At 69.1% G+C, this 55,105-nt stretch carries 57 protein-coding genes and 1 pseudogene (1 of these 58 cut by a window edge); 34 read left to right on the top strand and 24 right to left on the bottom strand.

What is annotated here, in order from left to right:
- Nucleotides 1-338, bottom strand: the start of a protein-coding gene (locus tag EXE45_RS10175; RefSeq protein WP_137694253.1) for a DUF5828 family protein. 349 nt of this gene lie to the left of the window's left edge; 338 of the gene's 687 nt are visible here — the first part of the coding sequence; it begins with the start codon at nucleotides 336-338; its stop codon lies beyond the left edge, outside the window.
- A gap of 94 nt (nucleotides 339-432) precedes the next feature.
- Nucleotides 433-690 carry a hypothetical protein gene (locus tag EXE45_RS10170; RefSeq protein ID WP_092919294.1) on the bottom strand — a complete coding sequence of 86 codons (258 nt, stop codon included), beginning with the start codon at nucleotides 688-690 and terminating at the stop codon, nucleotides 433-435.
- A gap of 170 nt (nucleotides 691-860) precedes the next feature.
- Here EXE45_RS10170 and EXE45_RS10165 point away from each other — a divergent pair, with 170 nt between their 5' ends.
- Both EXE45_RS10165 and EXE45_RS10160 read left to right on the top strand, forming a co-directional pair.
- Nucleotides 861-1,259 (top strand): cupin domain-containing protein, encoded by a 399-nt coding sequence (locus tag EXE45_RS10165; protein WP_137694252.1) that lies wholly within the window; start codon nucleotides 861-863, stop codon nucleotides 1,257-1,259.
- On the top strand, nucleotides 1,252-1,884 hold the full coding sequence (locus EXE45_RS10160; protein WP_092919298.1) for a hypothetical protein: 633 nt from the start codon (nucleotides 1,252-1,254) through the stop codon (nucleotides 1,882-1,884). The genes EXE45_RS10165 and EXE45_RS10160 overlap by 8 nt, the downstream gene beginning before the upstream one ends.
- Before the next feature lie 61 nt (nucleotides 1,885-1,945).
- On the opposite strand, the gene EXE45_RS10155 is transcribed toward EXE45_RS10160, so the two are convergent.
- The 4 genes from EXE45_RS10155 to EXE45_RS10140 all read right to left on the bottom strand — a co-directional run bounded on the left by EXE45_RS10155 (nucleotide 1,946) and on the right by EXE45_RS10140 (nucleotide 5,702).
- Nucleotides 1,946-3,832, bottom strand: coding sequence for a carbon starvation protein A (locus EXE45_RS10155; RefSeq protein WP_092919300.1), 1,887 nt, complete (start codon nucleotides 3,830-3,832; stop codon nucleotides 1,946-1,948).
- Between the two features lie 207 nt (nucleotides 3,833-4,039).
- Nucleotides 4,040-5,020 carry a TRC40/GET3/ArsA family transport-energizing ATPase gene (locus tag EXE45_RS10150; protein WP_092919302.1) on the bottom strand — a complete coding sequence of 327 codons (981 nt, stop codon included), beginning with the start codon at nucleotides 5,018-5,020 and terminating at the stop codon, nucleotides 4,040-4,042.
- Complete coding sequence (locus EXE45_RS10145) at nucleotides 5,020-5,316, bottom strand: hypothetical protein (protein ID WP_092919304.1); 297 nt, start codon at nucleotides 5,314-5,316, stop codon at nucleotides 5,020-5,022. Before EXE45_RS10145 ends, EXE45_RS10150 begins: the two co-directional genes overlap by 1 nt.
- Before the next feature lie 176 nt (nucleotides 5,317-5,492).
- Entirely contained in the window at nucleotides 5,493-5,702 is a 210-nt protein-coding gene (locus tag EXE45_RS10140) for a hypothetical protein (RefSeq protein ID WP_137694251.1), read from the bottom strand.
- 125 nt (nucleotides 5,703-5,827) lie between these two features.
- On the opposite strand from EXE45_RS10140, the gene EXE45_RS10135 reads away from it, so the two are divergent.
- The gene (locus EXE45_RS10135; protein WP_092919308.1) at nucleotides 5,828-7,105 is read left to right on the top strand and encodes a GTP-binding protein; all 1,278 of its coding nucleotides are present in this window, start codon (nucleotides 5,828-5,830) and stop codon (nucleotides 7,103-7,105) included.
- A gap of 30 nt (nucleotides 7,106-7,135) precedes the next feature.
- Here the strand turns inward: EXE45_RS10135 and EXE45_RS10130 are convergent, their stop codons facing one another.
- Nucleotides 7,136-7,375 carry a hypothetical protein gene (locus EXE45_RS10130; protein ID WP_137694250.1) on the bottom strand — a complete coding sequence of 80 codons (240 nt, stop codon included), beginning with the start codon at nucleotides 7,373-7,375 and terminating at the stop codon, nucleotides 7,136-7,138.
- A gap of 99 nt (nucleotides 7,376-7,474) precedes the next feature.
- Complete coding sequence (locus tag EXE45_RS10125; RefSeq protein WP_137694249.1) at nucleotides 7,475-7,801, bottom strand: hypothetical protein; 327 nt, start codon at nucleotides 7,799-7,801, stop codon at nucleotides 7,475-7,477.
- A 58-nt stretch (nucleotides 7,802-7,859) separates the two neighbouring features.
- On the opposite strand from EXE45_RS10125, the gene EXE45_RS10120 reads away from it, so the two are divergent.
- The 6 genes from EXE45_RS10120 (at nucleotide 7,860) to EXE45_RS10095 (ending at nucleotide 11,475) form a co-directional block, all read left to right on the top strand.
- Nucleotides 7,860-8,105 (top strand): hypothetical protein, encoded by a 246-nt coding sequence (locus EXE45_RS10120; protein ID WP_137694248.1) that lies wholly within the window; start codon nucleotides 7,860-7,862, stop codon nucleotides 8,103-8,105.
- A gap of 86 nt (nucleotides 8,106-8,191) precedes the next feature.
- The gene (upp, locus tag EXE45_RS10115; RefSeq protein ID WP_092919316.1) at nucleotides 8,192-8,869 is read left to right on the top strand and encodes a uracil phosphoribosyltransferase; all 678 of its coding nucleotides are present in this window, start codon (nucleotides 8,192-8,194) and stop codon (nucleotides 8,867-8,869) included.
- Nucleotides 8,870-8,943: 74 nt separating this feature from the next.
- Complete coding sequence (locus EXE45_RS10110) at nucleotides 8,944-9,159, top strand: hypothetical protein (protein ID WP_092919318.1); 216 nt, start codon at nucleotides 8,944-8,946, stop codon at nucleotides 9,157-9,159.
- Between the two features lie 112 nt (nucleotides 9,160-9,271).
- The gene (gene thrC, locus EXE45_RS10105) at nucleotides 9,272-10,555 is read left to right on the top strand and encodes a threonine synthase (protein ID WP_137694247.1); all 1,284 of its coding nucleotides are present in this window, start codon (nucleotides 9,272-9,274) and stop codon (nucleotides 10,553-10,555) included.
- 153 nt (nucleotides 10,556-10,708) lie between these two features.
- Nucleotides 10,709-11,077 (top strand): antitoxin VapB family protein, encoded by a 369-nt coding sequence (locus EXE45_RS10100; RefSeq protein ID WP_137694246.1) that lies wholly within the window; start codon nucleotides 10,709-10,711, stop codon nucleotides 11,075-11,077.
- The gene (locus EXE45_RS10095; protein WP_137694245.1) at nucleotides 11,074-11,475 is read left to right on the top strand and encodes a type II toxin-antitoxin system VapC family toxin; all 402 of its coding nucleotides are present in this window, start codon (nucleotides 11,074-11,076) and stop codon (nucleotides 11,473-11,475) included. The genes EXE45_RS10100 and EXE45_RS10095 overlap by 4 nt, the downstream gene beginning before the upstream one ends.
- Nucleotides 11,476-11,481: 6 nt before the next feature.
- On the opposite strand, the gene serA is transcribed toward EXE45_RS10095, so the two are convergent.
- Entirely contained in the window at nucleotides 11,482-13,086 is a 1,605-nt protein-coding gene (gene serA / locus EXE45_RS10090) for a phosphoglycerate dehydrogenase (RefSeq protein ID WP_137694244.1), read from the bottom strand.
- A gap of 317 nt (nucleotides 13,087-13,403) precedes the next feature.
- Between serA and EXE45_RS10085 the strand changes: the two genes are divergently transcribed.
- A complete protein-coding gene (locus EXE45_RS10085; RefSeq protein ID WP_092919330.1) occupies nucleotides 13,404-14,234 on the top strand; it encodes a hypothetical protein in 831 nt (276 codons plus the stop codon).
- A gap of 36 nt (nucleotides 14,235-14,270) precedes the next feature.
- On the opposite strand, the gene EXE45_RS10080 is transcribed toward EXE45_RS10085, so the two are convergent.
- Together EXE45_RS10080 and thpR are read right to left on the bottom strand one after the other, a co-directional pair.
- Entirely contained in the window at nucleotides 14,271-15,761 is a 1,491-nt protein-coding gene (locus tag EXE45_RS10080) for a HEAT repeat domain-containing protein (protein WP_137694243.1), read from the bottom strand.
- 89 nt (nucleotides 15,762-15,850) lie between these two features.
- The gene (thpR, locus tag EXE45_RS10075; RefSeq protein WP_137694242.1) at nucleotides 15,851-16,435 is read right to left on the bottom strand and encodes an RNA 2',3'-cyclic phosphodiesterase; all 585 of its coding nucleotides are present in this window, start codon (nucleotides 16,433-16,435) and stop codon (nucleotides 15,851-15,853) included.
- A gap of 125 nt (nucleotides 16,436-16,560) precedes the next feature.
- Here thpR and EXE45_RS10070 point away from each other — a divergent pair, with 125 nt between their 5' ends.
- Together EXE45_RS10070 and EXE45_RS10065 are read left to right on the top strand one after the other, a co-directional pair.
- Nucleotides 16,561-17,457, top strand: coding sequence for an alpha/beta fold hydrolase (locus EXE45_RS10070; RefSeq protein ID WP_092919336.1), 897 nt, complete (start codon nucleotides 16,561-16,563; stop codon nucleotides 17,455-17,457).
- Between the two features lie 240 nt (nucleotides 17,458-17,697).
- A complete protein-coding gene (locus EXE45_RS10065) occupies nucleotides 17,698-18,342 on the top strand; it encodes a helix-turn-helix domain-containing protein (RefSeq protein WP_092919338.1) in 645 nt (214 codons plus the stop codon).
- 30 nt (nucleotides 18,343-18,372) lie between these two features.
- Here EXE45_RS10065 and EXE45_RS10060 read toward each other — a convergent pair whose 3' ends face one another.
- The gene (locus tag EXE45_RS10060; RefSeq protein WP_137694241.1) at nucleotides 18,373-20,151 is read right to left on the bottom strand and encodes an excinuclease ABC subunit C; all 1,779 of its coding nucleotides are present in this window, start codon (nucleotides 20,149-20,151) and stop codon (nucleotides 18,373-18,375) included.
- A 160-nt stretch (nucleotides 20,152-20,311) separates the two neighbouring features.
- Here EXE45_RS10060 and EXE45_RS10055 point away from each other — a divergent pair, with 160 nt between their 5' ends.
- The 5 genes from EXE45_RS10055 (at nucleotide 20,312) to EXE45_RS10035 (ending at nucleotide 24,635) form a co-directional block, all read left to right on the top strand.
- The gene (locus EXE45_RS10055; RefSeq protein ID WP_092919342.1) at nucleotides 20,312-21,928 is read left to right on the top strand and encodes a methyl-accepting chemotaxis protein; all 1,617 of its coding nucleotides are present in this window, start codon (nucleotides 20,312-20,314) and stop codon (nucleotides 21,926-21,928) included.
- A gap of 190 nt (nucleotides 21,929-22,118) precedes the next feature.
- Nucleotides 22,119-23,510 (top strand): cytochrome P450, encoded by a 1,392-nt coding sequence (locus EXE45_RS10050; RefSeq protein WP_137694240.1) that lies wholly within the window; start codon nucleotides 22,119-22,121, stop codon nucleotides 23,508-23,510.
- Nucleotides 23,511-23,513: 3 nt separating this feature from the next.
- Nucleotides 23,514-23,699, top strand: coding sequence for a hypothetical protein (locus EXE45_RS10045; RefSeq protein ID WP_137694239.1), 186 nt, complete (start codon nucleotides 23,514-23,516; stop codon nucleotides 23,697-23,699).
- Between the two features lie 379 nt (nucleotides 23,700-24,078).
- A complete protein-coding gene (locus EXE45_RS10040) occupies nucleotides 24,079-24,357 on the top strand; it encodes a ribbon-helix-helix domain-containing protein (RefSeq protein WP_092919348.1) in 279 nt (92 codons plus the stop codon).
- The gene (locus EXE45_RS10035; protein WP_092919350.1) at nucleotides 24,354-24,635 is read left to right on the top strand and encodes a type II toxin-antitoxin system RelE/ParE family toxin; all 282 of its coding nucleotides are present in this window, start codon (nucleotides 24,354-24,356) and stop codon (nucleotides 24,633-24,635) included. The genes EXE45_RS10040 and EXE45_RS10035 overlap by 4 nt, the downstream gene beginning before the upstream one ends.
- A 37-nt stretch (nucleotides 24,636-24,672) precedes the next feature.
- Here the strand turns inward: EXE45_RS10035 and EXE45_RS10030 are convergent, their stop codons facing one another.
- The 3 genes from EXE45_RS10030 to mdh are packed head-to-tail and all read right to left on the bottom strand — an operon-like array spanning nucleotide 24,673 to nucleotide 26,400.
- The gene (locus EXE45_RS10030) at nucleotides 24,673-25,230 is read right to left on the bottom strand and encodes a 2'-5' RNA ligase family protein (RefSeq protein WP_137694238.1); all 558 of its coding nucleotides are present in this window, start codon (nucleotides 25,228-25,230) and stop codon (nucleotides 24,673-24,675) included.
- 13 nt (nucleotides 25,231-25,243) lie between these two features.
- A complete protein-coding gene (locus tag EXE45_RS10025) occupies nucleotides 25,244-25,432 on the bottom strand; it encodes a hypothetical protein (RefSeq protein ID WP_092919354.1) in 189 nt (62 codons plus the stop codon).
- A gap of 53 nt (nucleotides 25,433-25,485) precedes the next feature.
- Nucleotides 25,486-26,400, bottom strand: a complete 915-nt coding sequence (gene mdh / locus EXE45_RS10020; protein ID WP_092919356.1) for a malate dehydrogenase — start codon at nucleotides 26,398-26,400, stop codon at nucleotides 25,486-25,488.
- 108 nt (nucleotides 26,401-26,508) lie between these two features.
- Here mdh and EXE45_RS10015 point away from each other — a divergent pair, with 108 nt between their 5' ends.
- Nucleotides 26,509-27,102: a hypothetical protein gene (locus tag EXE45_RS10015; protein WP_092920463.1), complete on the top strand. Its 594-nt coding sequence runs from the start codon at nucleotides 26,509-26,511 to the stop codon at nucleotides 27,100-27,102.
- A 158-nt stretch (nucleotides 27,103-27,260) separates the two neighbouring features.
- Entirely contained in the window at nucleotides 27,261-29,138 is a 1,878-nt protein-coding gene (locus tag EXE45_RS10010) for a histidine kinase N-terminal 7TM domain-containing protein (protein WP_092919358.1), read from the top strand.
- Here EXE45_RS10010 and EXE45_RS10005 read toward each other — a convergent pair.
- The 4 genes from EXE45_RS10005 to EXE45_RS09990 all read right to left on the bottom strand — a co-directional run bounded on the left by EXE45_RS10005 (nucleotide 29,133) and on the right by EXE45_RS09990 (nucleotide 32,608).
- Entirely contained in the window at nucleotides 29,133-29,879 is a 747-nt protein-coding gene (locus EXE45_RS10005) for a hypothetical protein (protein ID WP_137717991.1), read from the bottom strand. The genes EXE45_RS10010 and EXE45_RS10005 overlap by 6 nt on opposite strands.
- 1 nt (nucleotide 29,880) lies before the next feature.
- Nucleotides 29,881-30,624: a DNA polymerase sliding clamp gene (locus tag EXE45_RS10000; RefSeq protein ID WP_092919362.1), complete on the bottom strand. Its 744-nt coding sequence runs from the start codon at nucleotides 30,622-30,624 to the stop codon at nucleotides 29,881-29,883.
- A gap of 61 nt (nucleotides 30,625-30,685) precedes the next feature.
- Nucleotides 30,686-31,057 (bottom strand): hypothetical protein, encoded by a 372-nt coding sequence (locus tag EXE45_RS09995; RefSeq protein WP_092919364.1) that lies wholly within the window; start codon nucleotides 31,055-31,057, stop codon nucleotides 30,686-30,688.
- A gap of 138 nt (nucleotides 31,058-31,195) precedes the next feature.
- Complete coding sequence (locus EXE45_RS09990) at nucleotides 31,196-32,608, bottom strand: phosphoglucomutase/phosphomannomutase family protein (RefSeq protein ID WP_137694237.1); 1,413 nt, start codon at nucleotides 32,606-32,608, stop codon at nucleotides 31,196-31,198.
- Nucleotides 32,609-33,297: 689 nt separating this feature from the next.
- Between EXE45_RS09990 and EXE45_RS09985 the strand changes: the two genes are divergently transcribed.
- Together EXE45_RS09985 and hjc are read left to right on the top strand one after the other, a co-directional pair.
- On the top strand, nucleotides 33,298-33,852 hold the full coding sequence (locus EXE45_RS09985; RefSeq protein ID WP_137694236.1) for an NADPH-dependent FMN reductase: 555 nt from the start codon (nucleotides 33,298-33,300) through the stop codon (nucleotides 33,850-33,852).
- Between the two features lie 88 nt (nucleotides 33,853-33,940).
- Nucleotides 33,941-34,492: a Holliday junction resolvase Hjc gene (hjc, locus tag EXE45_RS09980; protein ID WP_092919370.1), complete on the top strand. Its 552-nt coding sequence runs from the start codon at nucleotides 33,941-33,943 to the stop codon at nucleotides 34,490-34,492.
- 16 nt (nucleotides 34,493-34,508) lie between these two features.
- On the opposite strand, the gene EXE45_RS09975 is transcribed toward hjc, so the two are convergent.
- From EXE45_RS09975 to EXE45_RS09960, 4 genes are read right to left on the bottom strand one after another with little or no spacing between them, the layout of a single operon-like run.
- Nucleotides 34,509-34,790: a DUF6360 family protein gene (locus tag EXE45_RS09975; RefSeq protein ID WP_092919372.1), complete on the bottom strand. Its 282-nt coding sequence runs from the start codon at nucleotides 34,788-34,790 to the stop codon at nucleotides 34,509-34,511.
- Between the two features lie 27 nt (nucleotides 34,791-34,817).
- On the bottom strand, nucleotides 34,818-36,938 hold the full coding sequence (gene nasA, locus EXE45_RS09970) for an assimilatory nitrate reductase NasA (protein WP_137694235.1): 2,121 nt from the start codon (nucleotides 36,936-36,938) through the stop codon (nucleotides 34,818-34,820).
- Nucleotides 36,935-37,132 carry a hypothetical protein gene (locus EXE45_RS09965; RefSeq protein ID WP_137694234.1) on the bottom strand — a complete coding sequence of 66 codons (198 nt, stop codon included), beginning with the start codon at nucleotides 37,130-37,132 and terminating at the stop codon, nucleotides 36,935-36,937. The genes nasA (EXE45_RS09970) and EXE45_RS09965 overlap by 4 nt, the downstream gene beginning before the upstream one ends.
- Entirely contained in the window at nucleotides 37,125-38,900 is a 1,776-nt protein-coding gene (locus tag EXE45_RS09960) for a nitrite/sulfite reductase (RefSeq protein WP_137694233.1), read from the bottom strand. Before EXE45_RS09960 ends, EXE45_RS09965 begins: the two co-directional genes overlap by 8 nt.
- A 456-nt stretch (nucleotides 38,901-39,356) precedes the next feature.
- Between EXE45_RS09960 and nasA (EXE45_RS09955) the strand changes: the two genes are divergently transcribed.
- The 6 genes from nasA (EXE45_RS09955) to EXE45_RS09930 all read left to right on the top strand — a co-directional run bounded on the left by nasA (EXE45_RS09955) (nucleotide 39,357) and on the right by EXE45_RS09930 (nucleotide 48,217).
- Nucleotides 39,357-41,441 carry an assimilatory nitrate reductase NasA gene (gene nasA, locus EXE45_RS09955; protein WP_137694232.1) on the top strand — a complete coding sequence of 695 codons (2,085 nt, stop codon included), beginning with the start codon at nucleotides 39,357-39,359 and terminating at the stop codon, nucleotides 41,439-41,441.
- 401 nt (nucleotides 41,442-41,842) lie between these two features.
- Entirely contained in the window at nucleotides 41,843-43,141 is a 1,299-nt protein-coding gene (locus tag EXE45_RS09950; protein WP_137694258.1) for an MFS transporter, read from the top strand.
- 67 nt (nucleotides 43,142-43,208) lie between these two features.
- Nucleotides 43,209-44,195, top strand: a complete 987-nt coding sequence (gene rio1 / locus EXE45_RS09945) for a serine/threonine-protein kinase Rio1 (protein WP_137694231.1) — start codon at nucleotides 43,209-43,211, stop codon at nucleotides 44,193-44,195.
- Between the two features lie 103 nt (nucleotides 44,196-44,298).
- Entirely contained in the window at nucleotides 44,299-44,841 is a 543-nt protein-coding gene (locus tag EXE45_RS09940) for a KH domain-containing protein (RefSeq protein WP_008444741.1), read from the top strand.
- 761 nt (nucleotides 44,842-45,602) lie between these two features.
- Nucleotides 45,603-47,255 (top strand): thermosome subunit alpha, encoded by a 1,653-nt coding sequence (gene thsA, locus EXE45_RS09935; protein ID WP_092919384.1) that lies wholly within the window; start codon nucleotides 45,603-45,605, stop codon nucleotides 47,253-47,255.
- Between the two features lie 305 nt (nucleotides 47,256-47,560).
- Nucleotides 47,561-48,217, top strand: coding sequence for a lactate utilization protein (locus tag EXE45_RS09930; RefSeq protein WP_092919386.1), 657 nt, complete (start codon nucleotides 47,561-47,563; stop codon nucleotides 48,215-48,217).
- A gap of 41 nt (nucleotides 48,218-48,258) precedes the next feature.
- Here the strand turns inward: EXE45_RS09930 and EXE45_RS09925 are convergent, their stop codons facing one another.
- On the bottom strand, nucleotides 48,259-48,453 hold the full coding sequence (locus tag EXE45_RS09925; RefSeq protein ID WP_137694230.1) for a hypothetical protein: 195 nt from the start codon (nucleotides 48,451-48,453) through the stop codon (nucleotides 48,259-48,261).
- A gap of 372 nt (nucleotides 48,454-48,825) precedes the next feature.
- Between EXE45_RS09925 and EXE45_RS09920 the strand changes: the two genes are divergently transcribed.
- The 7 genes and pseudogenes from EXE45_RS09920 to EXE45_RS09900 all read left to right on the top strand — a co-directional run.
- Nucleotides 48,826-49,098 carry a hypothetical protein gene (locus EXE45_RS09920; protein WP_137694229.1) on the top strand — a complete coding sequence of 91 codons (273 nt, stop codon included), beginning with the start codon at nucleotides 48,826-48,828 and terminating at the stop codon, nucleotides 49,096-49,098.
- Between the two features lie 83 nt (nucleotides 49,099-49,181).
- A complete protein-coding gene (locus EXE45_RS09915) occupies nucleotides 49,182-49,475 on the top strand; it encodes an ArsR family transcriptional regulator (RefSeq protein ID WP_137694228.1) in 294 nt (97 codons plus the stop codon).
- A 197-nt stretch (nucleotides 49,476-49,672) separates the two neighbouring features.
- On the top strand, nucleotides 49,673-49,921 hold the full coding sequence (locus EXE45_RS09910; protein ID WP_137694227.1) for a helix-turn-helix domain-containing protein: 249 nt from the start codon (nucleotides 49,673-49,675) through the stop codon (nucleotides 49,919-49,921).
- 218 nt (nucleotides 49,922-50,139) lie between these two features.
- Nucleotides 50,140-50,313: a hypothetical protein gene (locus tag EXE45_RS19620; RefSeq protein ID WP_158294259.1), complete on the top strand. Its 174-nt coding sequence runs from the start codon at nucleotides 50,140-50,142 to the stop codon at nucleotides 50,311-50,313.
- Between the two features lie 100 nt (nucleotides 50,314-50,413).
- A pseudogene (locus EXE45_RS21835) lies at nucleotides 50,414-50,512 on the top strand (surface glycoprotein); the annotation flags it as partial.
- A gap of 303 nt (nucleotides 50,513-50,815) precedes the next feature.
- Nucleotides 50,816-53,671, top strand: coding sequence for a hypothetical protein (locus EXE45_RS09905; protein ID WP_241989458.1), 2,856 nt, complete (start codon nucleotides 50,816-50,818; stop codon nucleotides 53,669-53,671).
- A 184-nt stretch (nucleotides 53,672-53,855) separates the two neighbouring features.
- The coding region (locus tag EXE45_RS09900; RefSeq protein ID WP_199233613.1) for a hypothetical protein at nucleotides 53,856-55,105 on the top strand (1,250 nt) is incomplete at its 3' end.

The following is a 55,105-nucleotide window of genomic DNA, read 5'->3' as shown; positions in this document are numbered from 1 at the left end:
CCGATCGACTCGCCCCAGCTCTCGCGGGCGCTCTCGGTGTCGTTCTCCTCGACCTTCTCGTAGGACTCGGTGAGCTTCTCGCCGGCCGTCTGAAGGTCGTCGCCCGGCGACTTCCCCGCGCGCTCGCCTTTCCCCTCGTCGACAGAGGCCTGCGCCGCGGTCTTCTCCGAGACGTCCTCGTCGATGCGCTCGTGGGTCTTCGGGCGCCACTCGTCGAACTCGTAGTAGGCGTCGCCGTCGACCCCCACCTCCCGGAGCGCCAAGGCGATCCGCTCGCCGTGCTCGACGACGTCGCCCCAGTCGCCGCGCATCTTGAAGCCGGAGATGCTCTCTTCCATCGGTTGCCCCCGTTACGGAGCGAACGCGTATAAGTCTCTCCGCATTGGCGCGACTCGCCGGGGGCGGCTCGGCCGTCGGGCCCGCGGTGGGGGACTACTTCCCGTACGCGACTCGGCGCGCGAACGCGTCGAGCCGCTCCTTGAGGTCGCCGAGGTAGCCGGCGGGGGAAACACGCCGGACCGACGACTCGTCGACCTCGATCCGATCGCCCCGGAACGGATCGCGCTCGGCCCGCTCCTCCGGCGTCTGGTCTTTCGCCACCGCTCCCACGACGGTCGACATCGAACAGCGCCCGCACGCCTCCGCCTCGACGGGCTCGTCGGCGTCCGTCCGGTCGGCCTCTTCTGTCATGGTCGTTCACCGTGGGATACGGCGTCGCGGGACTTAAATCCGCGCCTCACGCGCGTGCGACGCGGGTTCGCCCCGACAGCCCGAAAATCCACGCCCCGAGCGGCGTCGCGGTGTGGTCCCTCGAGCCGGTCGCCGACGCCCTTTTTACCCGCTCCGTGGAATGTGCTCGCATGGGATATCGCGTCGTGGACGTCGACGCCGTCGAACCGGAACCGGACCGCCCCTGCGAGTGTCGAAAGCTGTCCGAACCGGGAGGGCTCGACGCCGCGGCGATCAACCGGTTCCGGGCGGCGCCCGGCGAGCAGCTGCCGCTCGCGTACCACCACCACGAGACCCAACAGGAGGCGTTCTACGTGCTCGATGGAACGCTCGCCGTCGAGACGCCGGAGCGAACCTACGAGGTCCCGGCGGACGACCTGTTCGTCGTCGACCCCGAGAGCCCGCAGCGCGCGTACAACCCCGCCGACGCCGACGGCCCGGTGACGGTGCTGGCCGTCGGTGCGCCGCCCGCCTCGGGAGACGCCGTGCCGTACGACCCGGACGACGCCGGAGCCGACGACGATGAGTGAGAACGCGACCCCCGGCGAGGCACCTCGCCGCGACCCCGAGGAGCTGCCGGCGGCGATCCGCGAGGCGGTGCCCGACTACGACGACGAGTACCTCGACCGCGTCTCCGACCGGCTGATGTACAGCTACGACCTCGACCGCGACGTCGTCGTCGACGGCGAGCGGTTCGAGATGACCGCGGAGATGCGGGTGCGCAACCAGAAGCAGTTCCTCCACCCGGCGCTGAGCTACGCGGACCACGACCTGATGGAGTACGTCTTCGCCCGTCGCGTGTCGACGCCGAGCGTCGCGGCGGTGGAGCGGCTCGTCGAGTTCGCTCACGACGTCGCCGACGAGCGGGTCGACGCCCACGAGGAGCACTACGGCACCGACGTCACCGTCGTCCTCGTCGCCGACCGGATCCCGGACGACGTCGCCGCGTTCGTCGACGGGTTCCGCGACCGCACCCTGTTGAAGTTCGGCTACTACGGCCACTACGAGGTGAACCTCGTCGTCGTCGCCCCGGAGCGAGAGGCGCTCGTCGCCAGCGAGAGCGCCGACACCGCCGCCGCCTTCCGCCTGTGGGAGCGGGTCGAGCAGCCGGACGAGGGGTTCTTCTCGCGGTTCGCGAAGCGCTTCTGGCGGTGAGGAGTCACCCGGGCAGCGGCGCTCTCGGATCGAGCCCGGTCGAAAAAAGCGGAACGCGGAGTCAGTCGTCGCTCGGTTCGGCCGCCGGCTCGCCGCCGCTCCGCACGCTCGTGATGTTGCCGTAACCGATCCACACGAGCGACAGCGCGAGGTAGATGAGGACGAACGCGAGCCCCATCTGAACGACGGCGGATATCTGTCCGCCGAGTCCCGTGACGCCGCCCTGGATGAGCTTCTGATAGAGGTTGTCCCACAGCGCGACCCACGACAGCCCGAGCACGGTGATCGTCACCATGATCGTCATCGGCACGCCGGTCGAGACGAGCTGCTTGGACTCGTCCCAGTTGGCGAGCCAGACGGTCGCGGCGAGCAGCGCCAGCGCCGCGAGCAGCTGGTTCGCGCCGCCGAACAGCGCCCACAGCGTCACCCACTCGCCGGAGATGACGAGCAGGTACGCGACGAGCGACTGGACGATCGGGTTCGTGTACCGCCCCTTCGCGAGGCTGCTGAGGTCGGTCGAGAAGCCGGTCGTCGTCCCGCTTCCTCGGGTCCCGACGATCTCCTCCATCATGTACCGCCCGAGCCGCGCGGCGGTGTCGGTCGAGGTGAGCAGGAAGCTCACCAAGACGAGCGCCATGAACGGCGCACCGAAGCTCTGCGGGATCCCGAGGCTGGTGAGGATGATCCCGCCGCCGGTCGCGAAGTTGGGCAGCGCGCCGCCGATGCCGCCGCCGGCCGCCGCCGTGGTCGCGCCGGCCACCGCGAGCGTCGAGATCGCGACGGACGCGAGCAGGCCCTCACCGAGCATGCCGCCGTAGCCGATGAGGCGGGCGTCGCTCTCCTTGTTCAGCTGCTTGGCCGTCGTCCCCGACGACACCAGCGAGTGGAAGCCGCTGATCGTCCCGCAGGCGATCGTGACGAACAACAGGGGGAACAGCGGCGTTATCCCTCTGGTCTCGATCGCGAGGTCGCTGCCGAAAAAGCCCATGTACGCCCCGATCGAGGGGTCGATGGTCAGCGGCTGGGCCGAGGTGCCCAGCAGCGTCCCGACGATGATCGCCAGCAGCGCCCCGCCGACGCCCGAGTACAGCAGGAACGACGACAGGTAGTCCCGCGGCTGGAGCAGGACCCACACCGGGAGCGCGCTCGCGAGCGTCGCGTACACGAGGATCACCGGCACCCACGCGGCGACGTTCGGCTGGAGGATGGCGCTGGTGCTCACCACCGCGCCGGGCAGCCAGGCGCCGTTCCCGAGGAACTCGAAGAGGACGATGGTCCCGGCGGGGTAGACCCCGGTCTCGACCGCCGGGAACAGCGCGAGCGGGTACTGGATCCCGAGCCAGACGCCCGCGAACACCCCGGCGACGAACACGACCGTCCCCGGGAGGAACGGGCCGTCGAGCTGGTAGAGGTAGACGCCGAACGCGAACGCCAGCGCGATGTACACCAGGCTCGCGGTCGCGGCCGACGGGAACGCGTTCAACACGATCCCGACGACCAGGGCGAACACCGCCACCACGAGGATGATGGTGAGGAACGCGAACCACAGCAGCATGTTCTTGCCGCGCTCACCGACGTACTCGCCGATGATGTAGCCGATCGACTTCCCCTCGTGTCGCATCGAGCCCGAAAGCGAGATGAAGTCGTGAACGGCCCCCATCAGCGGGTTGCCGATGGCGACCCACAGAAGCGCCGGAACCCAGCCCCAGATGGCTCCGGCGGTGATCGGGCCGACGATCGGCGCGCCGCCCGCGATGCTTGAGAAGTGATGCCCCAGTAACACCGGCTTCTTCGCCGGTACGTACTCCTGGCCGTCCTCGTACTTGTGTGCCGGCGTCTCCCGGTCGTCGTCTATCTCGACGAACCGAGAGAGGTACCGCGAGTACCCCACGTATCCCACGGTGAACGTACTGAGCACGGCGACGACGATCCAAATTACACTTGTCATAAGTCCCTGCCTCGTGGTATCGATTCACCATGTCAGACTTAAACGTTACTTTCGTTCATGATATTCGAGGTGTATACGGGGAGACCGACCGAACTCACCGCCGGAACACAGTTTTTTTTCTCCACACTCCCCGGTAAAATTCGCACTAATCGGTCGCCGATACCCCTCGCGCGCGCTCATGACGGGGCGCGCTCCGGATTCGAGCCCCTACGGCTCCACGTCCAGCGACGCGGCGACGTCGGCTAGCACGTCCCCGCGGACCTCGGTGGTGCGCGACTCTATCTCGGCGACGAGCGGTGGGTCGAACCCCTCGCGGACCTGCGAGAGGCGGTCGCGCTCGGTCTCGACCTTCTCGCGGAGGTAGCGCGCGCCGCGTCCCGTCTCGTCGTCGTCGGGCGACGGCGTGAGCTTGTTCGCCACGAGCCCGCGGACGCGCAGGTCGCGGTCGGTGAACTCCTCGATCGCTCGCGCCGTCTCGTTGACGGAGAGCTGGTCGGGGTTGAACACGAGGAAGAAGGCGGCGTCCGACCGCATCGTCTCGCCGGCGAACTCGAAGAACTCCTTGCGCTCCCGGAGCCGCTCGATCACGGGGTCGCCCTCCAACAGGCGCCGCGGCTCCGCGTCGCCGATCGCGGCCTTCTCGAACAGGTCTATCGACTGCTTCCGCTTGTACAGCAGGCGGTCGATCCAATCGCCGAGGAACTCGGGCAGCCCGAGCAGCCGCAGCGTCGACCCCGTGGGAGCGGTGTCGAACACGACGCGGTCGTACGGCTCGCTCTCCGTGCGCATCACGTCGACGAACGCGTCGAACAGCGCCGACTCGTACGCGCCCGGCGTCCCGTGGGACATCTCCAGCTGGCGGTTGATCTCGGAGACCATCGCCGCCGACACCTGCTCGGAGAGCGACTCGCGGATCTCGTCGAGGTGCCGCTGCATCTCGTCTTCCGGGTCGATCTCCATCGCGTCCAGCCCGTCGACGCCGTCGACCGACTCGGGCTCGTCGCCGAACCGCTGGTCGAACACGTCCGACACCGAGTGGGCCGGGTCGGTGGAGACGACGAGCGTCCGGGCGCCGTCGCGCGCGCAGCGGTAGGCGTACGCACACGAGACGGTGGTCTTCCCGACCCCGCCCTTCCCGCCGAAGAAGACGAACTGCTCCCCGTCGGCGGAGGCGTGAAGCTCCGTCATCAGAAGTGGTACTGCTGGCCCTTCCGCTCGATGAGGCTGTCGCGGTCCCACAGCCGCCGCTCCCACGCCTCGAACTCGTCTTCGAGGTACGGCAGCAGCTCGGCGGTGTAGTACGACACCGGCGACGGGACCCCGAACGCGTCCGGGAAACACGCCAGCATGAACTCGTCTTCGGTGTCCTCGGCCTCCTTCTCGATCTTCTCGTAGGCCGGGTGCGTGATCATCCCGTGGTACAGGCCTCGGAGCCACTCCTCGAGCGCGGCTCGGAACGCCTCGATCCGGTCGGCTACTGTCATTATTCCTCATGACGACGCTCCGGCGTTAAAAGCTATCGCGGCCGGGTCGTCGAGACGCCGATCCGCTGTCAGTCGCCGGGGCGCCGATCCGCGGGCGGGTCGCGCGCGGAGCGCGGGGCGTCAGGCGAAGCTCCCTCCGAGTTGGGCGTCAGGCGAAGCTCGCTTGTAGTTGTGCGTCAGGCGGAGCTCCCTTCGGTGAGCTCCCCCGACGCGTCGTCGGTCTCGGCCTCCTCGGCGTCGCCCAGCTCCGGTCGGTCTCCGTCGTCGGGACTCGGGCTGTGGATGTCGCTGCCGAGCGCTCCCCAGACCAGGTACAGCATCGCGGCGACCATCAGCACCGTCATCGTGACGCTGACCAGCGACACGGCGGAGGCGGACAGAACCATGTCCCGAGTTCGACGACCGCAGCCTATCAACGTATCGGCTCGGGCCGGCCCGGGGCGGGTCCGAGGAGTCGCTCGCTTCGGCGCGCCGCCCGGGGGTTGAATAGCGTCGTGTCCGATCCGGCCGTATGGACGACCGCATCCCAGTGACCGTGCTCTCGGGGGGCCTCGGCGCGGGCAAGACGACGCTCCTGAACCACCTCCTGCGGAACGCCGGCGACCGCGACCTCGCGGTCCTCGTCAACGACATGGGCGACGTCAACGTCGACGCGGAGCTGATCGCCGAGGAGTCCGAGGTCGGCGTCGGCGGCGTCACGGAGCTGTCGAACGGCTGTATCTGCTGCGAGCTACAGGACGACCTGGAGTCCGCCGTGGTCCGTCTCGCCGAGAACCGGTCGTTCGACGCGCTCGTGGTCGAGTCGTCCGGCATCTCCGAGCCGGCGCCGGTCGCGCGGCTGTTCACCGCCGAGTCGCGCGCGGCGGCCCGCTACCGGGTCGACGCGCTGGTGACCGTGATCGACACGCGGCAGTTCCTCGACGCGTTCGCTGGCGACGGGGCTCCGGAGCGGCGCGTCGACCCGGACGCCGGCGACGCGAACGGCGGGGACGCCGACCGACCGCTCTCGGACCTCCTCGTCGAGCAGGTCGAGGTGTCGAACCTCGTGGTGTGTAACAAGGCGGACCTCTGCACCGACGCGGAGGTCGACGAGGCGGTCGAGCTTGTGGGGGCGCTCCAGCCCGGCGCGGAGACTGTCGTCACGGAGTTCTCCGCGGTCGACCCCGACCGGCTCCTCGACGTCGGGCTGTTCGACGAGGGCGAACTCGGCGACCTCCCGGGCTGGAAGCGCGCGCTCGCGGACGACCACCACGGGGACGGAGAAGACGACCACCACGGGGACGGAGAAGACGACCACGCCGACCACCGCCACCCCGACGAGGTGTACGGCGTCACCTCCTTCACCTACCGCCGCCGCCGCCCGTTCCACCCCGACCGGATCGCCGCCGTCCTCCGCGACCTCCCGTCGGGCGTGGTCCGCTCGAAGGGGACGCTGTGGGTCGCCGGTACGGAGCAGCGCCAGCAGGTCGGGCAGGCGGGCCGGTCGGTCCGGGTCACCGCGCTCGGTCCGTGGATCGCCGGCGTCCCGTCGGTCGAGCGCGACATGCTCCGCTCGAACCGCCCCGGCCTCGACTGGGACGACGAGCGCGGCGACCGCCGGACGGAGTACGTCGTCATCGGCACCGAGGTCGACGAGGACGCCCTCGTCTCGCGGCTCGACGACGCGCTGTTGACCGACGCCGAACTCGCGGAGCTCGGCGACCCGGGCGTCGGGGACGACCCGGCCGACGCCGACCCCGCGCCGTTCCCGACCGAACAGGGGAGCGAGGTCGCGCTCCGGGAGCCGTAGGGCCGTTGCGAAAAGGAATCGGTCCGCCGTTCAGCAGGCGCAGCCGCTCCCGGCCGCGCGCTCGAAGCGCATCGCGTCGCCGCAGTCGGGGCAGGTCGGCGTCCCCTCGGCGTCGCGATCGAGCCCCTCGTCGTCGACGTCGACGTCGCGGACGCGGACGCCGCAGTCGTCGCACCAGTACGCCCCCTCGGAGCCGTCGTTCCCCGCGGTGCCGGGCGCCTTCTGCGTCGAGCTCGCCAGCGCGTCGGTCACCGTGTCGAAGATGCCCATACCGTAATTATCCGCATCGATCATCTTAGTCTCTCGGTGTCGTGCGATCGATTCGCACAGCCGCCTCGCGGCCCCGAGTCGCCCGCGCCGCTCGGCTCCTCACAGCAGCGGGAGCGTGAGCGCGACGAAGACGATCACCAGCCCGATACCGGCGTACAGCAGCCGCTCGAACCGGAGGCCGACCGGGAGCGTCCCGGCGTCGGCGGGCGGCGCCGACCGGACGAGCTGTCGGTACGCGAGCCACGCGACGCCCGCGAACCCACCCGCCGACGCCGCGAGCGCGACGGGCAGCGACAGCCCGTACGCGAGCCCGTAGAGCGGCCCGAACGAGAAGACGAGCGTGAACGTCAGCCCCGCGGTCACGAGGAAGGGGACCGGGTCGATCGGCTCGCCGCGGCGGTTGCGGAGGCGGGGCGCTCCGACCATGACCGCCGTACGTCCCGAACGGACAAGAGCTAAGTGGCGCACACCCGCCAGTCGGCGTATGAGCGCCGAGGGGAGCGGTGAGGAGAGCGGCGAGGAGGACGGCCCGGGAGTCCGCGAGGGCGTCGAGCGCTCCTCCGGGGACCCCAAGGTGTTGCTCACGATGAACGCCGTGCTCTCGACGTGGTTCGCCTGGATGGTCGTCTGGGGACTCGACTTCCTCGGCGCGGCGTCGCTCACCGCGGTCAACGTCGCGACGCTGGCGATAATTCTCTTCGGCGTGACGTACGTGGTCGCGCTCCGGTAACGGTCCACCCGCGTCGCGTCGGTCTCTCGCCCGCCGACCGTGCGATTCGCCACATTTTAAGCCCGTTCCGGTCGGGATTCCGGACAATGACGATCGAAGACCGAGACGACGCGTACCTCATCACGCACGCGCTGGCGACGGACACCCTCTCGCGGCTGCGCGACGTCGAGACCGAGCAGGTCGCGTTCCGAAAGGGCCTGGTGAAGCTCGGCCGCATCTGCGGCTACGAGATCATCGACGGCGCCATGGAGACCGAGTACGTCCCGGTTCAGACCCCGCTCGAGGAGACGACGGGCGAGCGCGTGAAGGGGCTCGACGACGTGGTGATCATCAACGTCCTCCGCGCCGCGACCCCGTTCGTCGAGGGGCTGTTGAAGGCGTTCCCCCGCGCGAAGCAGGGCGTCATCTCCGCCGGGCGCGACGAGGCGGCCGGGATGACCGCGGACGGCGAGTTCCCGATCAGCATCGACTACGTGAAGCTCCCCGAAATCCGACCCCGAGACACCGTGATCGTCGCGGACCCGATGCTCGCGACGGGGTCGACGATGGTCGCCGTCCTCGACCACGTCCTCGACGAGGCCGACGACTTCGAGGACCTGTTCGTGCTCTCCGCGGTCTCGGCGCCCGCCGGCCTCGTCCGCGTGAGCGAGGCGGTCCCCGAGGCGGACCTGCTGACCGTCGCCATCGACGACCACCTCGACGACGACGGGTTCATCGTCCCCGGCCTCGGCGACGCCGGCGACCGGGCGTTCCGGACGGTCTAAGCGGCCGCGTCCCCGCCCGGGCGCCCCGACTCCGTCGACGTACTTTTAAGAGCCGTCGCCGCGACCGGTACGACATGAGCGACGCGCCGACGACCGAGCCGTGCGACGCCTGCGGCGACGCCACGACGGACGCGCTCGCGCGCACCGTCCGGCTGAGCGTCGACCGGGCGAACATCGACACCCAGCGCCTCTGCCCCGACTGCTTCGCCGACTGGATCCAGCGCTACCAGGACCGCCTCGGCTCCGGCGGCGACGAGGGCGACGAGAGCTCGGAGATCATCGTCGACTGAGGCCCCCGGCCGGACCGGGGAGATCCCGCGACCGGCCGAACACCTTCGTTTCGGGCGGCAACGTCCGTTCCGACCGCCCGTCTTAAGCCGCGGCGGAACGGAGTTCGACGTAATGGACCTCGCCATCGACGCCGCGGCCCCGGCGGCGCCAGACTGCGCCGCCGACGGGACGTGGCTCGCCTGTATCGCGTGCGACGAGACGTTCGCGCCGTTCGAGGCGGTTCGGTACACCTGCGACGACTGCGACGGCCTGCTCGAAGTCCGGTACGCCGACCCGCCGACGTTCGACGAGTTCGGCGCGGGCGCGCCCTCCGACGGCCCCGACCGCGGCGTCTGGCGCTACCGCGAGGCGCTCCCCTTCGACCTCGGCGTCACCCTCCCCGAGGGCGACACCCCGCTCCACCGCGTCCCGCGCATCGAGGAGGCGGTCGGCGTCGACGCGCTCCGGATCAAACACGAGGGGATGAACCCCACCGGCTCGTTCAAGGACCGCGGGATGACCGTCGGCGTCCGCGTCGCGAAGGAGCTCGGCGTCGGCGCGCTCGCGTGCGCCTCGACCGGCAACACGTCGGCCGCGCTCGCCGCGTACGGCGGGCGCGGCGACATGGAGACGCTCGTCCTCCTCCCGGCCGGGAAGGTCGCCGCCGGGAAGGTCGCGCAGGCGAGCCTCCACGGCGCGCGCATCCTGGAGGTCGACGGCAACTTCGACGCCTGTCTCGACATCGTCCAGGAGCTCGCCGCGCGCGGCGAGGCGTACCTGCTCAACTCGCTGAACCCGTTCCGCCTGGAGGGCCAGAAGACGATCGGCTTCGAGGTCTTAGAGGAGTTCTACGCCGATTACGGCGCGTTCCCGGACCGGATCGTCCTCCCCGTCGGCAACGCGGGCAACACCTCGGCGCTGTACAAGGGGTTCCGCGAGCTCGTCCAGTCGGGCGCGCTCGCCGTCGACGAGGTCCCCAAGCTCACCGGGGTCCAGGCCGAGGGCGCCGCGCCGATGGTCGAGGCGATCGAAGAGGGGAACGACGAGATCCGGCGCTGGGAGGACATCGAGACGCGCGCGACCGCGATCCGCATCGGCAACCCGGTCAACGCTCCGAAGGCGATCCCCGGCATTCGCAACACGAACGGCACCGCCGTCGCCGTGAGCGACGACGAGATAACCGCCGCGCAGCGCCACCTCGCCAGCGAGGGCGTCGGCGTCGAGCCCGCGTCCGCGGCGAGCCTCGCCGGCCTGAAGAAGCTCCGGCGCTCCGGCGTCGTCGACGACGACGAGCGGGTCGTCTGCCTCACCACCGGCCACCTCCTCAAGGACCCCGACGCCGCCTACGAGGCCGGCGGCGATCCCGAGCCCGTCCCGAACGACGCCGACGCGGTCCTCGACCACATCAGAGGGTAACCGCCGACTGCGGCTTCGGATTCGGATCCGGACTCCGATTCGTGCTCGGCGCCCACGCTTGACGCTCGACGTTCGACCCTTGACCCTCGACGCTCGGGCGTCCCACCGCGCCGGGCCAGCTATCATATACACAAGCACATACACAAACACGAGATGCCAACGAAAACGATCGGCGTCCGCGAGGAGGTGTACGAGCGGCTTCGCGCCCGGAAGCGCGACGACGAGAGCTTCACCGACCTCATCGATCGGCTGATCGACGAGAGCGAGGGGGACTGGCGCGACGGGTTCGGGTCGCTGTCGACCGCGGAGACCGACTCGCTCCGCGAGGCCGCGAGGCGGTCGCGGGAGCGGTTCGACGAGTCGGCGGGCACCCGACAGGCCGCGGCGATCGATCGGATGGCGGACGCGGGCGACGACGAGCCTCCGGACGGCGGCGCTGCCGCCGACACGAGCGACGACGGCACCGACGCGAACGATGTCGATTCCGATGAGACGAACGACGCCGACGGAGGATCGGCGTGACCCGGTACCTGCTCGACACCACGCTCCTGATCGACTACCTCGCCGGTACCGACGCCGTTCGGGAGTTCCTCGAAGCCCACGAGGACGGCGAGTTCGCGACGACCGCGATGAACTACAAGGAGGTCGCGGTCGGGCGGCGCCTCGACGGCGACTTCGACCCCGAGCGGCTCGCAGCCGCGTTCGCGTGGCTCGACGTGGTGCCGATCACGGGCGAGCACGCCCTCGCGGCGGGCGCGTTCGAGGCGGACCCGTACCGCTCCGACGACCACACGAGGCGGGCCGTCGACGCGGCGACCGCGGACCTGCTCATCGCCGGAGTCGCCGACGCGGAGGGAATGACCGTCGTCGCGCGGACCGTCGACGACTTCGAGCCGTTCGTCCCGGTCGCCGCGTACTGACCCCGACTACTCGTCGGGCCGCTCGTCGGCGCCGTCCAGCGTGATCTCGGTGATCTCCACGATCCGGTCGTCCGCGAGCAGCGTCTCGATCGCGGCGTCGGGGACCGCCGAGTCGAGGTTGTAGACGGTGAGCGCCTCGCCGCCCTGCGTCTCGCGGCCGTTGAACATCCCGGCGATGTTCACGTCGTGGTCGCCGAGGACGGTCCCGATCAGCCCGATGACGCCCGGCTCGTCGGTGTTGCGCGCGACGAGCATGTGGCCGTAGGGGACCGCGTCGACGCGGAACCCGTCGATCCGGACGATGCGGGCGTCCTCGCCCGCGAACAGCGTCCCCTCGACCGCGATCTCGTCGTCGCCGTTGCGGACGGTGACGCGGACGAGGCTCTGGAAGTCCTCGGTCTGTCGGGTCTTCGACTCGGTCACCTCGATGCCGCGCTCCTCGGCGAGCCGCGGCGCGTTGACGGCGTTCACCTGCCACTCCAGCGGCTCGAAGACGCCCTTCAGCGCGCTCGCGGTGACGAGGTCGACGTCCTCCGCGGCGATGTCGCCCTCGTAGGTCGCCTCGACCTCGGTGATCCGGCCGTCGAGCAGCTGCGCGGCCACCTTCCCGGCGGTCTCGGCCACGTCGATGTACGGTTCGATCCGCGGGAACGCGCTCTCGTCGACGGAGGGGGCGTTGAGCGCCGTCAGGACCGGCTCGTCGTTGAACGCTGCCAGCACCGCCTCCGCGGTGTCGACCGCGACGTTCTCCTGGGCGGCCTCCGTCGAGGCGCCGAGGTGCGGGGTCAAGACGATGTCATCGACGTCGAGCAGCGGTGAGTCCTCGGGGAGCGGCTCCTCCGCGAAGGAGTCGAGCGCGGCGCCCGCGAGGACGCCGTCGTCGACCGCCGCGGCGAGCGCGTCCTCTTCGACGATGCCGCCGCGGGCGCAGTTGATCAGGTAGCCGCCTTCGAGTTGAGCCAGCTCGGCCTCGCCGATCATCCCCTCCGTCTCGGGGAGGAGCGGGGTGTGGATCGTCGCGAAGTCGCCGGCCGCGAGCGCGTCGTGGAGGTCCTCGACGAGCTCGGCGCCCATGCGGTCGGCGCGCTCCTCGGAGATGTACGGGTCGTAGACGACGAGGTCCATCCCGAGCGAGTCGAGCCGCTTCGCGACCTCCTGGCCGACGCGGCCGAGGCCGACGATGGTGAGCGTCTTGTTGTTCACCTCGGTGCCGAGGAACTCGCCTTTCGCCCACTCGCCGTCGACGAGTCGCCCGTGCGCCTGCGGGATCGAGCGCGCGACGGCGAACGTCATCGCGACGGTGTGTTCGGCGGCGGCCCTGACGTTGCCGTCGGGCGCGTTCGCGACGATGACGCCGTGGTCGGTGGCGGCCTCGATGTCGATGTTGTCGACGCCGATGCCGGCGCGGCCGACGATGACGAGGTCGGAAGCCGCCTCGAAGACGGCCTCGTTCACGTCGGTTCCGGACCGCACGATCAGCGCGTTGGCGTCGGCAACGGCGTCGAGCAGCGCGTCGCCCTCGGCCTCGTAGTCGGTAACGACCTCGTGGCCGGCGTCTCGGAGTCGGTCCAACCCCGGATCCGCGATGGGGTCGGTCACGAGTACCTTCATGTCGAAACGGACCCGCGGCGCGGGGTTAACGCTTTCCGAATCGCGCCGTTTTGCCGCCCGGTCGGATCCGCGCTCGTGAATATCGATCCCCCTTTCGTCGACGGAGAATGCGCGTTCGTGGGTACCCTCGCCGGTGGTGGCCCTTTTATACCCGCCGCACGTGACGGCACGGAGTTCACGATCGCGGTCGCCGGCGCCGAGAGGCACGCGCTCCGCGGCTCCCGGATCGGCGTCCCGACCGACGCCCGCGGTGACCGCACACACATAACCCAACATACATGAGCCTCGGACGGGTCCCACGAGGTACGTTTCCGATCATGATGAGCCGTTGGACGTGTGGCCGGTGTGGGTTCGTCGCGTGGACGCGGGACCGCTCCGAGATGCGCGAGGTGACAGGATCACACCTGATCGCGCACCACTCGGACGCGCTCTCCACGTCCGACTTCCGCGTCAGCTGGGACTGCCCGTACTGCGCCACCGCCAAGACCGCCTACGACACGGACGGCGCGGTGGCCGAGTTCGAGGCGCACCTCCACGACCACGTGACCGACCGCGTCGCGGACGGCGTTCACGTCGCCGATCACGTCGACTGGAACGGCGTCGTCCGGGTCGACGCCTCGGCCGTCGGCGACGAGGCCGACGCGCTCAGGGCGCACTTCCACGGCGCCGCCGGGCTCGTCGTCGCCGTGACGCCCACGCCGGAGCGGCTGGTCCGCGCGCTCGACGAGCGACTCTCCGCGTGGCCCCGCCGGACGGTGATCGTCAGCACCGGCGAGTACGACTTCGAGGCGACGCCGGACGTCGACTTCGCGGGCGTCGACGTCGAAATCGTCGAACTCGATCCCCGGCTCTCTCCCGACGACGTCGGTGAGACCGTCTCGCGCATCCTCGACGCCAACCACGAGCCGGGCGAGCGCGTCTCGCTGGAGGTGAGCGTCTTCGGCCAGATCGTCGCCGCCTTCGACGTCGAGCGCGCGGTCGCGTTCGTCCGCATGCTCGCCGCACGCCTCGTCGACGCGGGAGGCGTGTTACAGCTGTACGTCGACGCCGACGCGGACCGGAACGTCGCCACGGTCCTCAACTTCCTCGACGAGACGATCGACCTGACGGTCGCGGTCGACGACGACCGGTTCGTCCGTCGGTCGTAGTCGCGGCGCCCGACGCCCCCCGCTGACCCGTCTCCGCTACCCCTCGTTACGCTCCGTGTAGTCCGCCGGCCAGCGGACGTACACGTACTCGACGTGCCGGTCCGCGGCCGTCTCGACGACCGCGCGCTTGAACCGTCGCAGCACCGCTCGAGCGCGCTCGCGGGCGTCCTCGGCGGCGGTCTCGTCGCTCGCGAGCTCCCGGAGCCTCCGCTCGACGTCGACGCCGAGGGCCGATCGGTTGTCGTCCGTCGCGTCGCTCTCCGCCCCGACTCCCTCGTCTGACTCGTTCGCGACGATCCGCGGCAGGTACGCCGCCGCGAGGTCCGCCACCAGCCGGTCGCGGTGGTCGAGCGCGTCGATCAGCCACTCGACCGAGGCCGACCGGTCGGTCGCGGTCGGGTCCGCGGCCTCGATCAGTTCGCAGCACAGCCACGCCGCGTACCGCCGCGTTTCGGCGTCGATGCTCGCTCCCGCCTCGGCCGATGCGCTTCCGCCCGCCCCGCTCCGGTCCGCTCCGCTCTCCTCGGCCCCGATCTCGTCCGGTCCGGGTCGCTCGCTCGCCGTTCGCTCGGCGGCGACCGCGCGGAACGCGGCGAGCGGGCCGTCGCCATCGAAGGGGCGCTCCGTCAGGAGCCGGTCGCGCACGTCGCCCGCCGACACCGCGCCCGCCCTCGCGATCACCGTCGTAATCGACGCCGCGGCGGCCCGACGAACCCGCTCCGCGGGGTCCCGCAGCGACCCGATCAACACGCCGGCGGCGTCCCGCCGGTCGAGCGCTCCGAGCCGGCGGACGACCGTGAGCCGGAGCCGCTCGTTCCCTCGCCGCGCCGCGAGCGCGAGCAGCTCCGTCGCGTCGTCGCTGTCCATCGCGACGAGCGCGTCGGCCGCGGCGCCGCGAACGAGGTCGTTCGGCGCGTCCACCAGCGGGCGGACGGCGTCGACCCGCTCGCCGCCGACGCGGGCGTATCCCCTGACGGCTCGGGCTCGGACCCGCGCGTCGCCGTCGTCGAACGCCTCTCGGAATCGGGGCGCGTCGCCCTCGTCCCCGACGACGGCCAGCCCGGTCGCCCCGACCATCCGGTACGCGGCCCGGTCGTGCTCTACCCACCGGGCGAACGCCTCGGCGACCCGCCCCCGCGTCGCCCGTCTGCCGTCCCCCGTGCCGCCGGCGCTCCGCCGTTCGGCGATCCGCCGCGCCAGCCGGTCGACGTGGTCGTCATCGTGGAAGTACAGCGACTCGATCGCCGCCGCACGGACCGCCTCGTCGGGGTCGTCGAGGGCGGCCCCGAACAGCGCCTCGACGATCCGATCCTGCTCGGCGCTCATCGAGCCGGAGGGGTTGCCGAGCGCCTCGGCCGCCTCGCGACGCGTCGACGCGTCGAACCGCCGGCCGAGTCGCGCCAGCATCGGGGGGCCGTCGCCGCGGTCGCTCCGCTCGGCGGCGCTGGCGCTGCGATCGCCGCGTTCGGCGCCGCCGGCGCTCCCCGCCGACTCCGCGGTCTCCTCGGTTCCCGGCCCGTCGTCCATCTGTGAATCGCTCACCGATCCGGTACGTTAAACGTACGCCCGCGGCTATCACCGGTGAGAATTCGCCCCGTCCCGCGAGCCGGAGCCCGTCACTCGAGTTCGAACTCCCGCACGGTCTCGTACTCCGGGCCGGACGCGGTCAGCGTCGATTTCATCAGTCGGACCTCGTCGACCGAGCACGACCCGACCTCGACCTCCCCGTCGTCGAGCGCGTCCCGGACCGCCTCCGCCCCGGCCGCGTTCTCCACTCTGGCCAGCGTGACGTGCGGCGTGAACGCGTGGTCGGCGGGATCGACGCCGAGCGCGGTCGTCTCCGCCTCGAGGGCGCGGTGAAGCGCGGTGAGGTCGTCGCCGCCGCGCTCGATCCCCGCCCAGACGACGGACACGTAATCTCGGTTCGGGAAGACGCCGAGACCGCCGACCGCGCAGTCGAACGGCGCGACGCCCGCGCGGTCGACCGCCCGCTCGCCGGCGGCGATCACGTCGTCGAGGGCGGAGTCGTTCGGGCTGTCGTCCTCGTCGCCCCTCGCGACGTCGCCGAGGAACTTCAGCGTCACGTGCGCCTGCTCGGGATCGACCGGGTTCACGCCGTGGGCGTCCGCGAACGGGGCCTGTGCCGCCGCGACGCCGGCCGCGAGGGACTCCGGGAGGTCGACGGCGAAGAACGCGCGCATCTCGATTGCGGGGTCGGCCCAGCGACGGATACGGCTTGGGGTGGCCGAGCCGGCAAGCCACACGTAAATACTCCCGTATCAGTCCGGCACCAAACCCACCACGGGCGCGGTCGTAGTCACCGTCGATGGCCCCCACCGACTCCGCGCGGCCGGAATCGACTCCGGAGCGTCGGACCCCGGAGCGTCGAGCACCGAGCGTCGTCCGCCTGGACGACGGCCGCCGGATCGCGTACGCGACGTACGGCCCTCCAACCGGCGATCCGCTCGTCTTCTTCCACGGGACACCCGGGTCCCGCCGACTGGGGGCGCTCCTCGAACCGGCGGCGCAAGCGAACGACGTCCGCGTCATCGCGCCCGACAGGCCCGGCTACGGTCGGTCCTCGCCGCACCCGGGCCGGACCGTCGCCGACGCCGCCGCGTCCGTGCGGCCCGTCTTGGACGACGCGGGCGTCGAGAGTGCGCCTCTCGTCGCGTTCTCCGGCGGGGCTCCCTACGCCCTCTCGACGGCGGCGACGGCGGGCGAGCGGGTCACCGGCGTCGACCTCGTCGCCGGGGCGACGCCGCCATCTTTCACCGACGACACGCCGGCGGTACAGCGGTTGCTGACCGGCCTCGCGTCCGCGACGCCCTCGGTCCTCGGGGCGCTGTTCCGCGGACAGGCGTGGGTCGCGGACCGGGCGGACCCGTCGTTCGTGGTCGGGCAGTACGCCGCGGACGCGGACGCCGTCCCCGACGACGTCGCGGCGACGGTGAAAGCGGACTTCCTCGCGGCGTTCGAGCGTCACCGGAGCGGCGCGGTCACCGAGTTCCGCGACGCGGGGGCCGACTGGGGGATCGATCTCGACGCGGTCGACATCCCGGTGCGCCTGTGGCACGGGACGGCCGACGCCAACGTCCCGATAGCCGGGGCGGAACGACTGGCCGAGGCGCTCCCGACCGCCGACCTCCGCGCCCTCGACGGCGCGGACCACCTCGGGACGCTCCTCCGGGCTGCTCCCGAGGCGCTGGCGCGTCCCGGTTGACCGCTCCGGCCCGCTCCCCCTCCCTGTCCCCGCTGACCGCTCCGGCCCGCTCTCCCTCCCCGTCCCCGCTGACCGCTCCGGCCCGCTCCCCCTCCCTGTCCCCGCTGACCGCTCCGGCCCGCTCTCCCTCCCCGTCCCCGCTGACCGCTCCGGCCCGCCCCACGTCTCGAACCCGTGCCGAACCCGCGCCGAACCATGCGGATTGATGTGTGGGAGGGTCGAACGGCGAGCGACCGCCGAATGAAACGGATCAGGTTCTCGGCCGCCTACCCGGAGCGGCTCCGCCACCCCCTCCACCGATCGATCGTCGGCGAGTCCCCGATTTCGCGCGCGGAGCTGCTGATGTGGAGTCCGACGGCGGACGCGACGACGCTGCTCTGGTTCGACGGCGACCGCGACGCGACGACCGCCGCCGTCGAGGCGCTCGACTCGCTGGTCGCGAGCAGCCTCGTGAGCGACGCGGACGGGACCTACGCCTTCCTCCGACAGGACGAGTACGAGTTCCCGGCGGCCCTCCTCGACACCGTCGCGGCGTCGCGGGTGATCTTCCTCCCGCCGGTCGTCTTCCGCGAGTCGGGCGACGTGCGGTTCGAGGCGGCGGGCGCGACCGCGGCGCTCAGCGCGTTCCACGACGACCTCGCGGCCCTCGCGGACCTCACCATCGAGCGGGTCCACGAGTTCGAGCGCCGGCGGACGCCGTCGCGGCTGACCGACCGACAGCGCGCGGCGCTTGAGACGGCGGTCTCGGTGGGGTACTACGAGGTGCCCCGCGAGGGGACCGTCGCGGACGTCGCGGCCGCGCTCGACTGCGCGACGAGCACCGCCGGCGAACTGCTCCGCAAGGCGGAGGCGGCGGTCGTCGAACGCGCCGTCGAGTCGGCGTGACGGCGTCCGCCGCGAGGGAGCAAACCGCGGCTACAGCCGTTCCCGAAGCGTGTCGGCGGTCGCGTCGCCCACGCCGTCGACGTCGGTGAGGTCGTCCCGGGAGGCCTCGCGAACGCTCTCGACCGACCCGAACCGCCGGAGGAGCCGGCGGCGAGTCTCGGGGCCGACGCCGGGCACGTCGTCGAGGACCGTCGCCACCTCGTCGCGGACGGTCTGGTGGTAGGAGACCGCGAAGCGGTGCGCCTCGTCGCGCACGCGCTGGAGCAGGTGGAGCTCGGGGGCGTCGTCGTCCCAGCGGCGGGTGCCCGTCGGGGTGACGACCAGCTCCTCGGCCTTCGCGAGCGCGACGACGGGGGGGTCCCACCCGGTCTCCGCGAGCGCGTCGCGGGCGGCCCCCAGCTGCCCTTCGCCCCCGTCGATCAGGAGGAGGTCGGGGTCGGGTCGGTCGTCCTCGCCGGCGAGCGCGCGCTCCGCGCGCCAGCGGATCAGCTCGCGCATGTTGGCGTAGTCGTCGTTGCGCTCGGTGAGCTTCTTCCGGCGGTAGTCCGCGGTCTCGGCGCTCCCGTCGACGAAACAGACGTCGGAACCGACCACGGCGGTCCCCTGCGCGTGGCTCACGTCGAACCCCTCGATCCGCTCGGGGCGGGCGATCCCGAGCCGGTCCCCGAGCGCGCCCACCGGGTCGTCGCGGCCGCCGCGCTTCCGGGCGTTCTTCAGCGCGAGCTCGACGAGTTTCGCCTCGCGGCCGGCGCCCGGGACCCGGACCGCGACGCCCTCGGCCTCCAGCCAGTCGACCACGTCCGAGTCGGACGGTCGCTCCGCCAAGAGGACCGCGTCGGGGAACTCGCGCTCGGCGTAGTACTGCGCGAGGAACGCGGCGAGGACGGCGGCGGGGGTGTTGGCGTCGGCGGAGTCGCCGCGGCCGTCGTCGCCGGTCGATCCCCCGTCCACCGCCGCCGCGTCGAGCCGGTGTCGGCTCCGGTCGACGAGCTGGCCGCGCTCGCTGTGGAGCCGGGCCACGCGGGCCGTGTCGCCCTCGACCGCGGCCGCCAGCACGTCGACGGTGCGGTCGTCGGTGCGGTCGCTGACGGCCTCGCCGCCCTCGCCGTGGAACGCCTCGACGGCTTCGAGCCGGTCGCGGAGGTTCGCGGCGCGCTCGAACTCGTTCGCCTCGGCCGCCGCCTCCATCCGCCGCCGCAGCGGGTCCGCGAGCGCGCCCGTCTCCCCCTCGAAGAAGCGCCGCGCGGCGGCGACGTCCTCGGCGTAGTCCTCGGGCGATATCTCGCCGGTGCACGGCGCCGAGCAGATGCCCATCTCGTAGTCGAGGCAGGGGCGGTCGCGCCCGTCGTACTTGTGGTCCGAGCAGCCGCGGAGGCCGTACACCTCCCGCACCGCCTTCACCACGGTCTCGACGCGCCCCACGTCGGTGAACGGACCGTACGCGACCGCGCCCGCCTCCGGATCTCGAGTCACCTCGATCCGGGGCACCTCGTGGTCGGAGAAGGCGACCAAGGGGTACGACTTGTCGTCCTTCAGCCGGACGTTGTACCGGGGACGGAGCCGCTTGATGAGGTTCGCCTCCAGCAGCAGCGCCTGCGTCTCCGTGTCGGTGACCGCGAACTCGATCCGGTCGGCGCGCTCGACCATCCCGCGGATCCGCCCCGAGCGGGGGTCCGCGTACGACCGCACCCGGTCCCGGAGGTCGAGCGCCTTCCCGACGTACAGCGTCGTCTCGCCCGCCCGGAACTGGTAGACCCCCGGCTCGGTCGGGAGGTCTCGGGCCCGCTCGCGCACCGCGTCGGCGTCCATCGCTCTCGGACCGACGTAACCGCCGAACGCGTTTGAACGCTGCGGGCCGCGGCCTCCCTCCGGCTCACCGTCCCCCGAGACCCGCCGTCACCCCCGATTATCAGTTGCGAACACTGGGGCGCGCCGTTTATAATCCAGGTTCAGAGAGTTAAAGTAGACTATGACGGGACTTCGCGAGCGTCTGCGGAGCGTGTTCGGGCGGGGGGGCGACTCCCGGTCGGTTCCCGACGGCGGCGTCGTCGTCGAGGACTCGCCGGGAGCGGACGCCGTGACGGCCGCGGCCGACGAGTCCGGCGCCCCGGCCGACGGGGCGCACAGCGTCACGGAGGCGGACGGCGCGGACCGGAGCGGCACCCTGGCCGGCGCCGGCTTCGCCGAGGCGTTCAACGCCACGGGGGTCCCGACGTTCATCCTCGACACCGAGGGGAACGTCGCCGAGTGGAACGAGTCGATCGCGGCGCTCACGGGCGTCGACCGCGGGGACGCCCTCGGTCACGGCTACGCCTCGGAGCTGTTCTACCCCGACGGTCGGCGCGCCGACACCCTCGCGGACAAGGTGCTCGACGCGCCCGAGACCGCCGACGAGGCCTACGACCTCGAACGGTGCGGGAGCGCCCGGACCCGCTACCGCGACACGAGCACGATGGTCGACCGACACGGCGACGAGAAGCACATCGAGTTCACCGCGACGCCGATGTACGACGGCGACGAGCTCGTCGGCGTGACGGAGGTCGTTATCGACCGGACCGAGAACGTCAACGAGCGGGAGGCGACGGCGGAGCTGGTCGCCGAGATCCGCACCACGGCCGAGGCGATCGGGGAGGGGGACTTGGAGGCCCGCGCCGTCTGCCGCGAGGAGTGCGAGATCCTCGACGAGGAGCTGTTGAGCGTCATCGATGTCGTCAACCGGATGGCCGAGAACCTCGAGGACCTCTCCGAGAGCGTTCACGAGAAGGCGCGCGACCTCGACGCGACGGTCGAGGAGGCGAGCGCCGCGGCCGCCGACATCGCCGAGAACGTCGACGAGCAGAACGAGCTCTTAGAGGAGAGCGTCTCGGAGATGCAGTCCTTCTCCGCCGGGATGGAGGAGGTGGCCGCGACGGCCGACGAGGTGGACACCGCCGCGGTCGCGGCCGCCGACGCCGCCGACGAGGGGCTCGACGCCAGCGAGGACGCCCGCGAGGCGACCGAGGACGTCGTCGAGATCGGCGACGAGCTCGTCGAGAGCGTCGGCGCGCTCTCCGAGCGCATGGACGACATCGAGGAGGTGATCGAGGTCATCTCCGACGTGGCCGAGCAGACGAACCTGCTCGCGCTCAACGCCAACATCGAGGCCGCCCGCGCCGGCGAGGGCGGCGACGGCTTCGCGGTCGTCGCCGAGGAGGTGAAGAAGCTCGCGGACGAGACCCGCGGCTACACCGAGGAGATCACGGAGAGCCTCGACAAGCTACAGGCGCAGTCCGCGGAGACCACGACCGCCGTCGAGCGCTCTCACGAGCGGATCGAGGACGCGGGCACCGAGATCGAGACGGTTCTCGACTCGCTCGAGGAGATCGCCGACGCGGTCGACGAGGCGGCCGCGGGCGTCGCGGAGGTCGCGCGCACTACCGACGACCAGGCCGCGACCGTCGAGGAGCTCACCTCCTCGCTGGAGGCGGTCCGCGAGCGCTCCGACCGCACGGAGGACGCGACCGATCGCATCGTTGACGCCACCGACGACCAGGAGGCGGCCGTCGACGAGCTGATCGCCCGCGTCGAACGGCTCGACGCGCGGTAACTCCGTCCCGTTCTGGTCCGTCCCGTCCCGTTCTGGTCCGTCCCGTCCCGTTCTGGTCCGTCCCGTCCCGTTCTGGTCCGTCCCGTCCCGTCCCGAACCCCGACGCGTTTCGCCCCTGTTCTCCCGTCCTCGGCCGTCCGCTTCTCCTGTCCCGCCGAACGTTTAACCCCGCTCAACCCCCAGAAATCGTATGTCCGTTACGCCGCCAGGACCGCTCGGCGACCCCCTGTTCGGGAACGGTCGCCAGTTCGCGGACGACCCGTTCGGCTTCCTGCGCGCCTGCGCCGACAGCTACGGCGACGTGGTGCGACTGAACCTCGGCCCGAGAGAGACCTACCTGCTCACGAACCCCGCCGACGTCGAGCGCGTCCTCGTCGCGGACGCCGAACGCTACCGCAAGCCGCAGTTCGACGACGCGATGGACACGCTGCTCGGCGACGGTCTCCTCATGAGCGAGGGGGAGACGTGGAAACGCCAGCGGAAGCTGGCGAACCCCGCCTTCCACAACCGCCGGATCGGCGCGCTCGCCGGCGTGATGGCCGACCACGCCGAGTCGCACGTCGCCGACTGGGACGGCGGCGACGTCGTCGACCTCCAACTGGAGCTGGCCCGGCTCACCGTGCGGATCATCGTCACGGCGATGTTCGGCGCCGACATCTCCGACGAGGAGGTGAAGACGGTCCAGGAGAACCTCGAACCCCTCGGCGCGCGCTTCGAGCCCGACCCCCGCCGGTACCTGATCCCGGACTGGCTGCCGACCCGCGAGAACCGCGAGTTCGACGCCGCCATCGACACGCTCGAATCGGTGATCGACGACATCGTCGCCCGCCGCCGTGGCACGGAGCGCGACCCGAGCGTCGACCCCGCCGGCCCCGACGGGACCGGCGTCCGCGGGCCGCCCGGCGACCCCGACGCCGACCTCCCGATGGACCTGCTCTCCGTCCTGCTCCGCGCCCGCGACCGCGGCGAGCAGACCGACGAGAACCTCCGCGACGAGCTGGTGACGATGCTCCTGGCCGGCCACGACACCACCGCGCTCGCGCTCACCTACGCCTTCTACCTCCTCTCGAACCACCCGGCGGCCCGCGAGCGGGTCGCCGGCGAGGCCGATGCGGTCGTGAGCAGCGGCCCCCTGACCGCGGGCGCCGTCCGCGACATGGAGTACACCGAGCGCGTCCTCAACGAGTCGATGCGGCTCTACCCGCCCGTCTACACGCTGTTCCGCGAGCCGAAGCTCGACGTGAAGCTCGGGGGATACCGGGTCCCCGAGGGCTCCGCGCTGATGGTCTCTCAGTGGGTGATCCACCGGTCCGACCGCTGGTACGACGACCCCGAGGCGTTCGACCCGGACCGCTGGACCCCGGAGCGCCGGAGCGAGCGACCGCGGTTCGCCTTCTTCCCGTTCGGCGGCGGCCCGCGCCACTGTATCGGGAAGGCGTTCTCGCTACTGGAGGCGAAGATCATCCTCGCGACGGTCTGCTCGCGGTTCGACCTGGACTACGAGGGGCCGAGCCTCGCCCTGCGCGGGTCGCTGACGATGCACCCGGACCACCCGGTGCCGATGCGGATCCGCGAGCGCTGAGGGATGACCGACGACGAGGCGGCGTCGTACTGCGCTCGCTGCGGCGAGCCCCTCTCGCGTGGGCTCGTCGCGGGCCAGCAGCGCGCCTGCTGTCTCAACGCGACTCCCATCGCCGGCGTTTGTCCGACGCACGGCCCGGTGGGGCCGCACCACGCGGTCGACGAGCTGAGTGAGAGCGACGGGACGTAGGCGGCCTCGACCGTCGCTCATTTATAAACTACCACCCTTGTGGTCGGCGCGTGCCTCCGAGCGCCCCACGGGCGCGAGGAGCACGCGCGAGGGAGTCAGCCGGCCGGAGCGAAGCGGAGGCCGGCTGACGAGGCTGGGGAGGTGTGAGGCTGTAGTGGCGTGCGGTCGGGCGGGATCCAAAGGGGCAGCCTCCCGGCTGGGGCTTTGGAGATGTTCACCGCCGATCTACGATTTCTCATTTATAAATAAGCGGCTGGCGTTTTGAAACACGCACCGTCGATCGGCCGTCTGCCGGTTATCTGTCGCCCCCGATATCGAAAACGAGTGAGATGCGGTCGTCGGCGTAACTGTTATTCGTACACAATTTCAACACAGACGTATGTCAGAAGCGAGTTCGTCGCCGGAGAAGACGACGGTCAACATCCGAATGACGGAGTCGTTCCTCGCCGACGTCGACGCGACGTGGAAGGACCTCGGATACAATAGTCGGAGCGAGTTCGTGCGCGACGTGCTCCGCGACGCGGTGAAACACCCGGAGTTCGATCGCGCCGACCTCAAGGCGGTCGCCGCGAGCGAAGTCGACATCCAGCAGGGCCGCACCCGCGACAGCGACGCGATCAAAGCCGAGTACGGTAGCGACGGCGACGGCGATCGATGAGCGACGGGTGGGACTGGCGGTTCACCGACCGGTCGGAGCGACAGCTTGCGGCGCTCGACGACCACGCCCGCGACCGGATCCTCTCGAAGCTCGACGAGGTCGTCACCGACCAGTGGCGGGACCCGACCGATCACCTCGAACCGCTCGCCGGCGCTCCGCACCAGAAACTCCGGATCGGTCAGTTTCGGCTCGCGTGTCGGGCAGACCGCGACCGAGAGATACTGTTCGTTGTCGCCATCCGGAAGCGCGGCGGCGACGCGTACCGAGACGACGATTGAACGTCCGGCGCGATCGCCACGAGCGAGGCATCTAGATTTATAACTTTACGCTCGCCGCGACCTCCCGGAACTCCGGGTCCCAGGCGTCGAGCGCGTGGACGCGCCACCGGATCGGGTCGAACTCGGCGCCGACGAGGCCGGCGACCGCGCCCGGCTCGGGATTCCCGCCGCGAGCCAGCGTGATGTGGGGTACGTACTCGTCGCCCTCGATCCCCTCGACCGCGCCGAACGCGTCACAGAGCCGCCGGTGAACCCGGACCAACTCGTCGCTCTCGACGGCCAGGTACACGACCGGCCGCGACCCCGACCGCGGCGCGTCGAAGACGTCGACGCCGGTGACGGCGACCTCGAAGGGGTCGACCCCGGCGAGCGGCCGGCGAAGCCGCTCGCGCAGGCGGTCGACGGCGGCCTCTCTGTCCGGGACCTCTGGCCTCTCCGCTCCCTCACCCTCCTCGCTCCGCACGTCCGCGACGCCGAACCGCTTACAGACGAGCGTGCGGCGCTCGCGCACGCGGTCGAACCCCGACAGTTTCGGGTGGAGATCGGCCGCCAGCCGCTCCACCGCGGTCGGGAGCGGGACGTTGAGGCTGAACACGTCGACCGTCGCCTCAGATCCGGTCAGTCAGGTGTAACGCGATCAGGACGACGAGCGCGATCCCGATCAGCGTCGGCAGCGCGTCGAGCAGCCAGAAGGCGACCTCGAGGACGGCCCCGACGATCTCCACCAGAAGCCACACGACGACGAGCAGCAACACGACTTTCAGGAGGTCGTCGGTGTCGATCTCGGCGCGGTTCATGCTCGGACGAGGGCGCGGCAGCGGTAAAAAGTCGGTGGGTAGCGAAGCGTCCGTTACGCGATCTTCTCGTACTGCTCGGAGAGCTTCTCGGCGGCCTCGTCGAGCAGCTCGGTCTCGTACTCGTCGAGGTCCCACTCGACGACCTCCTCGACGCCGTCCGAGCCCAGCTTCGCGGGCACGCCGAGCGCGGTGTCCTCGTAGCCGTACTCGCCGTCGAGCACGACCGAACAGGGGAGCACCTCGCCGGTGTCGTTCAGGATCGCTTCGACGGTGTGCGCGACGCCGGTGGCGGGCCCCCACTGCGTGGCGCCCTTCCGGCTGATGACGTCCATCGCGGACTCCTGAAGATCCGCGAGGATCTGCTCTTTCTCGTCGGCGTCGAACGACGGGTCGCGGCCGTTCACGCGGACCTTCGAGAAGACGGGCGCCTGCGCGTCGCCGTGTTCGCCCAGGATCGTCGCCTCGACGTTCTTCACGGGCGCGTCGAAGCGTTCGGAGAGGACGTAGCGGAAGCGCGCGGAGTCGAGCCGCCCGCCGAAGCCGACCACCTCGTGCCGGTCGCGGTCGCCCGCCTCGTAGAGGTGGCGGTTCAGTAGGTCGACCGGGTTGGAGGTGGTGACGGTGACGAAGTCGTCGTTGTGCTCGGCCAGCGACGAGCCGATGTCCTCCATGATGGGGGCGTTGTCGCCGGCCAGGTCGATGCGGGTCTGGCCCTCCTGTCGCGGGATGCCGGCGGTGATGACGACGACGTCCGAGCCGGCGGTGTCCTCGTACTCGCCCTGCCGGACGGTCGTGTTCGAGTCGTAGGCGACGCCGTGGTTCGCGTCGGCGGCCTGTCCGATCGTCGTCTCGCGCTGGTCCGGAATGTCGACGAAGACGAGCTCGTCGACCACGTCGCGCAGCGCGAGGTTGTAGCCGGCCGCGGCCCCGACGGTCCCCGCCGCACCGATAACGCTGACCTTTGTCATACCGTGTACACTCGCGTCCGGGCGGCGAGTAAACGTTTCGGAACCTCAGCAACGTCCGTGGCGGTCGTCGCGAAACCCCTAACTCCCGCCGCGCCGAAGCGTCGCCTCGTGCCGACGTTCCGCTACCCGTGTCCGGGCTGTCGGACGACGAACAGCCTCCACGACGCCGACTGCGAGTTCGAGGGCGTGAGCTGGCCCACCGTCGAGAAGGCGTACACGGACCTCCTCTCGGTCCTCACGGCGGAGCCCGAGGGCCTCTCGGAGGCGGCGCTGCGAGACGCGATTCCGGCGGAGTGGGGCGGGCTCCACAAGGCGGCGCTCGGCGCGCTCCGTCGCGACCAGCGCGTCGTCGAGGACGGCGACCGCCTCCGACTCCTCACCGCCGCCGAGTTCAAGGAGCGCGTCTCCGAGCCCACCCGCGACCCGATGCGGACCGTCTACGAGCACGGCTCCGTCCCCGGCTGTCACGACAACGCCGTCTTCGCGATGGTGGCGTGGTACGAGATGGTCGGCCTTTCGTGGCCCGAGACCCGCGAGAACGTGATCGAGTGGCTCCGCGAGTCGGGCGCGTGGGACCGCGGCGGCTTCGAGGAGTCGACGCCGGGAGAGCTCGTCGACGCCAAGCGCCACGTGTACGACGAGGGGTACGGCTGGAAGGAGAAGGGCCAGGCCGCGAAGCGCGTCATCGAACGGCACCTGTAGCGCGGTCCGCTTCGGATTTCCTCTCAGGTCGGCGGTCCGTCCTCACGACCGCGGCGTTCGGACGCCGAACCGGACGACGGACCGGCGGACCGCGTGAGCAACTGGCGGCCCGTCGCCGCGCGACAGTTTTACGCCCGCCGTCGCCGTCGTTCCCACGTATGGCTCTCGACCTCGTCCCGGCGTGGCCCGCCGTCGGCTCGCTCGCGGGCGGGGCGGGAGCGCTCGCGCTCGCGTGGGCGATCCGCGAACACCGCGGCCGTCCCGGGGTCGACTGGTTCCTCGGGGTGTTCGCCGCACAGGCGACGTGGTGTTGCTCCTACGGGGTCGGGCTGCTCGTCACCGACCCGACGCTCCGCGCCGCACTGGAGGCGACGATGTGGCTGGGCGTGATCTGGACCGGGATCGCCTTCCTCGGCTTCGCGTTGGAGTACACCGGTCGGAGCGACGTGGTCCGGAGCCGCCTGTTCGGCGCGATCGTCGGGTTCGGCCTCCTCTCGTCCGCGCTCGTCGCCACGAACCCGCTCCACGGCGCCTTCTGGACCGGCCTCGCGCCCGACCCCGCCTTCGGCGTCGAGACCGTCTCGTACGCGTTCGGGCCGTGGGCGTACCTCACCGTCGCCGCGGAGACGGTCCTCGTCGCCAGCGCCGTCTTCCTCCTCGTCGACACGCTCCTCAGCTACGGGCCGCTGTACCGCCGCGAGAGCGCCGCGGTCGCCCTGAGCTCGCTGCCGCCGGGGTTCGCCTTGGTCGCGTGGACGCTCCAGATCGGCCCGGTCCCGCAGCTCCAGCTCGCGCCGCTGATGTTCGTTCCGCACATGATCCTCGACGCGTACGCGTTCGACCGCGCGGAGATGTTCGACCGGAACCCGACGACCAGCCGCGCCGCCGAGCGCACCGCGATCGACGACCTCCGGGACCCCATTCTCGCGCTCGCGCTCGACCGCCGCGTCGTCCGGCTCAACCCCGCCGCCGAGACGGTGCTCGGCGTCGACGCCGAGACCGCTCGCGACCGCCCGCTCGCCGAGTTCCTGGAGCTGCCGGTCGCCGTCGGTGACGGCGCCGACGCCGCCCTCGTGACCGGTGGGAGCGATCCGGACGACGGCCCCGGCGACGAGACCGATTCCGCCGGTTCCGAGCCCGGGGACGGCGGCTCCCGCGAGACGGTCGAGATCGACTCCGCGGCCGGAACGGGGCGGCGAACCTACGCGGTGTCGGTCTCCCGACTGACCGACCCGAACGGGACCCACGTCGGCTACACGGTCGTCCTCTCCGACGTCACCGAACGCGAGCGCCGCCGCCAGCAGCTGGAGGTTCTCAACCGAATCCTCCGCCACAACCTCCGCAATGACGCCGGCGTCGTCCACGGCTACGGCGAGATCCTCCGCGACCGCCTAGAGGACCCGGAACTGGTCCGGATGGCCGACGCCGTCGAGCGCCGTGCGGGCGCGCTGGCCGCGCTCGGCGAGAAGGCGGGCACCGTCGAGCGCCTCCTCGCTGACAACGATCCCGTCGCTACCGACGTCCGCGAGCTCGTCGACTCGGTCGTCGCCGACGCCCGCGAGCGCGACGACGCGGCGCCCGTCGAACTCGCCGTCGAGGGCGACGACGCCGCGGAGAGCGACGACGCCGGAGACGGCGACTGGACCACGCGGGTCAGGCCGGACGCGCTCCGCGCGGTCGTCGAGAACACCGTGGAAAACGCGATCGACCACCACGACGGCGAGGGGGCCGAGCGCGAGGACGGCGAGGCGTGGGTGCGGGTCGCGCTCCGCCGGGAGGGGGGCGACGGCGAGGGAACGACCGCGGGCGACGCCCGCTTCGTCCTCACCGTCGAGGACGACGGCCCCGGAATCCCGGACCACGAGGTCGAGGCGGTCGAGTCGGGCCGCGAGACGGCCCTCGAACACGGGTCGGGGCTGGGGCTGTGGGTCGTCGCATGGGGCGCCGCCGCGGTCGGCGCCGATGTCGAGTACGCCGACCGGGAGCCGCGCGGGACGCGGGTGACGGTGTCGATTCCGGTCGTAGACGATTTATAAAGCGTGTGCCTCGCCGTACGCCTGTGCCTTCAGGCGATCGTAGCGCTCTCGCGAGTCGAGCACCCACTTGTACTCGAACCCGGGCGGCGGGTTGCCCATCCAGTCGAGGAACGAGCGGGTCTCTTCGACTCCAAAGCGGATCGTTTCGCGGTTGTACGTTGGAGAGAGATCGACCTCCTCAAACAGATTCAAAAGGAATTCCTGACGCTCGTCTCGGTTCCGTATCCGTATCGCGGCTCTAGGCTCACCGTTCTCTTGAACGTCGAGACACCCGTCACAGACGTACCACATCTTCGCGATCCGTGGCGTGAGCGATAGGCTCTCTGGGAACCGCTTCTCGCCGGATCGGTACCATTGACGAAGTGACCGCATGAACGGGTGGGAGCGCGATATGACGGTGTACATATCGTGATAGTTCTCAGCCCTCGCATTTGGGCTGAACCCCGATTCACGGTTATTCTGCGCCAGTTCCGCTGCCGTCTTTTTAAGCGAGACACCGGTACTCAATATCCCTATCTCGTGGTCGAACCACTCCAAGAATTGCTTGTTAACCATCGGGAGACGGAACAGGCCGTGAGAACCGTCGTTCGTCTTCGGGACGGATCCGTCACCCATGAGACAGCCGATGAGGATCTCGCGAAGGTACGTGGGAATCTCGGGGTAGTAACAGCTTCCGCGTGCCCAGTGACTACCGACCCGCTTGAACGACTTTCCGCATCCTAGACACGTTTCCCTCGGCAATTTACTCGCTCTGAATGCGGGGGGCTAGCATATACGTTGCGTTCCCCAGCCCCTCCGCGAAGCCGTAGTGGAGCTTGACGGGGAACTCCTCGCCGAGCTCGACGGTGACCTCTGCGTCGGAGGGGATCGCCTTGTTCATGTCCTTCAGGTAGTCGAGGCTGAACAGCGAGTCGGCGGGGCCGGCGGTGAGCGCGATGAGGTCCTCGCGGTCGAGCTTGAGGTTCACGTCGTCGGTGTCGCCCTCGGCCTCGATGAAGAACGCCTCGTCGGTCTCGTCGACGCGGAGGCGGATGTGGTCGGAGACCATGTCGGCGGCCTTGATCCCGCGGTCGAGCTGGGCGCCCTCGACGACGATCTCGGAGGCGAGGTCGAGGTCCGGGATGTCCGGCTCCTGGCGGATCGAGTCGGGGTCGATGAGCGCGAGGGTGTAGGATAGGCCGTCGATCTCGATGTGGAGCTTGCGGGTCTCCTCGTCGAGTTCGAGGTGGATCAGGTCGCCCGAGTTGGCCATGCCGGCGATGTCCTCCAGTCGGGCGAGGTTGACGCCGATGACGCCGCCGTCGGCGTCGTAGGATTCGAACGCGGCCGCCTCCAGCGTGAGGTCGACCATGCCGACGTTGGCGGGGTCGACGGCCCGGATGGAGAGCTCCTCCTCGTTCAGGCGGATCTTACACTCGTCGACCAACACGCTCACCGAATCGAGCGCGTCCTGAAACGTCGACGCGCCCACGATGGCCTTGAACATATACGTTCAACTTGGGCGGTATCACCTAAAAAGGCACCCGATCGGAACGGCGACCGACCGCTCAGAGCGACCGGACGAGGCGGGCGACGACGACCGCGAGCGTGACGACGGTCCGCCACAGTCGGAGCCGTTCGAGCCGGTATTCGCCCGCGTCGGATCCGTCCGCCTCGTCGCCTTCGTCGTCCGGTCCGCGGTCGCGTTCACAGGTCGCGTCGCCGTCGGGCCGGTCGGGCGGCGGGTCGGTGGCTCGGTCCGGTTCCTCCCGCGGGTCCCGGCCGGACGCCGCCGGCTCACGGGACGGATCAGCCGCGTCGCGGTCGGGTGCCTTTCGATCGGTCGCGTCGTGACCGCCCGCGTCACCGCTCGCGATCTCGTCGGCTGAGTTCGATTCCGCGTCGATGCCCTCGGCCGCTGGCAGTGGCTCGTCGATCATGTGGGCTCTCGGCCGGGGTAGGCCGTACGTGACGATACGAGGTTAATTTATAAATAAACGAGCCGAACGCAAGGCGAAACTGAAACTCGTCCGGGCGGACGGTCCCGGCCGGTCACCGCCCGCCGTTCGGGTCCGGCCTCAGATGAGCGGTTCGACGAGGTCGCGCCCCTCGGCGAGCAGGTCGTCGACGGCGCCCTCGGAGTCGGCCTCCGCGTACACGCGCAGCTTCGGCTCGGTGCCGGAGGGGCGGACGAGCAGCCACGAGCCGTTCTCCAAGAGGAGCTTGAACCCGTCGAGGGTGACGACCTTCGCGACGGGGGAGCCGCGGACGGACTCCGGGATGTGGTCTTCGAGCTCGTCGAGGACGCCTTCCTTCCGGTCGTCGGGGCAGTCGAGCGACACCTTCCCGGCCGCGATGCGGCCGTGCTCGTCGAGCAGGCGGTCGACGCGCGCGTCGAACGGCTCGGCGGCGTGGGTCGCGGCCGCGAGCAGCGCCATCAGCACGCCGTCCTTCTCGCGGACGTGGCCGCGGAGGGTGAACCCGCCCGACTCCTCGCCGCCGAACAGCGCGTCGTGCTCGCCCATCGCCTCGGCGACCCACTTGAAGCCGACCGGCGTCTCGTACACGTCCTCGCCGTGCGCCTCCGCGATGCGGTCGACGAGGAACGTCGTCGAGACGGTGCGGACCGCGGGCCCGGAGTCGGCCTCCAGGAGCCGGTCGTAGCAGGCCGAATAGAAGAGGTTGGCGTCGAGGACGCCGCGCTCGGGCGTGACGACCGCGATCCGGTCGGCGTCGCCGTCGTTGGCGACCCCGAGGTCGACGTCGCTTTGGGGATCGGTCACGCGCTCGGCCAGTTCTCCGAGGTGTTCGGCCGACGGCTCGGGGGAGTCGCCGCCGAAGGTCACGTCGCGCTCGCAGCGCAGGCGGACGACCTCCGCGCCGGCCGACTCGAGGAGGGCGTCCGTGACGCCGCGTCCGCTCCCGTGTATCGCGTCGTACGCGACCGTGAGCCCGGAGAGGTCGACCGCGTCGCCCCCGTTCCCGCTCCCGGCGACGCGCCCGACGACCTCGCGGGCGGCGTCGGCGTGATCGCTCACGAGGTCGACGCGCTCGATCGCCCCGCGTTCGCTTTCGGGGAGCAGGTCCGGCTCCGCGAGCCGCTCGACGACGTCCTCGGTCACGTCCGGGAGCGCGGGGGCGCCGTCGTGCGGGATGAACTTCACGCCGTTGTACTCGGGCGGGTTGTGGGAGGCCGTGATCATACACGCACCGGCGAGTCCGCGATTGACGATGGCGTACGCGATCACCGGCGTCGGCGCGTCGCGCTCGGGGAGCAGTACGTCGAAGCCGTTGCCGGCGAGCACCTCGGCGAGGCTCTCGGCGAACCCCTCCGAGGTCTCGCGGGCGTCGTACCCCACGGCGACCGGCTCGTCGTGCCCCGCCGCGTCGAGGTGGTCCGCGACCGCCTGCCCGACGATCCGCACGCGCTCGTCGGTGAAGGTGTCGAGCGTCGCGCGCCAGCCGTCCGTGCCGAAGGCAATCTGGTCCATGTCGCCCACGTCGGCGGCGGGGACAATAATGCCCGGTGTCGGTCGCGAGGCTTGCGCGAGTGAGCCGCCACTCGCTATTTATAAACGAACGGCGGTGGCGCGTGCCGACGAGCGCCCACAGGGCGCGAGTCGCACGCGCGAGGTCGTCGGGCTTCGCCCGACTGCCAGAGGCGCGTCGCGCCTCGCTGTCGCCGGCGCTACGCGCCGGCTGCCAGAGGGACCTTCGGTCCCTCGCTGGAGTCAGTCGCCGGAGCGAAGCGGAGGCGACTGACGAGGCTGGGGAGGCGTGAGGCGCGGTCCCGTGAGCGACCGGAGGGAGCGAACGGGAGCACGGAAGTCGTAGCCCGCGCAGCGAACGCAGTGAGCGAGCAGGACCGTCTTCCGGCGGTCGCTGTGCGAGGCGGGACTCAAAGCCCCAGCCGTGAGGACGACGCACGCTCGTTGCGCTCCTCACTCGGTCGCTACCGCTCCCTCACTGCGGTGCTTACGTCGCCTGCGTCGTCCTCACGGCTGGGGCTTTGGAGATGTTCGCCGTCGGTCCGTAGTCGGTTAGTTATAAATAGCCGACTGGGTTTAAAAAAGCGAAACGCTCCCCCCAGAGCCGTGGACGAACCGTCGGCAACTGTGATTTCGTTTCTGGACCGCTTCGATCGCCTCCGTTTTTTATTACTCGCCCCCGAACCCGGATTATGACCCGAATCGCGGCCGTCTCCGGCAGTCGGAGTGCGGACAGCACCACGCGGGCCGCGCTCCGCGTCGCGCTCGACGCCGCGGCCGACGCCGGTGCTGACACTGACCTGATCGATCTGGCCGCCGTCGACCTCCCGCTGTACCACCCTGAGGAGGACGCGCAGGGGGACAGCGAGGAACTGAAGCGCCGCGTTCGCGAGGCCGACGGCGTCCTCGCCGGCACGCCCGTCTACCGCGGCTCCTACTCGTCGACGTTCAAGAACTTCCACGACTTCTGCGGCTCCGACGAGTACGCGAACACGGCCGTGGGGCTGCTCGCGACCGCGGGCGGTGGGTCGTACGGCGGCACGCTCGAACACCTCCGGTCGACGTTCCGCAACGTCCACGCGTGGACGGTGCCCCACGAGGTCGGGATTCAGGGCGCCTCCTCGAAGGTCGAGACGGTCGCGGCCAGCCCCGACGGCGAGCCGCGGATCACCGACGAGGACCTCCGCGGCCGCACCGAGCGACTCGGGCGAGTCGTCGTCGAACACGCCGAGCGGATGCGGGAGTGACGCGCCCGCGGTCGCGCCCGCTCCCGGCGCCCCGCGAGCCGTCGGGCTTTTGCCCCGCTCGCCGCTACGACGCACATGACCGAACCGGGTGACGACGACCGTGTCCGCTAACCGGAAGGGGGACCGCCGCGAGCGCGAACTGGTGAACGCCCTAGACGAGGCCGGGTTCGCCGTGATGCGCGCGCCGGCCAGCGGCTCCGCCACGGAGCGGGAGCTGCCCGACGTGCTCGCGGGCGACGGCGAGACGTTCTACGCCATCGAGGCGAAGTCGAGCGCGGGCGACCCCATCTATCTCACCGGCGAGGAGGTGGAGGCGCTGCTGTTCTTCGCGCGGAACTTCGGCGCGAAGGCCCGGATCGCGGTGCGGTTCGACCGCGAGGACTGGTTCTTCTTCCACCCGGGCGACCTCTACACCACCGACGCCGGCTCGTATCGGGTGAAGAAGGAGAAAGCGCTCGCGGACGGCACCGACTTCCCGGAGTTCGTCGGCGAGACGGAGAAAGTGACGCTCTCGGAGGTCGGCGAGGGCGACGAGGGCGGCGACGACGCGACCGACCCGGAGACCGAGGAGCGCCGGACGATCCTGGAGGCCGTTCGGGACGGCCACATGCCGGTCGAGGACGCGCTCGACGTGTTGTAGCCGGACGGAGCGGCTCTCAGTCGGACTCCTCCCTCGCGTCCGCGGCGTATTCGTTCAGGTCGTCGGCCAGCGTCTCCGCCTGCTCGGGGGTCAACCGAACCCGGTCGGCGTGCGGCGGCACCGCGTCGACGCCGACGGTGTCCAGTTCGACGCTCAGTACGACGCGGTCCGGCGACTCGTCACCCACGGCGACGTCCACGACCCCGTCGAGCGACAGGGCGGTCTCGTGGGTCTCGACCTCCGCGGCGACGAGGTCGAGCGTCGTGTACGCGTTCACGGTCGTGATTCTGTTTGACATAGGGTTGGTGCTGTGGCGGCTCCGTCCTCAGTCGTCGGCGGTCGGCTTGGTCCGGTTCGGCTCCTCGGCGCCGACCTCGTCGGCGACCGGCGCAAGCGCGACCGCGCACTGCTTGTAGTTCGGTTCGTTCGACCGCGGGTCGGTGGCCGAAAGCGTCAGCTCGTTCGTCTCGGCGCGGTGGATCGGCAGCCAGACCGTCCCGGTCGGGACGGCCGCGTCGGCGGTCACGCGGACGCGGATCGATCCGCGCCGCGAGGAGAGGCGCGCGGTCTCGTCGGGTTCGATTTCCGCCTCGTCGGCCGACGCCCTCCCGTCGTTCACCGCCGCGACCGTGTCCGGGTTGACTCGCGCGACGATCGGCGAGTCCGCGTCCCCGTCCCGCGACCGGATCCCGGTGTTGTACCCGTCGGGCTCGCGGCCGGTCGTCAGCGTGAGCGGATACGACTCGTCGACCGGCTCCGGCACCTCGGCGTGGGTCCCGGTCGAGAACCGCGCGCGGCCGGAGGGCGTCCGAAACGACCAGTCGCCGTCGTCGCGGTAGCGGTAGCCGCCCTCCGACTTCGCCGACGGAGCAGGCCAGCGGACCGCGCGCTCCTCTCGGAGTCGGTCGTAGGAGATCCCGGAGCAGTCGGCGTCCGTCCCGGCGGTCAGCGCGGCGAACTCGTCGAACACGGCCTCGGGCTCCGTCGCCGGGAACAGCCCGGGAACGAGCGCCTCGCCGACCGACGCGACGATGTCGAGGTCGGTCCGCACGGCCGGCGCGAGCTCCGAGGCGGGCCGGACGCGCGAGACCCGTCGCTCCATGTTCATCGCCGTGCCGTCGGACTCCCCCCACGTCGCGGCCGGGAGGACGACGTCCGCCAGCTCGGTGGTGTCGGTGTGGAAGGCGTCCTGGACGACGAGAAACGCGTCCCGGAGGCGCTCGCGGGCGGCCGACGCGTCCGGGAGCCCCGCGGCCGGGTTCGTCGCGACGGCCCAGACGGCCTCGACGGGCCCGTCGTCGACCGCGTCGACGATGTCGACCGGTCCCGGGCCGGCGTCGTCGGGGAGGCGCTCGACGGGCACGTCCCACGCCTCGGCGATCGTCCGCCGCTCGTCCGGGTCCTCGAACGGGCGCATCCCCGGCCACGACCCCTTCGACGAGCAGACGCGCGTCCCCATCGAGTTGGCCTGTCCCGTGAGCGAGAACGGGCCGCTTCCCGGGCCCATGTTGCCGGTCGCGAGGCAGAGGTCGATCAGCGCGCCGGCGGTGGCGGTCCCCTGCGCGCTCTGGTTGACCCCCATGCCCCAGTAGACGAGCGTCGGGTCCCGGAGCGCGTCGGCGAGCGCGTCCACGGCCGCGAGCGGGACTCCCGCGGTCGCCGCGGCCTCCGCCGGGTCGGGGAGCTCGGCGCGGAGCGCATCGAAGCCGGTCGTCGCTCTCTCGACGAACGCCCCGTCCACCTCGTCGCGCTCGACGACGCGGGCGAGGACGGCCCGAGCCAGCGCGAGGTCTGTGCCAGGCTCGGGCGCGACGTGTCGATCGCCCTCCGCCGCGGTCTGCGTCTCGACGGGGTCGACGACGATCAGGCGGCTCCCGTCCTCCGTCGCGCTCTCGACTATCCAGCGGAACAGCACGGGGTGGGCCACCGCCGGGTTCGCGCCCCAGACGACGTGGGTCGTCGCGCCCTCGATATCGTCGTACGTCGGCGGGGGCGCGTCGCTCCCGAACGCGTCGTCGTACGCGGTCACGGCGCTCGCCATACAGAGGGTGGTGTTCGCGTCGTAGTGACGCGTCCCGAAGCCGCCCCGGGCCAGCTTCCCGAGCGCGTAGGCGGCCTCGTTCGTCTGTTGCCCGCTCCCGAGCACCGCGAGGCCGTCGCGGTCCCGGTCCAGTACGCCGCGGAACTCGTCGACGATCCGCGAGAGCGCGACGTCCCACGTGGTGCGGCGGAGCTCGCCGCCGGTCCGGACGTACGGCCTCGTCAGCCACTCGCCGTCTGGGTTCTGCGTCTCGTCGATGCCGCGGGCGCAGGCGAGGCCGCGGTTCGTCGGGTGGGCCACGTCGCCCCGGACGCCGTCGATCCCGTACCCCGAGTCGACCCGCCCCGTGAGGTGGCCGCAGCCGACCGCGCAGCGCATACAGGTGGTCGGGACGGGGTCGTTCACTCCGCACCCCGCTCCGTCTCGTCGCCGGTCGGCTCCGCCGGGAACAGCTCCGGCGCGACGTCCATCGACGCCACCGGCGTGGCCACCTCCTCATCTGCGCCCGAACGGGGCCCCTCGCCGGTGCGGTCGCGGGCGCGCTCGGCGGCACGAGTCCGGGACCGCTCGGCGGGCCTCTCGGCGCTCCGGTCAGTCATCGCTCTCCGTCGCCGTCGGCGTCCCGTCGGCGTCGGTCGGCGCGGGCCCCTCCCCGTCGGCGAACGGGTACCACGACCGCTTCGCATCGTGGAGGCAGGGGTCCTCGTAGTCGGTCTCCTCGGGCTCGGCCAGCTCGACGAGCGCCGCCTCGCCGGTCGCCTCGACCCACTCCCGGAACGTCTGCCCCGCCTCGCGGTCGGCCGCGAACGCGTTCAGGAGGTTCCGCAGCAGGCCCGGCACCTCGTCGGCCGGGACGCGCTGCCTGATCCACTCGACGAAGGAGGGCTCGGGGCCGATCCCGCCGCCGACGCCGACGTCGATGGCCTCCACCATCTCGCCGTCCTTCCGCGCCCGCATCCCCTGGAAGCCGATATCGGCGGTCATCGCCTGCCCGCAGTCGGCCGTGCAGCCGGAGTAGTGGATCTTGATCTGCTCGATGTCGTCCGGGAGCTCCACGTTGGCGCGCAGCCACCGGAGCATCGCCGCCGTCCGGGCCTTCGTCTCCGTCAGCGCCAGCGAGCAGAACTCCGTGCCCGTACACGCCATCGCCCCGCGGGTGAACACGCTCGGTTCGGGGCTGTGGGTGTCGAGCAGCTCGGCGTCGAGCAGGTCGTCGAGCTCCGACTCGGGCACGTCCAAGATCAGCGGGTTCTGCCGCCGCGTCAGCCGCATCTCGCCCGAGCCGTGCGCCGCGGCGAGGTCGGCCAACCGGACCGTCTCGGCGGCGGTCAGGCGTCCGATCGGCACCGCGAGGCCGACGTAGTAGCGTCCGTCCGTCTGCTCGTGGACGCCGACGTGGTCGTGTTTCCCCTCGGACGGCGCCTTCCCCGCGTTGTACGTGTACTCGTCGCGGAGGTCATCGCCCGCGCGCCGGAGGTCGAAGTCGACGTACGACGCCTGGAGGCGCTCGCGGATCGCGTCCGTGCCCCGCTCGTCGACGAAGAAGCGGCTCCGGTTCTTCTGGCGGTTCTCCCGGTCGCCGTGGTCGAAGTACAGCTCGACGAACCCCCGCACCACGTCGTACGCGTTCTCGGGCGTGACGAACACGTCGAGGCTCCGCGCCCGCCGGGGCTCGCGGCCGCCGAGGCCGCCGCCGACGCGGACGTTGAACCCCCGCACCGCCTCGCCGTCGACCGTCTTCTCGGCCGGTTCGAGGCCGATCCCGTTGATCGAGTCCTGCGCGCACCCCTCCCGGCAGCCGGTGACGCTGATGTTGAACTTCCGGGGCATGTTCGCGAGGTCGTCGTCGGCGCGGAGCTTCGCCGTGATCTCGTCGAGCACCGGCTGCGCGTCCACGAACTCGTGTTCGTCGCGACCGGCCACCGGACAGCCCGAGATGTTCCGCATCGTGTCGCCCCCCGACGAGCGCGACGAGAGGCCGACGCCTTCGAGCTTCTCCCAGATCGCCGGGACGTCCTCCAGCTTGAGCCAGTGGAGCTGGATCGACTGGCGGGTGGTGAGGTCGATCCACGCGTCGCCGAACTCCGGGTTCGAGGCCGGCCCCCGCGCGTACTCCGCGGCGACCTCGCCGACGGCGCGCAGCTGTTCGGCCGTGAGCTGCCCGTTCGCGTTCGCAAGCCGCAGCATGAAGTAGCTCTCCTGGCCGGAGCGCTGGTGGAAGACGCCCCAGAACTTGAACCGGGAGAACCACATGTCGCGCTCGTCCTCCGGGATCGACTCCCACCCGGCCTCGGCGAACTCCAGGATCTTCTCCCGGACCTCGTCCCCGTACATCCCCTCCTTCCACGTCTCCTTCTTGTTCGTCACGCGGTCCCACCCGAGTTACCGGTCCGAGCCATTGACGACGAATTTCCAATTATCTTCGTCATTTGTCTGAATATCGCATAAGTATCGCCGCATAAAGTGTTGTCTCTTTAATAAAAACGAAAAATACGCGCGCTCTCTTCAGAGTGCGGCACTTCGTCCGTTCGCGACGGATAATTGCGGAGTAAGAGGTACGAATTTATAATTCTCGGAATTATTTGGGTTAGAAGAACTCGTATCGGAAATTCGAGATCGAACGCCGATATTGGGTAAGGACATCTAATCGATAGGGAGACCTTCCATCTTTGTCGCGTAGAACCCACCAGAAACGCGATACAACGCGGTCTTTGATGACAGACAACAGTTATCCGTCGCACAGGCCATCGTGTATCCAGTCGAAATGATTCCCGACGACGACGCCAATGGAAACGACGATCGATCAGTTCCGCCACCCGCATTATGACCGAGCGGCGACCGACCACTTGTATGCGCTGCGCGGTCGGCTGCGGCTACCGCCAGGAGGCGGCGGACGACGACCGGCGCGTCGTCGACGTCTCCGGGGACCCGGCCCACCCGGCCACCGGCGGCCGCACCTGCCAGCGCGGGGTCAGCGAGACCGTCGACCCCGGCGCGGACCGGCTGACGCGGCCGCTGATCCGTCGCGGCGGGTCGCTCCGACCGACGGACTGGGACACCGCCCTCGGCGTCGTCGCGACCCGGCTCATCGAGGCGATCCGGGAGAGCCCGGACAACGTCGCCGTGCTGGGGAGCGGGCAGCAGACGAACGAGGCCGCCTACGCGCTGGGGAAGGTCACCCGCGGCGCGTTCGGGACGCGGTACTACGACGCGAACACGACGCTGTGTATGGCCTCGGCGGTCATGGCGTACCACCAGGCGTTCGGCAGCGACGGGCCGCCGCCGACGTACGACGACATCCCGGCGGCGGACACCCACGTCGTCTGGGGCGCGAACCCCGCCGTCGCCCACCCGGTCCTCCACTCGTGGATCGAGAACAGCGCCGCCGGGGGCGACGGCGACCTGACCGTCGTCGACCCGGTGGAGACGCGGACGGCGGCGGCCGCCGACCGCCACGTCGCGCCCGAGCCGGGCACCGATCTCGCGCTGGCCCGCGCCGTCCTCGCCCGCGTCGTCGAGCGCGGTGCGGTCGACGAGCGGTTCGTCGAGCGACACACCGAGGGGTACGCCGAGGCCGTCGAGTCGCTCCCGGCCGCCGCCGACGCCGCGGCGACCGCGGACGTCCCGCTCGAACGGATCGACGAGATTGCCGGCGCGCTGGCCGCGGACTCGCTGATCTACTGGGGGATGGGCGTCAACCAGAGCATCCAGGGCACGGGGACGGCGCGGGCGATCATCGACCTCTGTCTCGCGACGGGCAACATGGGGCCGGGGAGCGGCCCGTTCTCGCTCACGGGACAGGCCAACTCGATGGGGAACCGCGTCTGCGCCTCGAAGCGGACGTGGCCGGGCCACCGGCCGTTCGACGACCCGGACGCCCGACGCGACGTCGCGGACGCGTGGGACGTGCCGCTCGGGCGCCTCCCCGACGATCCCGGGCCGGGGTTCGTGCGCATCGTCGACGAGCTCGCCCGCGGCAACGTCGACGTCTGCTGGACGGTCGCGACGAACCCGGCCGCCGGGATGCCCGACGCCGGCCACGTCGAGCGCGCGCTCGACGAGGCGTTCCTGATCGTCCAGGACGCGTTCCGGTCGGACACCGTCGCCCACGCCGACGTGGTGTTGCCCGCGGCCACGTGGGGGGAGTCCGAGGGGACGACGACGAACATGGAGCGCCGCGTCTCGCGGGTCACCGCGGCCGCCGATCCTCCGGGGAAGGCCAGACAGGACCTCGACGTCATCGCGGCGATCGGCAACCGGATCCACCCCGGCCTGTTCGACGACCCGCCGCTTGACCCGGGCGCGGTGTTCGACGAGATGCGCGCCCTCACCGCCGGCACGACGGCCGACCTGTCCGGGATCTCCTACGATCGGCTCGCCGACGAACTGGCGGTCCGCTGGCCCGCCCCGAGCGCGGACGCCGAGGGCGGCTACCGGTACCGCGACGGCGGCGACTGGTCGTTCGAGACGCCGTCGGGCCGCGCCCGGTTCTCGACGGCCGCGCACGCCGAGGTGCCGGAGCCGGTCGACGGCGAGTACCCGCTCACGCTGACGACGGGCCGGGCCGACGGCGTCTACAACACCGGCGTCCGGACGCGCGACGGCGCGGACGGGGCCCCCACGGCCCGGATCCACCCCGAGACGATCGCTCGCCACTTGGAGGCGTTCGACCGGGGGGAGACGGTGATCGCGTCCCGGCGGGGCGACGTGCGCGTCGCGGTGAGCGCGAACGACGACGTGCCGCCCGGAATGATCTGGCTGCCGATCCACAACGGGGCGATCAACGAACTCACGCTGTCAGCGGTCGACCCGGACTCCGCCGAACCGAATCTCAAGCAGTGCGCGGTGCGGATCGCGGCGCCGGAGCGACGCGGGCGCCGGGACCCCGAACCGGTCGCCTCCGAGTGATCTCCGGGCGCGCCGTTCCGGTAGTACGCGCCTCGTTGCCGGAGACGCGCTCCGCCGTTCTCGCTATTCTGTCCATGTAATGAACGATCATACGGTAAATAAATTTAAATCATGGCTTTTGACGGCGCTTATTTCTCACTAAGAAAAATTCTCTTTCTAAAATAAAGAATAAAATGGGCTCGAAGCGTGGGAGTTTGCTATTACTCATTCTATCAACTATCGACGTACATATGTCCATCAGTTATCTTATTAACGTCGGGTTCATGCCCTTTCAACGTGAATTACCGTACGTTCGAATGCGTCGAGGCGCAGACGGATGAGAAACCGACAGTCAGCGAGGGCGATCCGCACGGGCGGGCGCCGACCGGCGAGGGGTGGTGCGCGTGAACAGCCCGATCGAGATGACGAAGTACCGGACGCTGCTGCTCGCGACGGTCGGGTTCAACTTCTCCTTTTTAATCTGGTTCTCGTTCGCGCCGTTCACGGGGCCGATGGCCGAGGAGTTCGGGCTGTCGCTGGCCGAGATCGGGGTCTTGGCGAGCGCGGCGATCTGGCTGGCGCCGTTCGGACGGGTCCTCACGGGGTGGCTCTCGGACCGGTTCGGGGCGCCGACGATCTTCGCCATCGTGCTGGCGTACGTCGGGGTCTTCTCGATCTGGAGCGCGTTCGCCGAGTCGTACGCGACGTTCTTCGCCGCGCGGCTGATCGTGGCCACGGCGGGGATCACGTTCGTAATCGGGATCCAGCACGTCTCCGAGTGGTTCGAAGCCGAGGAGCTCGGCACCGCTGAGGGGATCTACGCGGGGATCGGCAACGCCGGCGCGGCGGGCGGGGCGCTCGTGCTCCCTCGGGTGTTCTCGACCGGGTGGGAGGGACCGATCTTCGCCACGAACTGGCGCGCCGCGTTCTTCTACACCGGCGTGGTGTCGATCCTGCTCGCGGGCGTCTACTACGCGTTCGGCGAGGCCGCGAAGAGCAGCGAGAAGCGCGCGGCGACGAGAGAGAGCGCGGGACTTCGAGAGTGGCTCTTCACCGCGACCCGGTACGGCACGGTCGTGTTGGCGCTCGCGTACGTAATGACGTTCGGGCTCGAACTGTCGATGAACGGGTGGCTCGCCACCTACTACCGCGAGGGATTCGGCACGCGGAACCTCGTGCTCGCGTCGACGTTCGCCGCGACGTTCTCCGTCGCCGCCGGACTGCTGCGCCCGATCGGCGGCTACGTCAGCGACCGGCTGGCGCGGGCCGAGCGGAACATCATCCCGCTGTTCCCGGGCCGCTACCGCGAGCAGTGGACGTTCGTCTCGCTGTGTTTCGTCGTGCTCGCGATGTTCGGGATGACGCTCGCGGGGCTCTCCGGCCGGGTGCTCGTCGCCCTCGGCGCCGGGTTCCTCGTCGGCATGGGCTGTGCGTTCTCCGAAGGGGCGATCTTCGCGCAGGTGCCCGCCATGTTCCCGGACAGCTCCGGCGCCGTGGCCGGCGTCGTCGGCGGCGTCGGCACCGTCGGCGGGATCGTCTACCCCCTCGTGTACGCCGCCCCGCTGCTTCCGAACCTCCACGTCGGATACGCGGTCGTCGGCGCGTCGATGATCCCGATCGTGGCGCTGGCGGCGTGGGTGTTCCAGCCCCGGATCGCCGAGCGGGCGACGGACGACGGGTTCGTGAGCGAGGGCGAGGCGGCGCCCGTCGCCGACGACTGACGGCGCGCGGGGGGACGCCGCCGCCGACCCCCTCGCTTATCCCTCGCGGCGCCGAACCCTGCCACGAATGAGCGAGGACTTCGGCCTGCTCGAACCCGCGGACCAGCCCGGCGACGAGTGGGAGCAGCTCGACGTCTCCGACACCGAGGCCGACCGGATCGCCCGGCGGCAGGACCGCGAGTTCGACGAGTTCCGCAAGCGGATCAAGGACACGGAGCAGTTCAAGCTCCAGGAGTCGGTGTTCGACGACGCCACGCTGGCCGCGGTGTACAAGCTGGTCCAGGACGGCTACGTCGACGCGTTCGGCGGGCCGGTGTCGACCGGGAAGGAGGCGAGCGTCTTCGAGGCGCTCGGCGGACAGGCCGGCGAGCGTCCCGAGCCGGGTTCGGAGGCGGCGGGCGGCGGGCCGGAGGGCGTCACCCCCGAGCGCGAGGTCGCGGTGAAGGTGTACCGGATCAACTCCTCGAACTTCCGACAGATGCGCGACTACCTGGAGGGCGACCCGCGGTTCGAAGGGATCGCGAGCGACAAGAAGGCGGTCGTGCTGGCGTGGACCCGCAAGGAGTTCGCGAACCTCGAACGCGCGCGCAAGGCCGGCGTCCGGGTGCCAGAGCCGATCGCGGTCCAGCGCAACGTCCTCGTGATGGAGCTGGTCGGCCACGCCGAGGACCGCGCCCGGCGGCTGAGCGAGGTCGACGTGGAGAACCCCGAGACCGCCTACGAGGTCGTCCGCGAGTACATGCGTCGGCTGTACGGCGCCGGGCTGATCCACGGCGACCTCTCCGAGTACAACATGATCATCCACGAGGGCGAGCTGGTGATCATCGATCTGGGACAGGCCGTGACGGTTCACCATCCCAACGCCGGGGAGTTCCTGAGGCGCGACTGCGAGAACGTGTCGGCCTTTTTCACCCGGCAGGGGATCGACGTCGACCCCGACGACCTCCGCGCGTACGTGACGGAGCCGGAGCCGGACCCGACCGGGGAGCCGGGAGAAGACCGAGGGCCGGGGTCGGGCGGACGGGACGACTCCGGAGAGGGGTCCGACGAGTAGATCGCGGCGACACGGCCCTCAAGAGGCTGGAGACCACCGTCACGCGGCCACACACCGCCCGCGGCGGAACACCCTTAAAAGGCTCCGCCGGGTACTCCGTGATATGCAACACGTGACGGTTCCGCAGGACCGGATCGGCGTCGTCATCGGCGCCGGCGGCGAGACGATGCGGGAGATCGAAGAGCGGGCGAACGTGCGGCTCGACATCGACTCGGAGTCGGGGAGCGTCGCCATCGAGGAGCGCGACGACCCCGTCGCGGCGATGGTGGCTCCCGACATCATCAAGGCGATCGGCCGCGGCTTCAAGCCGGAGACGGCGCTGTCGATCCTCGACCACGACCTCCGGACGCTCGACCTGATCGACCTGTCGGAGCACACCCGCAACGACAACGACCTCCAGCGCAAGAAGGGCCGGATCATCGGCGAGAACGGTCGCACGCGAGAGCTGTTAGAGGAGCTGTCGGGCGCCAACGTCGTCGTCTACGGGTCGACCGTGGGCGCGGTGGGCCAGCCCGAGGAGCTCGAAGTGGTCCGGCGGGCGGTCGGGATGCTGCTCGACGGCGCGCCCCACGGCGCGGTGTACTCGTACTTGGAGCGCATGTCGAACGAACTCGACGACGACGTGAGCTTCAACGCGCCGCAATAATCGGCAGAATTTCTCGGAGTCGCGGGCGGCGTCGCTGTTTGTCTATAAACTGCTGTTATTGGTGATGTGGAGAACTCCTCCAAAGCCCCAGTCGCTCGCTTATAAGCACCTGACCACAGATCGACGGCGAACATCTCCAAAGCCCCAGCCGGGAGGCGGGCGCACGCTCGCTGTCGTTCGAGACGCCGACGGCGTCTCGTGATGACGAGAGAGCTTCGCTCTCTCGAACCACGCTCCTCGGTCACTCACTTCGTTCGCTCCCTGTGGTGCTTGCGTCGTCATCAGAACGCTTCGCGTTCTGATTGGCTCGCGAGAGCGAAGCTCTCGTGAACGCCTGCGCCCGCCTCTCGGCAGCGTGGCGGTACGCGCCACGGGCAACCGGCGGCGGAGCCGCCGGTGACTGCCCCTTTGCGTCCCACCCCCACAGCAACCGCACCGCACCGCGACCGCAGCCTCACACCTCCCCAGCCTCGTCGCTGGCACCCTCCGCTTCGCTCCGGGAGCCAGCGACTCCCTCGCGCGTGCGGTTCGCGCCGCGGTGCGGCGCTCACCGGCACGCGCCACCGCAGTCCGTTTATAACCTATTTGCGTCCAGCAGTTGATCTGGAGTTCTATAAAAAGGGCCGTGTGAACGCACCGCATACCGGTCGATACTCCCCCACCGTGTTGCGGTTTCGCACGATACGAGCGAAGGATTTATATAGAATCACAAACAATCAATGGTCGTAATGTCACAGCGTCAGCGGATGGGCAATCAGCCCATGATCGTACTTTCTGAAGAGTCGCAGCGTACCTCCGGAAAGGACGCGCAGAACATGAACATCACGGCCGGCAAAGCGGTCGCGGAGTCGGTCCGCACCACGCTCGGCCCGAAAGGGATGGACAAGATGCTCGTCGACTCCGGCGGGTCCGTCGTCGTCACGAACGACGGCGTCACCATCCTGAAGGAGATGGACATCGACCACCCGGCGGCCAACATGATCGTCGAGGTAAGCGAGACGCAGGAGGAGGAGGTCGGCGACGGCACTACCTCCGCGGTCGTGGTCGCCGGTGAGCTCCTCGATCAGGCCGAGGAGCTCCTCGATCAGGACATCCACGCGACGACCCTCGCACAGGGGTACCGCCAGGCCGCCGAGGAGGCCAAGTCGATCCTCGAAGACGAGGCCATCGACGTCTCCGCGGACGACCGCGACACGCTCGTCGAGATCGCCGAGACGGCGATGACGGGCAAGGGCGCGGAGAACTCCAAGGACCTCCTCGCCGAGCTCGTCGTCGACGCCGTCCTCGCGGTTCAGGACGACGACGGCATCGACACGGAGAACGTCTCCGTCGAGAAGGTCGTCGGCAGCTCCATCGACGAGTCCGAGCTCGTCGAGGGCGTCATCGTCGACAAGGAGCGCGTCGACGAGAACATGCCCTTCGCGGTCGAGGACGCCGACGTGGCGCTGTTCGACGGCGCCATCGAGGTGAAGGAGACCGAGATCGACGCCGAGGTCAACGTCACCGACCCCGACCAGCTCCAGCAGTTCCTCGACCAGGAGGAGGCCCAGCTCCGCGAGATGGTCGACCACCTCGTCGACATCGGCGCCGACGTCGTCTTCGTCGGTGACGGCATCGACGACATGGCCCAGCACTACCTCGCGCAGGAGGGCATCCTCGCCGTCCGCCGCGCGAAGTCCGACGACCTCAAGCGCCTCGCCCGCGCGACCGGCGGCCGCGTCGTCTCCAACCTCGACGACATCGAGACGGACGACCTCGGCTTCGCCGGCTCCGTCGCCCAGAAGGACATCGGCGGCGACGAGCGCATCTTCGTCGAGGATGTCGAGGAGGCGAAGTCCGTCACGCTCATCCTCCGCGGCGGCACCGAACACGTCGTCGACGAGGTCGAGCGCGCCATCGACGACTCGCTCGGCGTCGTCCGCACGACGCTGCTCGACGGGAAGGTGCTGCCCGGCGGCGGCGCCCCCGAGGCCGAGCTCGCCCTCCAGCTCCGCGACTTCGCCGACTCCGTCGGCGGTCGCGAGCAGCTCGCTGTCGAGGCGTTCGCCGACGCCTTGGAAGTCGTCCCGCGCACCCTCGCGGAGAACGCGGGCCTCGACCCCATCGACTCGCTGGTCGACCTCCGCTCCCGCCACGACGGCGGCGAGTTCGGCGCCGGTCTCGACGCCTACACGGGCGACGTGATCGACATGGAGGCTGAGGGCGTCGTGGAGCCGCTCCGCGTCAAGACCCAGGCCATCGAGTCCGCCACCGAGGCGGCCGTCATGATCCTCCGCATCGACGACGTCATCGCGGCCGGCGACCTCAAGGGCGGCGGCACCGACGACGGCGGCGACGAGGGCGGCCCCGGCGGCGCGCCCGGCGGAATGGGCGGCGGCATGGGCGGCATGGGCGGTATGGGCGGCGCGATGTGAGCTTCGCGTAGGCCACACCACCCACACCGACCGCAGCCGCTTCGCCGAACCGTCCGCAGACCGACCGTCGCGCGCCCCCTACGGGCCCCGACGACACGCGACTTTTATCGACGACCGACCGCGTAGCGGTCCGCTCGTCGCTCGCCCGCGTCTCCCTTCGCCTCACCGCGCACCGCGCTACCGACCCTCACATTCGGCTCGTGAGACACGAGGGTAACACCGGCGTAACCACCGGACGGCGGTGTCCGCGAGCGGTTAAGTGACTCCCGGCCCTCCGATCTATCGACGAGGTTCTCACGTTCACCATGCCACAGCAGAAAGCCGACTACGCAGACGAGACGGAGATCGACGCGGAACTGGACGGGCTTCCCGACGACGAGACCGTCGAGGAGACGGTCGCCAATCTGGAGGAACGCGGCTTCGACGTGATCGTCGTCGACGACGCCGACGAGGCGCTGGCAACCGTGAAATCTCAGATCCCCGCCGGCGTCTCCGTGATGAACGGGCACTCGACGACGCTCGAAGAGATCGGGTTCGACGAGTTCCTGAGCGAGGGCGACCACGAGTGGGAGAGCCTCCCGGACCAGATCTGGGGCATCGACGACGACGCGGAGCGACAGACCGCGCGGCGCGAGTCGCAGACGGCCGACTACTTCCTCGGCGGTATCAACGCCATCGCCCAGACGGGCGAGCTCGTCGCCGCCGACCTCTCCGGCAGCCGGATCGGCGCGTACCCGTTCGCGGCGGGGAACGTCGTCATCGTCACCGGGATCAACAAGATCGTCCCGACGCTCGACGACGCGTTCGACCGGCTGGAGTCGGTCGCGTACCCGCTGGAGAACGAGCGCGCGCAGGAGGCGTACGGCGTCGAGTCCGCCGTCGCCAAGCAGCTGATCTACCGCCGCGAGACCGAGGAGGGTCGGACGACGGTCGTCCTCGTGCGCGAGCAGCTCGGGTACTAAAACCGGCTGGTCGGACGGGCTCGACGAGCCGTCGCCGGCCGTTAGAAGACGACGGTCGCAACGATGGATGTCGCAATGACGATCAATATCCCGAGCAGCACGTACTGGATTTTCACGTTGACACTCGCCCGGTCCGTGCGGTGACGGTCGAAGAGCGCTGCGCGACGGTCCACCGATGGAGTCCCCTCCGATGCGGAGTCGTCTCCCCCTGAATACTGGAAGAGACACTCACTCATACATACCGTCAACGAGCGGCAGATGTTAGTTGTTTTGATGGTACCTACTAATAGTGTGTTTGTTCGTTAATCCTCGACTACCGAATCATTAGAATCCGGGCCCACTACGATTCTGTATTCACACGACGTGTCGTGGAGATTGGCGGATATGACACCATGAAAAGGTTAATTAATATTTAGATACTAACGGTATATCATAGGTGTGTCTACTGCCGATCTCGGCGCGGATCTCGGAGAATGCCGAAACGCACGAGCGGATGTTATCCTCGCTCACACGCCAAAATACGTTGAAGTAGCCCAACATTACTCGAAATAGTTGTTGAAATAATAAGTTCAAAACTTATATATGAACTCGGTTACACATATTAATCAATGGATAACACGATGGGTCAAACCGGCGACGAGCTGATAGGCGTGGACGAGAACACCCCCGAGCTTGACTGGGCCGTGGTCAAGTCGCTGATGGACGCGCAGGCGAATACGAACACGTCCCTCGAACGGTACCTCCTGTACGTCACCCACGACGAGTTCGACCTTGACGATCAGCACATAGAAAGGTGCCTCTCGGAGGCGATCACGCACCACGAGCGCGCCTTGGAGGACCTCAAGGTCGCGCGCGAACTGATAGCCGAAGACGCCGACTGAAAGAACTTTCCGCCGTGTATAGCTTATACGCCGACCATCTCTTTTCATAAGGATATATATACGATCACGTTGGTTATCAGGTGATGCGGCTGACTGTCCCAACAGACTTCGAGATCTTACAGATCCTCTCGAACGGGAGGCGCAACAACGCTATCAACATCGCTGCCCACCTCGACAAGAACAGATCCTACGTCAACACTCGCCTCCCGGTGTTGGCCGATTACGGGCTACTCGATCGCGTCGGACCGGCGCCGAACAGCGGGCTGTACGAGATCACGGAGAAGGGACGGGTCGCGGCGAGTCACCGGGCTGAGTACGAGAACGACGACGTCGACTTCGAGGCGCTGATCGAGCGGAAACTGGCGGAACGGGAGTAGCTCGGAATCGGAGGTGCGGTCGCGGTCGGAGGGCTGCGTGTCACCGCGGATTCCGCTTGTCGGGTACTGATCCGTGAGAGGCATGTCTGCGTCGATTTCGACGCGCACGGCACTGCGGCCGCGCACCGAAATCAGGGACCGAAATGTCGCTCGAAAACATCGTCCGTTCTATATACTAGTAGTATGTACTGGATGCTATGATACCCATCGTCAATACGTTCGACCTGAGCGTGTTGCGATGTCTCTCAGCGATCGGCGGCGGTAACGTGACGAAGGTCACTCAAAAACTCGATCGCTCGCGTACGTACGTGCGGGCGAGATTGGTCACGCTCGCGGAGACGGGCTACGTGCGGGCGATCGGGGTCGAGCCGCGCTATCACACGTTCGAGCTCACGTCGGCGGGTCGGTCCGTGGCGCGGCGCGCCGAGACGTGTCCGGACGCGTAACTCTCCCGTCGCTGGCGGACCGAGTCCGGAGGCCGTCTCCCCGGTTCTGTCGACCGGTAACTACTGCTTACCGGAGGTAGGAGCGTTCTGCGGCGGGTTATACTATTCCTACATACTGTCAGTAGATATAAGTGGTTAGATGAGATAAGTGACAACTGCAACGTGAAGTGCGTATTAGAACGGTCAATCGGCGTACAGGGCGAGGTGATTGCGCATCAGTGGCGATGACAGACGACAACAGCGGGGACGACGCCGCGGACCTTACGCGGACGACGATCGAGCTGGACCGAGAGGTCTGGCGGGAGGTTCGCTCCGACGCGGTCGCGGACGGGGCGAACGTCTCCGAGAAGCTCGAGGAGGTCCTCGTGGACTACTACGAGTTAGACCGATGACACGGGGAGTCGACGGCCGCGACGTACCAGTCGTGACCCGAACGACCGAGGCGTATCGCGCGACGACCGACACGAAGACGACAACACAAACACGCGCTACATGACAGACGACAATAGACGGAAGAAGACGCAAGCGGTCTTCTTCTCGCTCGTGATGGTGCTCTCCGTAGTGGGGGGGACTGTCGCGTTTGCGGGGAGTGCCGCTGCGGCAGTAACAGATAGCTCCAATACCGCTCTGGATTCTGCATCGGTACAGCCAGGTGGTTCGATAAGCGGTGACTACAAAGTAAATACGGGAGGCGATGTTCAGATCGTACTGGACGTCGATGGAGACGGAGTACTCGATACTGAAGACACACAAATTACCAGTAGTTCTGGTAGCGCAGACACTTATGTATTTAGTGGCCTGAGCGTTCCCAGTAGCGCTGCTGAAGGCCAAGCACAAGTCCGGTTTGTGCAAACGGCTAATCAGATCGGTAGTGGTAATCAAATCAACGCTGACGTGTCGCGTTCGATTGTCATCGACGATGACGGCGCGCCAACGATCCAGAACCCGAGTATCGGCGGTGTCACGACTGACAACCAGAGCGTCTTTACCGTCGATGTCTCCGACAACGACGGTATCAACGCTGGTGGCTTCTCGGTCGACATCGGTGACGACACGGGACTCACCACAAGTGCCGACGGAGTCTCGTACAGCAGTTCCGCTGGGGAACTGACCATTGATCCGAGCGGGGCCGACGTGTCCGATTACCCGGAAGGCTCGGTGACCGCAACCGTGACCGCTGAGGACACTAACGGACTCACCGACACGCAGAGCTTCTCGTTCACCGTCGACTCGGAGCCGCCGACGCTCACGTTCACGCAGCCCACCGACGGCGGGTCGCTGAACTCTGCGTCGGACATTACGGTCGACATTGCCGACGCGACGACGGGTCCCGACACGACGACCATCGACGCGACGCTCAACGGTCAGACGCTCTCGGAACTGAGCAACACCGAAGTTGACGACGACGACGCGTCTGACGGTATCGAGTACGCCAGCGGAACGCTAACGATCTCGCCGGGTGAGGCTAACATCCCGAGCCTCCAGCAGGGTTCGAACACGATCTCCGTGACGGCCGCTGACTCGCAAGGTACCAGCGCGACTGAGGAGATCTCGTTCGAGTTCGACGACGTTAGTCCGACGGTCGAGAACATCGACGTGTCGGAAGCTCCGATCAACAACTCTGACGCTACTGAAGATCAGCTCATCACCGTTACGTTCAATGAGGACATGGATACGTCGGTGACGCCGGAGATCAACATCGACACTGACGGTGACGGTCAAGCGTCGGATGAATCCACTTCTGACCAAGATATCGCAACGCTGAAAGAGGGTATCGACAACAACGGTTTCGGGAAAGACAACGGGTTCAATTCGGAAGCCAGAACCTATAACGCTGTAATCTCCAGCGCTGACTTCCCGGCGGATTCCAACCAGACGCTGAACTTCGTCGTCACGAACGCAAACGACGTGTCCGGCAACGCGCTGGACACCAGCGCGGACACTGGTAGCATCTACGTCGACACGAACTCCCCGACTGCGACCGCAGATGCTGATACAGCCATCCCGGACAACATCCGTGGAACCATCGACGTCACCGAGTACTTCACCGTTGACAGTAACGGTGAAGGCGCCGACGAACAGCTCGATGTCGTCTACACTTACGACGAAGAGAACGATGGTGACGCAGGGGTTTACGACGACGTCATCCAGAACCCGGAGACCTTCGACACTACGGTCCTGAACGAGACGGCCGTTGACTTCAAGGTTCAGGTTACTGACGACGTCGGAAACACGCAGACCGCCAACACTGAAGGCGTCGCCGGCATCAACGTCGACAACGCTGATCCCAGTGTCTCGGCCTCTGTAAGCGACGGTCACGTCTTTGCTGGTGACCTCACCGTCTCCGACATCTTCAACGTGCAAAAGGGCACGTACGAGAGTATCACGTTTGAAGCAGACGTGGACGGAGATAGTACGCTTGAAGAAGCTGGTACCGACAACACCTTCACTGAAACTCAAATTTCAGTGAGTGACGGAACTGAGTTCACCGCCACCGCAACTGTCACCGGTGACGCGAGCGTGACCCAGGACCCGTCGGCATCGGTCGATGTCGTTGTCGACGACGCTGACGATCTTGGTGTCGCGACGACCGAACAGGACAACGGTGACGTGAAGATCACGCTCACCCCCGAGCCTGGCGCGACGCTGCAGTCGACTACGGTTACGGCGACGCAGAACGACGGCTCGGCCGAGATCACCCTTGACGAGTCTGACTTCACCGAGAAGCAGGACCGCTTCGGTGACTACTACTACGAGGCGACGATCAGCAACGCGCCTGACGGCTCGTACGATGTCGACGTCGACTCGTTCACCGACAACGCGGATCGAACGCAGGAGAACATCGACGTTACTGATCCCGCTGTCATCGACAACACCCAACCGGGCATCGAGAACGCCTACGTGACTGACGCTGACGGCGACTCGATGCAGATTACGGTCGTGTTCAACGAGTCGGTTACGGGTGCCGCTGCTGCCGACTTCGCTGTCGACGGTACGGCAGCAGACGGGATTGGCGGTGAAACTGACGGTGATGACACCCTCACGCTCACGATCAACCGGAACATCCAGACTGGCGACGCTCCGCCGGTTACGGTCACCGGTACTGTCTCTGAAGAGTACGATGGTGCTAATGAAGCCGCCAGCGACGATGTTGCGGACGATGACAACACCGGTCTCCACTCGCTCCAGGCCACGCTGGACGAGGGGCTGAACTCGTTCTCGGTCCCGGCCGCGTCCGGCGGCTTCAGCGCGACGGAGCTTGAGGATGCCGACGGATTCCAGAGTGTCTGGTACTACGACGCGACGTCCGGCGAGTGGGTCAACTGGGTCCCCGCCGACGGTAGCGACGCTGCGCCGTTCATCGAGGGCGGCGAAGGGTACCTCGTCGAGATGAGCCAGCAGAGCACGGTTGACATCAACGTCAACACGCAGCCTGGACTCGACGATCCGTTCCCGACGGCCCAGACGCTCGATGAGGGCTGGAACCTGGTCGGTCACTACCAGGAGGGTGCACAGGAGGCAACCACCGGCACGAACGACGCATTCGATTCCATTGCCGGCAACTACGAGACCGACAGCATCTACGCACAGAACGGCGCGAACCCTGTCGCGTACGAAATCCTCCCGGGTGACGGTGACCGAGACATCAAGCCTGGTGAGGCCTACTGGGTCCGCATCACCGCCGATGATGTCAGCTACACTGAAGAGCCGATGACCAGCGCACCCGGTCCGATCGCTCAGATCGCATAGAACTCAGACTAACCCTTTTTTTTATTAATAAGGTGATACGTAAATGACAACAAGGAACTATACACAGACGGCGACACGCATCGCTGCCGTCCTAGCCGCGGTCCTCGTCGCGACAAGCATGGTCGGTGGTGTCGCGCTCGCTCAAGACGGGCCGCCGTCGGTACCCCATCGGATCTACGGATCCGTGGCGGACGGCGACGGCGACGCCGTCACCGGCGGGACCGTCGAGATCGTCTACGACGGGAGCGTCGTGACGACCACGACGACAGACTCCAACGGGGAGTATAGCGTTCAGGTCGACGATCCCGACGCGGGCACACAGGACGAACAGATAGCCGTGCGCGTGCCCTCGATAGGCGCCTCACAGACCGTCACCTACAGCTCGGGTGAAACCACTGAGGTTGTCTTTAACGAAGGCACTGAGACGACCCCGACTCACACGTTCGAGGGGACGGTCTCGAACACCGAGGGGAACGTCGGCGGCGCGACCGTCGACGTGACCTTCGACGGCCAGACGCTGAACACGACGCAGACGGCCAGCGATGGCACCTACAGCGTCACAGTAGAGCAACAGGCCGGACTGGTCACCGGCTCGACCGTCGGCCTGAACGTGTCTGGGATCTCGATCCAAGACACGAACGTCACGAGCCAGTGGCAGTCCGGCGGCTCGACGACGGTCGACATTACGGCCCCGGCGCTCTCCGCAGACACGTTCTCGGGGACCGTCGAGGACCAGAACGGTGACGCATTCGAGGGCGCGACCGTCTCGGTCTCGACGACAGACGGTACGCTGTTGGGCGAGGGAACGACTGCCGCCGACGGCAGCTACTCCCTTGAGGCCTACCAGAACGGCGGCGTCGCTGACGGTGACACCGTCAACGTCAACGTCACGGGAGACGCTCTCGCAAACGCTGGCACGACGTCGACCTGGGAGTCCGGTGGAACGACGACGGTCAACTTCACCGTCGATCGTGTCTCCCCCCAGACCATTACCGGGACCGTCGAGGATCAGAACGGCGACGGCGTCGGCAGCGTGAACGTCGAGGCGGCCTCCGACGGCGCGTCGCTAGCCTCGACTACGACGTCCGGCGACGGCAGCTACTCGCTGTCGGTCGCCAGCACGGACTCCACCGAACTCGCCGACGGTGACACCATCACCGTCACCGCATCGGGGAGCGACCTCGATGAGGGTGACTCCGGTACCGTACCGTTCGAAGCTGGCGGCTCCGCCACGGTTGACCTAAGCGTCACTGTCACCAGCGGTGGCGGCGGTGGTGGCGGTGGCGGCGGCGGTGGTGGCGGTGGTGGCGGCGGCGGCGGCGCGCCCGCTGGCGGTGGCGGCGGTGCTGACACCGGCGACGACACTGGTGACGATACCGGCGACGACACTGGTGACGATACCGGCGACGGTACCGGCGACGACACTGGTGACGA

The organism is Halorubrum sp. SP9 (genome assembly GCF_005435015.1).
Classification (GTDB): domain Archaea; phylum Halobacteriota; class Halobacteria; order Halobacteriales; family Haloferacaceae; genus Halorubrum; species Halorubrum sodomense.
The sequence above is the reverse complement of the archived record's forward strand: the minus strand, read 5'-3'. Positions and strand labels throughout refer to the sequence as shown.

Coding starts and splice junctions, on each gene's coding strand:
- EXE45_RS10110 (WP_092919318.1), top strand. CDS start 8,944: ATGAGCGACGCGCCGACGACCGAGCCGTGCGACGCCTGCGGCGACGCC.
- EXE45_RS09985 (WP_137694236.1), top strand. CDS start 33,298: ATGACCCGAATCGCGGCCGTCTCCGGCAGTCGGAGTGCGGACAGCACC.
- EXE45_RS10060 (WP_137694241.1), bottom strand. CDS start 20,151: ATGGACGCCGACGCGGTGCGCGAGCGGGCCCGAGACCTCCCGACCGAG.
- EXE45_RS10135 (WP_092919308.1), top strand. CDS start 5,828: ATGGACGACCGCATCCCAGTGACCGTGCTCTCGGGGGGCCTCGGCGCG.
- EXE45_RS10155 (WP_092919300.1), bottom strand. CDS start 3,832: ATGACAAGTGTAATTTGGATCGTCGTCGCCGTGCTCAGTACGTTCACC.
- EXE45_RS10050 (WP_137694240.1), top strand. CDS start 22,119: ATGTCCGTTACGCCGCCAGGACCGCTCGGCGACCCCCTGTTCGGGAAC.
- EXE45_RS10100 (WP_137694246.1), top strand. CDS start 10,709: ATGCCAACGAAAACGATCGGCGTCCGCGAGGAGGTGTACGAGCGGCTT.
- EXE45_RS10000 (WP_092919362.1), bottom strand. CDS start 30,624: ATGTTCAAGGCCATCGTGGGCGCGTCGACGTTTCAGGACGCGCTCGAT.
- EXE45_RS10055 (WP_092919342.1), top strand. CDS start 20,312: ATGACGGGACTTCGCGAGCGTCTGCGGAGCGTGTTCGGGCGGGGGGGC.
- EXE45_RS10085 (WP_092919330.1), top strand. CDS start 13,404: ATGATGAGCCGTTGGACGTGTGGCCGGTGTGGGTTCGTCGCGTGGACG.
- EXE45_RS09950 (WP_137694258.1), top strand. CDS start 41,843: ATGACGAAGTACCGGACGCTGCTGCTCGCGACGGTCGGGTTCAACTTC.
- EXE45_RS10040 (WP_092919348.1), top strand. CDS start 24,079: ATGTCAGAAGCGAGTTCGTCGCCGGAGAAGACGACGGTCAACATCCGA.
- EXE45_RS10125 (WP_137694249.1), bottom strand. CDS start 7,801: ATGGTCGGAGCGCCCCGCCTCCGCAACCGCCGCGGCGAGCCGATCGAC.
- EXE45_RS10065 (WP_092919338.1), top strand. CDS start 17,698: ATGAAACGGATCAGGTTCTCGGCCGCCTACCCGGAGCGGCTCCGCCAC.
- EXE45_RS09930 (WP_092919386.1), top strand. CDS start 47,561: ATGCCACAGCAGAAAGCCGACTACGCAGACGAGACGGAGATCGACGCG.
- nasA (WP_137694232.1), top strand. CDS start 39,357: ATGACCGAGCGGCGACCGACCACTTGTATGCGCTGCGCGGTCGGCTGC.
- EXE45_RS09975 (WP_092919372.1), bottom strand. CDS start 34,790: ATGTCAAACAGAATCACGACCGTGAACGCGTACACGACGCTCGACCTC.
- EXE45_RS10120 (WP_137694248.1), top strand. CDS start 7,860: ATGAGCGCCGAGGGGAGCGGTGAGGAGAGCGGCGAGGAGGACGGCCCG.
- EXE45_RS10010 (WP_092919358.1), top strand. CDS start 27,261: ATGGCTCTCGACCTCGTCCCGGCGTGGCCCGCCGTCGGCTCGCTCGCG.
- EXE45_RS10035 (WP_092919350.1), top strand. CDS start 24,354: ATGAGCGACGGGTGGGACTGGCGGTTCACCGACCGGTCGGAGCGACAG.
- rio1 (WP_137694231.1), top strand. CDS start 43,209: ATGAGCGAGGACTTCGGCCTGCTCGAACCCGCGGACCAGCCCGGCGAC.
- EXE45_RS09965 (WP_137694234.1), bottom strand. CDS start 37,132: ATGACTGACCGGAGCGCCGAGAGGCCCGCCGAGCGGTCCCGGACTCGT.
- EXE45_RS10140 (WP_137694251.1), bottom strand. CDS start 5,702: ATGGTTCTGTCCGCCTCCGCCGTGTCGCTGGTCAGCGTCACGATGACG.
- serA (WP_137694244.1), bottom strand. CDS start 13,086: ATGAAGGTACTCGTGACCGACCCCATCGCGGATCCGGGGTTGGACCGA.
- EXE45_RS10130 (WP_137694250.1), bottom strand. CDS start 7,375: ATGGGCATCTTCGACACGGTGACCGACGCGCTGGCGAGCTCGACGCAG.
- thpR (WP_137694242.1), bottom strand. CDS start 16,435: ATGCGCGCGTTCTTCGCCGTCGACCTCCCGGAGTCCCTCGCGGCCGGC.
- EXE45_RS09995 (WP_092919364.1), bottom strand. CDS start 31,057: ATGATCGACGAGCCACTGCCAGCGGCCGAGGGCATCGACGCGGAATCG.
- thsA (WP_092919384.1), top strand. CDS start 45,603: ATGATCGTACTTTCTGAAGAGTCGCAGCGTACCTCCGGAAAGGACGCG.
- EXE45_RS09940 (WP_008444741.1), top strand. CDS start 44,299: ATGCAACACGTGACGGTTCCGCAGGACCGGATCGGCGTCGTCATCGGC.
- EXE45_RS10170 (WP_092919294.1), bottom strand. CDS start 690: ATGACAGAAGAGGCCGACCGGACGGACGCCGACGAGCCCGTCGAGGCG.
- EXE45_RS10145 (WP_092919304.1), bottom strand. CDS start 5,316: ATGACAGTAGCCGACCGGATCGAGGCGTTCCGAGCCGCGCTCGAGGAG.
- EXE45_RS09925 (WP_137694230.1), bottom strand. CDS start 48,453: ATGAGTGAGTGTCTCTTCCAGTATTCAGGGGGAGACGACTCCGCATCG.
- EXE45_RS09910 (WP_137694227.1), top strand. CDS start 49,673: ATGATACCCATCGTCAATACGTTCGACCTGAGCGTGTTGCGATGTCTC.
- EXE45_RS10160 (WP_092919298.1), top strand. CDS start 1,252: ATGAGTGAGAACGCGACCCCCGGCGAGGCACCTCGCCGCGACCCCGAG.
- EXE45_RS10025 (WP_092919354.1), bottom strand. CDS start 25,432: ATGAACCGCGCCGAGATCGACACCGACGACCTCCTGAAAGTCGTGTTG.
- EXE45_RS09920 (WP_137694229.1), top strand. CDS start 48,826: ATGGATAACACGATGGGTCAAACCGGCGACGAGCTGATAGGCGTGGAC.
- EXE45_RS10150 (WP_092919302.1), bottom strand. CDS start 5,020: ATGACGGAGCTTCACGCCTCCGCCGACGGGGAGCAGTTCGTCTTCTTC.
- mdh (WP_092919356.1), bottom strand. CDS start 26,400: ATGACAAAGGTCAGCGTTATCGGTGCGGCGGGGACCGTCGGGGCCGCG.
- thrC (WP_137694247.1), top strand. CDS start 9,272: ATGGACCTCGCCATCGACGCCGCGGCCCCGGCGGCGCCAGACTGCGCC.
- EXE45_RS09915 (WP_137694228.1), top strand. CDS start 49,182: ATGCGGCTGACTGTCCCAACAGACTTCGAGATCTTACAGATCCTCTCG.
- EXE45_RS09990 (WP_137694237.1), bottom strand. CDS start 32,608: ATGGACCAGATTGCCTTCGGCACGGACGGCTGGCGCGCGACGCTCGAC.
- EXE45_RS10080 (WP_137694243.1), bottom strand. CDS start 15,761: ATGGACGACGGGCCGGGAACCGAGGAGACCGCGGAGTCGGCGGGGAGC.
- EXE45_RS10045 (WP_137694239.1), top strand. CDS start 23,514: ATGACCGACGACGAGGCGGCGTCGTACTGCGCTCGCTGCGGCGAGCCC.
- EXE45_RS10165 (WP_137694252.1), top strand. CDS start 861: ATGGGATATCGCGTCGTGGACGTCGACGCCGTCGAACCGGAACCGGAC.
- EXE45_RS10070 (WP_092919336.1), top strand. CDS start 16,561: ATGGCCCCCACCGACTCCGCGCGGCCGGAATCGACTCCGGAGCGTCGG.
- upp (WP_092919316.1), top strand. CDS start 8,192: ATGACGATCGAAGACCGAGACGACGCGTACCTCATCACGCACGCGCTG.